Origin of the sequence: Pseudomonas fluorescens (genome assembly GCF_902497855.1) — a bacterium.
Lineage (GTDB): Bacteria > Pseudomonadota > Gammaproteobacteria > Pseudomonadales > Pseudomonadaceae > Aquipseudomonas > Aquipseudomonas fluorescens_BI.
Map to the genome: position 1 here is coordinate 1 of NZ_CABVHU010000029.1, position 57,671 is coordinate 57,671.

At 59.3% G+C, this 57,671-nt stretch carries 52 protein-coding genes and 6 pseudogenes (1 of these 58 running past the window's edge); 36 read left to right on the forward strand and 22 right to left on the reverse strand.

Going from position 1 to position 57,671, the window contains the following annotated elements:
• From F8N96_RS33175 to F8N96_RS33185, 4 genes and pseudogenes are all read left to right on the forward strand, one after another.
• The coding region (locus F8N96_RS33175) for a transposase domain-containing protein (RefSeq protein WP_150799222.1) at positions 1-97 on the forward strand (97 nt) is incomplete at its 5' end.
• Between the two features lie 270 nt (positions 98-367).
• Complete coding sequence (locus F8N96_RS33180) at positions 368-3,922, forward strand: P-loop NTPase fold protein (protein ID WP_150801368.1); 3,555 nt, start codon at positions 368-370, stop codon at positions 3,920-3,922.
• Between the two features lie 72 nt (positions 3,923-3,994).
• A pseudogene (locus F8N96_RS35970) lies at positions 3,995-4,186 on the forward strand (hypothetical protein); the annotation flags it as partial.
• Positions 4,187-4,578: 392 nt separating this feature from the next.
• Positions 4,579-4,941 carry a DUF6124 family protein gene (locus F8N96_RS33185; RefSeq protein WP_150801369.1) on the forward strand — a complete coding sequence of 121 codons (363 nt, stop codon included), beginning with the start codon at positions 4,579-4,581 and terminating at the stop codon, positions 4,939-4,941.
• A gap of 136 nt (positions 4,942-5,077) precedes the next feature.
• On the opposite strand, the pseudogene F8N96_RS33190 reads toward F8N96_RS33185, so the two are convergent.
• Positions 5,078-5,498, reverse strand: a pseudogene (locus F8N96_RS33190) (FAD-dependent monooxygenase); the annotation flags it as partial.
• Between the two features lie 74 nt (positions 5,499-5,572).
• On the opposite strand from F8N96_RS33190, the gene F8N96_RS33195 reads away from it, so the two are divergent.
• On the forward strand, positions 5,573-6,316 hold the full coding sequence (locus F8N96_RS33195; RefSeq protein WP_224789449.1) for a protein-L-isoaspartate(D-aspartate) O-methyltransferase: 744 nt from the start codon (positions 5,573-5,575) through the stop codon (positions 6,314-6,316).
• Positions 6,317-6,318: 2 nt separating this feature from the next.
• Positions 6,319-8,751, forward strand: coding sequence for an SAM-dependent methyltransferase (locus F8N96_RS33200; RefSeq protein ID WP_150801370.1), 2,433 nt, complete (start codon positions 6,319-6,321; stop codon positions 8,749-8,751).
• 264 nt (positions 8,752-9,015) lie between these two features.
• Here the strand turns inward: F8N96_RS33200 and F8N96_RS33205 are convergent.
• From F8N96_RS33205 to F8N96_RS33215, 3 genes and pseudogenes are all read right to left on the reverse strand, one after another.
• Positions 9,016-9,350 (reverse strand): annotated as a pseudogene (locus F8N96_RS33205) (FAD-dependent monooxygenase); the annotation flags it as partial.
• On the reverse strand, positions 9,331-9,582 hold the full coding sequence (locus tag F8N96_RS33210; protein ID WP_224794165.1) for a hypothetical protein: 252 nt from the start codon (positions 9,580-9,582) through the stop codon (positions 9,331-9,333). The gene F8N96_RS33210 and the pseudogene F8N96_RS33205, both read right to left, overlap by 20 nt.
• Positions 9,583-9,665: 83 nt before the next feature.
• A complete protein-coding gene (locus F8N96_RS33215) occupies positions 9,666-11,036 on the reverse strand; it encodes a flavin-containing monooxygenase (protein WP_150801371.1) in 1,371 nt (456 codons plus the stop codon).
• Positions 11,037-11,212: 176 nt separating this feature from the next.
• Between F8N96_RS33215 and F8N96_RS33220 the strand changes: the two genes are divergently transcribed.
• Positions 11,213-11,512, forward strand: a complete 300-nt coding sequence (locus F8N96_RS33220; protein ID WP_150801372.1) for a DUF6124 family protein — start codon at positions 11,213-11,215, stop codon at positions 11,510-11,512.
• A 294-nt stretch (positions 11,513-11,806) separates the two neighbouring features.
• On the opposite strand, the gene F8N96_RS33225 is transcribed toward F8N96_RS33220, so the two are convergent.
• On the reverse strand, positions 11,807-12,742 hold the full coding sequence (locus tag F8N96_RS33225) for a LysR family transcriptional regulator (protein WP_150801373.1): 936 nt from the start codon (positions 12,740-12,742) through the stop codon (positions 11,807-11,809).
• Between the two features lie 116 nt (positions 12,743-12,858).
• On the opposite strand from F8N96_RS33225, the gene F8N96_RS33230 reads away from it, so the two are divergent.
• From F8N96_RS33230 to F8N96_RS35830, 4 genes and pseudogenes are all read left to right on the forward strand, one after another.
• Entirely contained in the window at positions 12,859-13,278 is a 420-nt protein-coding gene (locus tag F8N96_RS33230; protein ID WP_150801374.1) for an ester cyclase, read from the forward strand.
• A 3-nt stretch (positions 13,279-13,281) separates the two neighbouring features.
• On the forward strand, positions 13,282-14,292 hold the full coding sequence (locus tag F8N96_RS33235; RefSeq protein WP_150801375.1) for an SDR family oxidoreductase: 1,011 nt from the start codon (positions 13,282-13,284) through the stop codon (positions 14,290-14,292).
• A 95-nt stretch (positions 14,293-14,387) separates the two neighbouring features.
• The gene (locus F8N96_RS33240; protein WP_150801376.1) at positions 14,388-14,930 is read left to right on the forward strand and encodes a histidine phosphatase family protein; all 543 of its coding nucleotides are present in this window, start codon (positions 14,388-14,390) and stop codon (positions 14,928-14,930) included.
• 49 nt (positions 14,931-14,979) lie between these two features.
• Positions 14,980-15,051 (forward strand): annotated as a pseudogene (locus tag F8N96_RS35830) (GNAT family N-acetyltransferase); the annotation flags it as partial.
• Positions 15,052-15,497: 446 nt separating this feature from the next.
• Here the strand turns inward: F8N96_RS35830 and F8N96_RS33250 are convergent.
• Positions 15,498-15,788: a hypothetical protein gene (locus F8N96_RS33250; RefSeq protein WP_150801377.1), complete on the reverse strand. Its 291-nt coding sequence runs from the start codon at positions 15,786-15,788 to the stop codon at positions 15,498-15,500.
• A gap of 462 nt (positions 15,789-16,250) precedes the next feature.
• Between F8N96_RS33250 and F8N96_RS33255 the strand changes: the two genes are divergently transcribed.
• The 3 genes from F8N96_RS33255 to F8N96_RS33265 all read left to right on the forward strand — a co-directional run bounded on the left by F8N96_RS33255 (position 16,251) and on the right by F8N96_RS33265 (position 19,546).
• On the forward strand, positions 16,251-17,123 hold the full coding sequence (locus tag F8N96_RS33255; RefSeq protein ID WP_224794168.1) for a TauD/TfdA dioxygenase family protein: 873 nt from the start codon (positions 16,251-16,253) through the stop codon (positions 17,121-17,123).
• A 109-nt stretch (positions 17,124-17,232) separates the two neighbouring features.
• Positions 17,233-17,712: a 2,4'-dihydroxyacetophenone dioxygenase family protein gene (locus F8N96_RS33260; protein ID WP_150801379.1), complete on the forward strand. Its 480-nt coding sequence runs from the start codon at positions 17,233-17,235 to the stop codon at positions 17,710-17,712.
• Between the two features lie 184 nt (positions 17,713-17,896).
• Entirely contained in the window at positions 17,897-19,546 is a 1,650-nt protein-coding gene (locus tag F8N96_RS33265) for a 3-(methylthio)propionyl-CoA ligase (RefSeq protein WP_150801380.1), read from the forward strand.
• Positions 19,547-19,645: 99 nt separating this feature from the next.
• On the opposite strand, the gene F8N96_RS33270 is transcribed toward F8N96_RS33265, so the two are convergent.
• Positions 19,646-20,728, reverse strand: a complete 1,083-nt coding sequence (locus F8N96_RS33270; RefSeq protein ID WP_224794166.1) for an alpha/beta hydrolase — start codon at positions 20,726-20,728, stop codon at positions 19,646-19,648.
• Between the two features lie 359 nt (positions 20,729-21,087).
• Between F8N96_RS33270 and F8N96_RS33275 the strand changes: the two genes are divergently transcribed.
• The 4 genes from F8N96_RS33275 to F8N96_RS33290 all read left to right on the forward strand — a co-directional run bounded on the left by F8N96_RS33275 (position 21,088) and on the right by F8N96_RS33290 (position 24,266).
• The gene (locus F8N96_RS33275) at positions 21,088-22,131 is read left to right on the forward strand and encodes an AraC family transcriptional regulator (RefSeq protein ID WP_150801381.1); all 1,044 of its coding nucleotides are present in this window, start codon (positions 21,088-21,090) and stop codon (positions 22,129-22,131) included.
• A gap of 151 nt (positions 22,132-22,282) precedes the next feature.
• Positions 22,283-23,344, forward strand: coding sequence for an AraC family transcriptional regulator (locus tag F8N96_RS33280; RefSeq protein WP_150801382.1), 1,062 nt, complete (start codon positions 22,283-22,285; stop codon positions 23,342-23,344).
• Positions 23,341-23,883 carry a DinB family protein gene (locus F8N96_RS33285; protein WP_150801383.1) on the forward strand — a complete coding sequence of 181 codons (543 nt, stop codon included), beginning with the start codon at positions 23,341-23,343 and terminating at the stop codon, positions 23,881-23,883. The genes F8N96_RS33280 and F8N96_RS33285 overlap by 4 nt, the downstream gene beginning before the upstream one ends.
• 185 nt (positions 23,884-24,068) lie before the next feature.
• Complete coding sequence (locus F8N96_RS33290) at positions 24,069-24,266, forward strand: hypothetical protein (RefSeq protein ID WP_150801384.1); 198 nt, start codon at positions 24,069-24,071, stop codon at positions 24,264-24,266.
• Positions 24,267-24,488: 222 nt separating this feature from the next.
• On the opposite strand, the gene F8N96_RS33295 is transcribed toward F8N96_RS33290, so the two are convergent.
• Together F8N96_RS33295 and F8N96_RS33300 are read right to left on the reverse strand one after the other, a co-directional pair.
• Entirely contained in the window at positions 24,489-27,071 is a 2,583-nt protein-coding gene (locus F8N96_RS33295; RefSeq protein WP_150801385.1) for an EAL domain-containing protein, read from the reverse strand.
• Between the two features lie 237 nt (positions 27,072-27,308).
• Positions 27,309-28,277, reverse strand: coding sequence for an AraC family transcriptional regulator (locus tag F8N96_RS33300; protein ID WP_150801386.1), 969 nt, complete (start codon positions 28,275-28,277; stop codon positions 27,309-27,311).
• A gap of 106 nt (positions 28,278-28,383) precedes the next feature.
• Here F8N96_RS33300 and F8N96_RS33305 point away from each other — a divergent pair, with 106 nt between their 5' ends.
• Complete coding sequence (locus F8N96_RS33305) at positions 28,384-29,634, forward strand: MFS transporter (protein WP_224789447.1); 1,251 nt, start codon at positions 28,384-28,386, stop codon at positions 29,632-29,634.
• A gap of 67 nt (positions 29,635-29,701) precedes the next feature.
• Here F8N96_RS33305 and F8N96_RS33310 read toward each other — a convergent pair whose 3' ends face one another.
• The 3 genes from F8N96_RS33310 to pobA all read right to left on the reverse strand — a co-directional run bounded on the left by F8N96_RS33310 (position 29,702) and on the right by pobA (position 33,283).
• Positions 29,702-30,793, reverse strand: coding sequence for a DUF3616 domain-containing protein (locus F8N96_RS33310; protein ID WP_150801387.1), 1,092 nt, complete (start codon positions 30,791-30,793; stop codon positions 29,702-29,704).
• Between the two features lie 180 nt (positions 30,794-30,973).
• Positions 30,974-31,639 (reverse strand): hypothetical protein, encoded by a 666-nt coding sequence (locus F8N96_RS33315; RefSeq protein WP_224794167.1) that lies wholly within the window; start codon positions 31,637-31,639, stop codon positions 30,974-30,976.
• Positions 31,640-32,095: 456 nt separating this feature from the next.
• On the reverse strand, positions 32,096-33,283 hold the full coding sequence (pobA, locus tag F8N96_RS33320) for a 4-hydroxybenzoate 3-monooxygenase (RefSeq protein WP_150801388.1): 1,188 nt from the start codon (positions 33,281-33,283) through the stop codon (positions 32,096-32,098).
• Positions 33,284-33,435: 152 nt separating this feature from the next.
• Here pobA and F8N96_RS33325 point away from each other — a divergent pair, with 152 nt between their 5' ends.
• Positions 33,436-34,311, forward strand: a complete 876-nt coding sequence (locus F8N96_RS33325) for a helix-turn-helix domain-containing protein (protein WP_150801389.1) — start codon at positions 33,436-33,438, stop codon at positions 34,309-34,311.
• Between the two features lie 37 nt (positions 34,312-34,348).
• On the opposite strand, the gene F8N96_RS35740 is transcribed toward F8N96_RS33325, so the two are convergent.
• Entirely contained in the window at positions 34,349-34,477 is a 129-nt protein-coding gene (locus F8N96_RS35740; protein WP_263596470.1) for a hypothetical protein, read from the reverse strand.
• Between the two features lie 24 nt (positions 34,478-34,501).
• Here F8N96_RS35740 and F8N96_RS35635 point away from each other — a divergent pair, with 24 nt between their 5' ends.
• Complete coding sequence (locus tag F8N96_RS35635) at positions 34,502-34,636, forward strand: hypothetical protein (RefSeq protein ID WP_318187400.1); 135 nt, start codon at positions 34,502-34,504, stop codon at positions 34,634-34,636.
• 228 nt (positions 34,637-34,864) lie between these two features.
• Positions 34,865-35,800 (forward strand): transporter, encoded by a 936-nt coding sequence (locus F8N96_RS33335; protein WP_150801390.1) that lies wholly within the window; start codon positions 34,865-34,867, stop codon positions 35,798-35,800.
• A 138-nt stretch (positions 35,801-35,938) separates the two neighbouring features.
• On the opposite strand, the gene F8N96_RS33340 is transcribed toward F8N96_RS33335, so the two are convergent.
• Complete coding sequence (locus F8N96_RS33340; protein WP_150801391.1) at positions 35,939-37,795, reverse strand: sigma-54-dependent Fis family transcriptional regulator; 1,857 nt, start codon at positions 37,793-37,795, stop codon at positions 35,939-35,941.
• A gap of 68 nt (positions 37,796-37,863) precedes the next feature.
• Between F8N96_RS33340 and F8N96_RS33345 the strand changes: the two genes are divergently transcribed.
• The 7 genes from F8N96_RS33345 (at position 37,864) to F8N96_RS33375 (ending at position 43,984) form a co-directional block, all read left to right on the forward strand.
• Complete coding sequence (locus F8N96_RS33345; protein ID WP_150801392.1) at positions 37,864-38,097, forward strand: hypothetical protein; 234 nt, start codon at positions 37,864-37,866, stop codon at positions 38,095-38,097.
• A 24-nt stretch (positions 38,098-38,121) separates the two neighbouring features.
• Entirely contained in the window at positions 38,122-39,597 is a 1,476-nt protein-coding gene (gene pchA / locus F8N96_RS33350; protein ID WP_150801393.1) for a 4-hydroxybenzaldehyde dehydrogenase, read from the forward strand.
• Between the two features lie 53 nt (positions 39,598-39,650).
• A complete protein-coding gene (locus F8N96_RS33355) occupies positions 39,651-39,986 on the forward strand; it encodes a c-type cytochrome (RefSeq protein WP_150801394.1) in 336 nt (111 codons plus the stop codon).
• A 10-nt stretch (positions 39,987-39,996) separates the two neighbouring features.
• Positions 39,997-40,689: a hypothetical protein gene (locus F8N96_RS33360; protein ID WP_150801395.1), complete on the forward strand. Its 693-nt coding sequence runs from the start codon at positions 39,997-39,999 to the stop codon at positions 40,687-40,689.
• A gap of 13 nt (positions 40,690-40,702) precedes the next feature.
• The gene (locus F8N96_RS33365; RefSeq protein ID WP_150801396.1) at positions 40,703-42,271 is read left to right on the forward strand and encodes an FAD-binding oxidoreductase; all 1,569 of its coding nucleotides are present in this window, start codon (positions 40,703-40,705) and stop codon (positions 42,269-42,271) included.
• A gap of 163 nt (positions 42,272-42,434) precedes the next feature.
• Positions 42,435-43,013, forward strand: coding sequence for a hypothetical protein (locus F8N96_RS33370; protein ID WP_150801397.1), 579 nt, complete (start codon positions 42,435-42,437; stop codon positions 43,011-43,013).
• A 290-nt stretch (positions 43,014-43,303) separates the two neighbouring features.
• Entirely contained in the window at positions 43,304-43,984 is a 681-nt protein-coding gene (locus F8N96_RS33375) for a polysaccharide lyase family 7 protein (protein ID WP_150801398.1), read from the forward strand.
• Positions 43,985-44,016: 32 nt separating this feature from the next.
• Here F8N96_RS33375 and F8N96_RS33380 read toward each other — a convergent pair.
• Positions 44,017-44,247 (reverse strand): annotated as a pseudogene (locus F8N96_RS33380) (DUF1214 domain-containing protein); the annotation flags it as partial.
• 325 nt (positions 44,248-44,572) lie between these two features.
• Between F8N96_RS33380 and F8N96_RS33385 the strand changes: the two are divergent.
• From F8N96_RS33385 to F8N96_RS33405, 5 genes and pseudogenes are all read left to right on the forward strand, one after another.
• Entirely contained in the window at positions 44,573-46,432 is a 1,860-nt protein-coding gene (locus F8N96_RS33385) for an ABC transporter ATP-binding protein (protein WP_150801399.1), read from the forward strand.
• Between the two features lie 140 nt (positions 46,433-46,572).
• On the forward strand, positions 46,573-47,445 hold the full coding sequence (locus tag F8N96_RS33390; protein WP_150801400.1) for a GNAT family N-acetyltransferase: 873 nt from the start codon (positions 46,573-46,575) through the stop codon (positions 47,443-47,445).
• Positions 47,445-48,338, forward strand: a complete 894-nt coding sequence (gene puuE, locus F8N96_RS33395; protein ID WP_150801401.1) for an allantoinase PuuE — start codon at positions 47,445-47,447, stop codon at positions 48,336-48,338. Before F8N96_RS33390 ends, puuE begins: the two co-directional genes overlap by 1 nt.
• A 7-nt stretch (positions 48,339-48,345) precedes the next feature.
• Positions 48,346-48,618 (forward strand): annotated as a pseudogene (locus F8N96_RS33400) (GNAT family N-acetyltransferase); the annotation flags it as partial.
• A 95-nt stretch (positions 48,619-48,713) separates the two neighbouring features.
• Complete coding sequence (locus tag F8N96_RS33405; protein WP_150801402.1) at positions 48,714-49,640, forward strand: transporter; 927 nt, start codon at positions 48,714-48,716, stop codon at positions 49,638-49,640.
• A 51-nt stretch (positions 49,641-49,691) separates the two neighbouring features.
• Here F8N96_RS33405 and F8N96_RS33410 read toward each other — a convergent pair whose 3' ends face one another.
• The 5 genes from F8N96_RS33410 to F8N96_RS33430 form a co-directional block, all read right to left on the reverse strand.
• On the reverse strand, positions 49,692-50,459 hold the full coding sequence (locus tag F8N96_RS33410) for an ABC transporter ATP-binding protein (protein ID WP_150801403.1): 768 nt from the start codon (positions 50,457-50,459) through the stop codon (positions 49,692-49,694).
• Between the two features lie 20 nt (positions 50,460-50,479).
• Positions 50,480-51,193, reverse strand: a complete 714-nt coding sequence (locus tag F8N96_RS33415) for an ABC transporter permease (RefSeq protein ID WP_150801404.1) — start codon at positions 51,191-51,193, stop codon at positions 50,480-50,482.
• A complete protein-coding gene (locus F8N96_RS33420) occupies positions 51,190-51,879 on the reverse strand; it encodes an ABC transporter permease (RefSeq protein ID WP_150801405.1) in 690 nt (229 codons plus the stop codon). The genes F8N96_RS33415 and F8N96_RS33420 overlap by 4 nt, the downstream gene beginning before the upstream one ends.
• A gap of 88 nt (positions 51,880-51,967) precedes the next feature.
• Complete coding sequence (locus tag F8N96_RS33425; protein ID WP_150801406.1) at positions 51,968-52,756, reverse strand: ABC transporter substrate-binding protein; 789 nt, start codon at positions 52,754-52,756, stop codon at positions 51,968-51,970.
• 59 nt (positions 52,757-52,815) lie between these two features.
• A complete protein-coding gene (locus F8N96_RS33430; protein WP_150801407.1) occupies positions 52,816-53,985 on the reverse strand; it encodes a M20 aminoacylase family protein in 1,170 nt (389 codons plus the stop codon).
• Positions 53,986-54,116: 131 nt separating this feature from the next.
• On the opposite strand from F8N96_RS33430, the gene F8N96_RS33435 reads away from it, so the two are divergent.
• Both F8N96_RS33435 and F8N96_RS33440 read left to right on the forward strand, forming a co-directional pair.
• Complete coding sequence (locus F8N96_RS33435) at positions 54,117-55,070, forward strand: LysR substrate-binding domain-containing protein (protein WP_150801408.1); 954 nt, start codon at positions 54,117-54,119, stop codon at positions 55,068-55,070.
• A gap of 130 nt (positions 55,071-55,200) precedes the next feature.
• Positions 55,201-55,362 carry a DUF2986 domain-containing protein gene (locus tag F8N96_RS33440; RefSeq protein ID WP_150801409.1) on the forward strand — a complete coding sequence of 54 codons (162 nt, stop codon included), beginning with the start codon at positions 55,201-55,203 and terminating at the stop codon, positions 55,360-55,362.
• A 116-nt stretch (positions 55,363-55,478) separates the two neighbouring features.
• On the opposite strand, the gene F8N96_RS33445 is transcribed toward F8N96_RS33440, so the two are convergent.
• Both F8N96_RS33445 and F8N96_RS33450 read right to left on the reverse strand, forming a co-directional pair.
• A complete protein-coding gene (locus F8N96_RS33445) occupies positions 55,479-56,660 on the reverse strand; it encodes an acyl-CoA dehydrogenase (RefSeq protein WP_150801410.1) in 1,182 nt (393 codons plus the stop codon).
• A 40-nt stretch (positions 56,661-56,700) separates the two neighbouring features.
• Positions 56,701-57,671: the 3' portion of a 3-oxoadipyl-CoA thiolase gene (locus F8N96_RS33450; RefSeq protein ID WP_150801411.1), read on the reverse strand. 232 nt of this gene lie beyond the right edge of the window; only the last 971 of its 1,203 coding nucleotides appear in the window; its start codon lies off the right edge, out of view; it ends in the stop codon at positions 56,701-56,703.

Consider the following 57,671-nt stretch of genomic DNA (forward strand, 5'->3'; position numbering starts at 1 on the left):
TCCGTATGCTTACTTGAAGGATGTTCTTACACGCCTGCCGACGCAGCGTGCGAGTGAGATAACCGAGCTGTTGCCGCACAGGTGGGCGCCCGTTTAATCACACAAGGTGTGTTGGGCGGACGCTTACGCTTTTTATGTGGTTTGCATTTGATGTTCTGTCGGTATCGAAACAGAACCACTCTACTTGAACGTCAGAATCTGAACGACCATCTTTGTGAAAAACCTGATCAATAACACTGATTAAATGATGCAGATTCCCATTCACCACCTATATTTATTAAGCTGCCTGATGCGGTAGGTGGGAAGCGTAGCTGTCCGATTTCTCCACACCTTGGGACCCCCATGGCCTGAAATCGAGGCGACTAACATGTTCAGTCAATCCTCCAAGATGGAATTTGAACCAAGACCCAAATCGCAGCATCCCAAAATTAATGTGGGCTGGGGCCTGATGGCCATAGCGATCACTGTGATAGCTGTCTGTGCAGCTTGGTTGCAACCACTCTACCCATTTCCAATGAAGCCTATGGCCGAGCGAAACCTGGTCGATCAGGTGCTTTACCCCATTGAGTCCAATGGCGACCTGAGACTATGGCATTCAACAACGACGCTTAACTCCATTGCTGCCTCCCCTGACGGAAAACACCTGTTGGCTGTCGGCGGCAGCGGTGCAGCAATTTACTCCGAGGATAGCGGCAAACACTGGACCAAACTGATCACTGGTGTAGACGATGCGCTGACATACGCGTGGATCTCAAACGACGGCTTGGAAGCGGGTGCCATCACTTCCACGGGTTTGAGCTACAAGATGAGCGTTTTTGGCAACGCGTGGACTTTGGATGAGAGCATTGCTCGATATGAGTTTTCAAAAGACGTTGCACAGAGCCAATTGCCGTCACTGAACTTCAATAATCGGTCACCTGAAAACTCTAATGGGATGCCAGCGGGGACACAGATTACAAGACATCTACCCCCATCTGAAAACCTGAATAACATCCGCCCTACTGATGTCCGTCAGATGAAAGGCGCTGCCTACCCTTTACCCCCAAACTGCAATCAAACATGGGCCGTTGGTGACTTCGGCAGCATATCGACGAGTTTCGACTGCAGCGCGAGTTGGGAGCTTCAAGCCAGTGCAGCACCTGGTAGCCTATTCGCCGTAACATTTCTCGCTGACGGCAAGCACGGTTGGGCGGCAGGATTTAATGGAGCTTTACTCAGAACTACCGATGGCGGTGACCATTGGTTACCCACAGACGCAGGTACTCAAACCATCCTGACCTCCATAATGTTCCTGGAAAATGGCACTGGCTGGCTAGCCGGAGCAGACGGCACATTGAGGACAAGCAAAGATTTTGGCCGCTCCTGGGTCAAACTTGATATACGACCGCAATTGCCAGGGCTGCACTTTGTATATTTTCATCCTGATGGACTGCAGGGTTGGGTTACTGGCGATAACGGAACTTTTCTGGCGACTATCGACGGCGGCCATACGTGGTCATCAGTACCGTTGCCTTCAAGCGAGCTATTGAATTTACAGTCCATCAGGTTCTCTCCGGACGGAATCAACGGGAGCGCCACCGGCAGTGAGGGCATGGTGGTTACCACCGACGGTGGTAAAACCTGGAATGTACAATATACACCGGAGGGCAAGACCCGAGTGGCCGGAACCGCGGCTTACAGCAGCGGTACAGGCTCTAGCTGGATTGCGCGCGATGAAGGCCAGATGCTTTCGACGACCGATGGCTGGAAAACCACTCACTACAGCTATTCACCTGCGCACTCCACTCGGTTAGCCATGTGGTTCAGCAGTGACAAGGAAGGCTGGGCCGTAGGTTTACATCCTGCCCTTACCAGAACCTCGGATGGCGGTGAAACCTGGACAATCGTCCCCTCACCCATTCAATACGCCCGCTATCCAGCTCCTTGGTTCTGGGCTTCACTGCTTCTAATCGGCGGGTTGTGGATACGCACATTCCAGACTAAACGTCCTCCCGTGGAAGATGGCGTTGCTGCGATTGCGGCGTCGGATGCGCCAACCCAATCGTTCTCGCAGGACCGGCTTAGCTTCGGCCCTTTGGCCAAAGGTATCTCTCGGTTTCTGCGTAACGAGGCAACTGAGCCGCCACTGACGCTCGCTATTTCCGGCGATTGGGGGACAGGCAAAAGCAGTCTAATGAAGTTGATTTGCAAAGACCTGGAAAGTAACGGATGCCGTCCTGTGTGGTTCAACGCCTGGCATCATCAGAAGGACGAACAATTGCTGGCTGCGCTGCTCAGTGCGGTGCGCGAACAATCGCCCCCCTCCTTTTTCGCGGGTGGTTGGTTATTCCGTTGGCGACTCCTACTGCTACGTTCTAGAAAACACTGGTTCGTCACAACTGTCCTGCTGTTGGTAGGCGTCTGGGTCACAGGGTACCTGTGGGCCCATGAGGCAAGCCAATGGCAGCCGCTTTCGACTTTAATCAATGCAGTTGCTACCGCTGTGCAGCAAGGCCCTACGGCGCTGAACTTAGACTCACCGAGTTTGGCACCACTGGCGGCAAAGCTGGCGGGGCTGGTTACGATATTTGTCGCCTTGCGAAAAGCACTGACAGCCTACGGTGCGGACCCCGCCGTCTTGCTTTCCAACTCGGTCGAGCAGTTTCGACTCAAGGAGGCCAGTGCCCTCACTAGCTTCCGATCCCGGTTCGCCCAGGAGTTTGATGAAGTCACTCAGTGCTTGCCTGGGCGTTTGGTAGTGGTTATCGACGATTTGGATCGTTGTCGTGCAGAGGCTGTTTTAGAGGTCATGGAAGCCGTCAACTTCCTGGTTTCGTCAGGCAAGTGTTTTGTCATTTTCGGTATGGCCACCAATCGCGTTCAGGCGGCATTGGCCCTGTCCTTCGAAAAGATCGCCCAGGAAATGACCGAGCTCGATATTGCCAGTCAAGCTTCGTTCACCCCTGAAGCCAAAGCCGAACTTGAACGTACTCGGCGACGTAAATACGCTCGGGACTATTTGGAAAAACTGGTGAATCTCGAGATCGCCGTTCCTGACACGCCCACCGATGAACCCCACAGATTGTTGGAAGAGTCGTCACCCGATTCGTCGCAAGATAAGGCCGGCCCTTTCAAACGATTGAAGGTAGCCGCGGCAACGATTGGCTTTGTTATCGCAATCGCTGGTACTTGGTACTTGGGGGGGCACTATCAATTCCCTGTCATACCGACGCAGGCGGCTCAAACAGACGTACAAAACAAGGCCAAATCCTCACAACCCAGTGAGGTCGGCCAATCGAAATCGGACGTGTCCACTCCAAACAAAGCCAGCCTGGATACCGCAGCAACCATCAATCCCTACCCAATGCATGAGCCGGTTGATACTCGCAACAATATCGCCTTCACTCTCATTGCCATTACCTTAGTCGTGGTCGCAGCGGGTATTGCGTACGCGCTTTTTCGGTTGCGGCGCAGCCTGTATCAAGTACAAGACTCGCCCGCCTTCAAAGCAGCCCTGGTGGCCTGGTTGCCTTTAGTCAAACGGCACCGCAAAACGCCTCGAGCCCTCAAACGTTTTGCTAATCGGCTGCGATACCTGGCCATGCTGCAACAGGCACAACGTCTCGACCAGAACGGCTGGGATACACTACCCAAACGGCTCAAAGCATGGCTTGGGCTATCGACCGCACCCGAGCAACCTTCTGACGCTGAGATCAGTATTGACGAACACCGGATCGTGGCACTGGGAGCCCTCTATGAAGTATTCGGCAGTGATTGGAAGAATTGCGCTCAAACAAACTTCCCTGAAAATGAACTCGCCCAAGTCGCCGCAACATCGCTCAAGGCCTACTGCGTCCAGAGCATGGGTATAACGTGGCCACCTACGAAGGAAGAGCTGCAGAGCTTCGAAAAATCGCTGTCGGGGATACGAATTCCGTCTTGATGACCGTGTCCAGCCGAGAGTCGTGAAATCGGGAGCGGAAGGCGCCCGTTTTCAGTGTCCTGTCTTGGAATGCGCTATTGGGCATCGAGCAAAGTCTCATACCGCTATGCCATAGCGTTCCCCACGTCCGCCGAGGGCGGCCTCGTTTGGGGAGACACCTTGAGCATAGCGTGCAAGAACCCCCTGAATAACTGCATTCGTTATGCCGGCCGATCCGGTGGCACGCCGGATACTCCTCATATGGTGCTGACCGAGTGCAGAAATCAGCCGCGCAGCAATGTTCAATCAAGCAAATTAAACATCCGCGAAAGGCGCATGTTTAAGCGTCCTACTGCTCACGTCCTGAAAGCTACAAGACCTTGCGTCGTTGCCTACGGTTACGCCAGAATCCGCCGGCTTGTGCGCCTGTGGCCCGCTCGGTAACTTGATTCCCGTCACTGCCCATCAGTGATCGGGTTTAGCAGCCCGTCATGTACTGAAGCGCATTTGCATCCAGACAGTCAGGTCATTTCAGGCCTGCACTTCATGGTAGCTGTGCGTAGGGCGCCTTCGGGCGCGCCGGTTTGGTACTCCCCGGTCTGCTAACCTGCGCACAGCTGCCTCCCTACGTTTAGCAGCGATAGGTGACGGCTCCAACTGTTTGGAGTACCAAAATAATGATCAAACCTTCACCCAATCCGCCAGACACCGATCCGGCATCGCCCTATCAAAGCCCCGATTCAAACAAACTCAACGAAGCCGCCGAACGCGCCCTCGATTCCCACGTCCCCTCAACTGCCGACATCAAAGCCACCCCACGCACACACAGCACCCTGTTCACCGTCGACCCGCACGCCACAACCGAAACCCTCGCGGTTTATCTGGTCGAGACACTGGCCTCTGTCGACGTGATGGTTCATCACCTGGTGGATCATCTGGACGGCGGATCGCGCCACGCCTTGTTGGGTATTTCCAACAGCATCATGCTCGCGGAAATCACTGCGAACCGGATGCTGGATCAGATCGATCCACCCGCTTGAGGCAAACCCATCCGCGATGCGGGCTATGCAGCGGTCCCTTTTTTATCGGGGACCGCATTTCACCGGAGGGCCATTCCACTAACCAAACCAGCCGCGGCTCTATCGAACGATCAAGCCCCCCTACCCTATCGGCTGCTTACTCGACATCCTCGTAAGGCAACCCCACATAGTTCTCCGCAATGTTGACCAACCCAGCGTGGGAGTTGAAGAAGTACTCACGATCAGCCTATTGCAGGCTTCTGGTCCCACGCATCTTTATGCTCGCCAAAATCGTGCAGCAGGTTGGTCATGAACCAGCTGAAACGCTCGCCTTTCCAGACACGCCGCAGTGCCAGTTCGGAGTATTTCTCCGGCAAGTCGGTGCGGCCTTCCTTGTAGACCTTGACCAAAATTCGATACAGGCAGTGCACGTCGGAGGCGGCCAGGTTCAAGCCTTAGGCGCAGGTCGGCGGCACGATGTGCGCGGCGTCGCCAACCGGGATCAGCTTGCCGTACTGCATCGGCTCGACCACCGAGCTGCGCAGCGGCGCGACGCTCTTTTCCAGCGAAGGACCGGTCGCCGGCACCCCCGGCTTGCCGAGCCAGCCCGCCGGCCATACCATTCGACTATTCCTCAGGCGGAGGAGTCATTGTGAAGCCGGTGATGCTCCTGACGCGCATCCTGGCGCCTGCCATCGCTCTGGCGCTGGCATCCGCCGGCCTGCATGCCGACGACCCGTTCGCGCCGTTGCGCGACGCCATGGTGCGGGAGATCGCCGCCATGTCGTCCGTCACCCGCGACGAAACCCGCAGGGCCGAGTTTGCCGCGCCGGTGATGGCCGCGATGGCCAGGGTGCCACGCCATAAGTTCGTCCCGCCCGACGAGGTGCGCTACGCCTACGAGAACCGCCCGCTGCCGATCGGCTACGGCCAGACCATCTCCCAGCCTTACATCGTCGCCCTGATGACCGACCTGACGCAGGTCGGGCCCGGCGACGTGGTGCTCGAGATCGGCACTGGCTCGGGCTACCAGGCGGCGATCCTCGCCGAGCTGGCGCAGGCGGTCTACACGATGGAGATCATCGAGCCGCTGGCAGTGCAGGCCGGGGAGCGCCTGGGCCGGCTGGGCTATGCGAAGGTGCAGGCCCGGCTGGGCGATGGCTACCACGGCTGGCCCGAGCACGGACCTTACGACGCCATCCTCGTCACCGCCGCCGCCAGCCATGTGCCGCCGCCACTGATCGCCCAGCTCAAGGCCGGCGGGCGGATGGTCATCCCGGTCGGCGCGCCGTTCATGATCCAGTACCTGCTGCTGATCGAGAAGGCCGGCGATGGCAGTGTGTCCACCCGGCAGGTGCTGCCTGTGCGCTTCGTGCCGCTGGTCGGAGGCGGCTAAGCATGCATTCGCCGCCGTTGCTCGCCCTCGCGCTGCTGTCTGCCTCCGCGCTCGGCTATGAGGTGCTGCTGCTGCGACTGCTTTCGATCATCCAGTGGCACCATTTCGCCTACATGATGATCAGCGTCGCGCTGCTCGGCTACGGCGCTGCCGGCACCGCCGTGGCGCTGGCGCGGCCGGTGCTGGCGCCGCGCTTCCACAGCGTGTTCATCGGCGGCGCGGTGCTGTTCGGGCTGAGCGCGATCGCCTGCTTCAGCCTGGCCCAGCAGGTTCCGTTCAATCCCCTCGAGATCCTCTGGGACGCGCGGCAGTCGGCGCGCCTGCTGCTGATCTACCTGCTGCTGTTCGTGCCGTTCTTCTGCGCGGCGGTGTGCATCTGCCTGACCTTCACCTGCTTTCAGGAACAGATTCACCGGATCTACGCCTTCGACATTCTCGGCGCCGGCGTGGGCAGCCTGGCGATCGTCGCCGCGCTGTTCGCCCTGACGCCCGTCGATGCACTGCGGCTGCTGGGGGGCACCGGCATCGCCGCCGGAGCGCTGGCCGGCATGGCTTGCACGGGGCATAGGCGCTGGCTCGTGCCGTTGCTGCTGGCGGCGGCGGTCGCGGTGCCGGCCGGCGTGCCCGGGCGCTGGATCGCCCTGTCGCCCTCCGAGTACAAGGAACTGAGCCAGACGCTGCGTATCAAGGATGCGCGCGCAATCGCCCAGACCTGGAGTCCGCTGGGCCTGCTCACGGTCGTCGACAGCCCGACCATTCCCCTGCGCCACGCGCCGGGCCTGAGCCTCAACGCGACGCAGGAACCGCCCGCACAACTGGCCATCTTCACCGACGGCGACGGCCTTTCCGTGCTGAACCGCTATGACGGGCGCCGCGAGCCGCTCGCCTACCTGGACTACCTGACCTCGGCTTTGCCCTATCACCTGCTGCGCCAACCCCGGGTGCTGGTGCTGGGCAGCGGCGCCGGCGCCGATGTGCTGCAGGCGATGTACCACGGCGCCAGCGCGGTGGATGCCATCGAACTGAACCCGCAGGTGATCGATCTGGTCCAGCGCCGCTTCGCCGACTTCTCCGGCAAGCCGTACAGCGCGCCCAACGTCCGTGTGCTGATCGGCGAGGCGCGCGGCCTGGTGGCTTCGCGCAGCGAGCCTTACGACCTGATCCAGATCGCCCTGCTGGACTCCTTCGGCACCGCCTCGGGCGGCCTGCATGCGCTGTCCGAGAACTACCTGTACACGGTGGATGCCTTCGACGAGTACCTGCGCCATCTCGCGCCCGGCGGCCTGTTGGCCATCACCCGCTGGGTCACCCTGCCGCCGCGCGATGTTCCCAGGCTGCTGGCCACCGCGGCCGCGGCCATCGAGCGCGACGGGCAGGCCAGCGCGGCGCGCCGCATTGTCATGATCCGCGGCTGGAAGACCGCGACGCTGCTGGTCAGCAACAGGGATTTCGACGACGCCCGCATCGCCGTGCTGCGGGAGTTCTGCCGGGCGCGCTCCTTCGACCTGGCCTACTACCCCGGGATGACCGTGGCCGAGGCGAACCGCTACAACCTGCTCGACCGGCCCTGGTTCTTCGAAGCGGCGCAGGCCCTGCTGTCCGGCGAGCGCGCGAAGTTCCTGGCACGCTACAAGTTCGACGTGCGTCCAACCATGGATGACCGGCCGTATTTCTTCCACTTCTTCAAGTGGCGTTCGCTGCCGGAACTGCTGGCGCTGAAGGCGCAGGGCGGCCTGTCAATGCTGGAGTGGGGCTATCCGGTGCTGATCGCCACACTGCTGCAGTCCAGCGTGGCCGCCGTGCTGCTGATCCTGGCGCCGCTATGGGTGGCGCGGCGGCGCCAGCGGCGCTCTCGGAATGCGGCTTTGGCCAGGTTCGAACGTCGGGTCGTGTCCTACTTCGCCGCCATCGGCTTCGCCTTCATGTTCATGGAAATCGCCTTCATCCAGAAGTTCACCCTTTTCCTCAGCCATCCGTTGTATTCGGTGGCGGTAACGCTCAGCGCGTTCCTGATCTTCGCTGGCCTCGGCAGCCGTTACTCCGGCCGGCGGCGGGGGGACATTGGAACTGGCGTGGGGCTCCGTCATCCGCTCGCGCGGCCAGTCCTGGCGATCTGCGCGATCGCCCTGCTCTACCTGATCGCCCTGCCCCCGTTGTTCCAGCTGCTGGCGCCGGTGGGGACCCTCGCCAGGTTCGGCATCTGCGCCGCGCTGGTAGCGCCGCTGGCGTTCGCCATGGGCATGCCGTTTCCGCTCGGACTCGGGCGCGTCTCCGCGCGCGCCGAAGCACTGGTGCCGATCGCCTGGGGCGTCAACGCCAGCGTATCGGTGGTGGCGGTCGTGCTGGCGACCCTGCTGGCGATCCACCTGGGCTTCACCGTGGTGTTGCTACTGGCGTTGCTGCTGTATCTCGCGGCGGCGGTCGCGTTTCCCTGATCGCGGCGGTTCGGAGCTAAACGTCAACAGACCCTGGTGAGACGGATGGCCTGTTGGAACGCCGCTTGCCGCAGTTCACACGTCTCGCCGTGTCGATCAGCGAGGGCTTTTTCCAGATGAAGGGCTAAAGCTAGGCGGAAATCACGGTGAACCGGATGCTGGATCAGATCGATCCACCCGCTTGAGGCAAACGCGTCCGCGATGCGGGCTATGCAGCGGTCCCTTTTTTATCGGGGACCGCATTTCAGCGGAGGCTCATTCCACCAACCACCACCTGAACCGCTCGCCCTTCCAGACCCGGCGCAGGGCCAGTTCGGAGTATTTCTCCAGCAGGTCGGTGCGGCCTTGACCAGGATCCGATACAGGTAGTGCACGTCGGAGGCGGCCAGGTTCAGGCCTTTGGCGCCGGTCGGTGGCACGATGTGCGCGGCGTCGCCGACCAGGAACAGTTTGCCTTACTGCATAGGCTCGACCACGGAGCTGCGCAGCGGCGCGATGCTCTTTTCCAGCGAGGGACCGGTCACCAGTCTGTTGGCCACGTCTTGCGGCAGGCGGGCCTTGAGTTCATTCCAGAAACGCTCATCGGACCACTGTTCGACTTAAGAACCACTTAGAGATGTAACGCATCTGTTTGATGGTGCGAACGTACTCGCCCCACTTGCCCAGCACCCCGTTCCAAACGAACAGGAAGAACAACACGGCAACGGCGTTGAAGGTGGTCAACACGGCTGCCGCCAACATGAACTCGGCATTGGTGTCGTACTTCAGGTCCGCATAAGGCGCTTCGAACCAAACTGCGGAGCCTGGAACGTACCAGGCCCCCCAGAGCACGGCGCACCACAATGCCCACGTAAAACCCCAGCGGATGCTGCTGGTGGTGAAGCGCGACCGTGCCTGGCTCAGGCTTGGCTGATTTATGTAGATGCCGTTGCTGGCTTCAATTGCTTGTCGTGCAGGAAGGCTTCCAGTGAATCGTCCATCGCATCCATCCACGGCGTGTGATGCACGGGCGCCAGGGTGCCGGTCAGCGTGGAGCGGTAGCTTTTGTTGCGATAGCCGAGGATATCGGCTGCTTTGTGATGCTCCCACTCCTTGAAGATATCAGCCACGGCGAGCACATCGAAAGGCGGGTAATCGGTTGGCTCAAGCAGGTCGAGTATGTAGGCGGCTTGATAGTCGATGGCTTCAAAGGGATCGGCCACTAGCTCTTCGCGGGCCACCCATTCACGGCTGTCACTGGCCATGGCTTGTTCTGCTGGCAGCTTGATACGGCCAAGCATAATGTCCCGGGCATACCAGGCCTGGGCATCGAACATGTTGAAGGTGTAGTACTGATCCTGCATGCCGAGGAACATCAGCTTCGGATTGGCCAAAGACACGATGCCTTTATACAAGCCTTCCGGGTACAGCCGGTTGCGCGTGTCCAGCGTCAGCTCGTTGGGCAGGAACGGGAAGTGATGCCGATACCCTGTGCACAGGATGATCGCGTCGACCTCTTTGCTGGTGCCATCCTTGAAATGTGCGGTCTTGCCGACCACATGGGTGAGCAACGGTACTTCGGCAAAGGATTCCGGCCAATCAAAGCCCATAGGCTTGGTGCGATAGCTGAAAGTAACCGATTTGGCACCGTACTTGTGGCACTGCGTGCCGATGTCTTCTGCCGAGTAACTGCTGCCAACCAGCAGCAGATTTTTGCCTTGAAACTCGCACGCATCGCGGAAATCATGGGCGTGCAATACGCGACCGGGAAACTGCTCCAAGCCTTTGAAGTAAGGAGCGTTGGGGGTCGAAAAGTGCCCGGTGGCGACGATTACGTGATCGAACTCTTCGGTGATCAGTTGGTCTTGCTTGAGGTCGCGCACGGTGATCGCGAACTTGCCGGTGCTCTCGTCATAGGCAACCCAATGCACCGCTGTATTGAAGCGGATGTACTGGCGCACATTGCTTTTGGCGACGCGGCCGATGATGTAGTCACGCAACACGGCGCGTGGCGGGTAGGAGGGAATCGGCCGGCCGAAGTGTTCTTCGAAGCTGTAATTGGCGAACTCCAGGCATTCCTTGGGGCCGTTTGACCAGAGATACCGGTACATGCTGCCATGGACGGGCTCGCCATGCAGATCCAATCCGGTGCGCCAGGTGTAATTCCACATGCCGCCCCAGTCACTCTGCTTTTCGTAGCAAACGATCTCGGGGGATTCAGCGTCGTCGCAACGGGCGGCTTCAAATGCACGTAACTGTGCCAAGCCGCTAGGGCCGGCGCCAAGAATGGCAACTCTAAAAGTCATAAAGACTCCTTTTTTCAGGCGGTTCATCGCACGCGGGATCTTGTTGGCCCTGGCGACGACTGAGCGCGGAAAAGAGAGACGCTCGTACCGGTAACGGTCGGGCCATCAAGCTCTGGGTGATGCGCACTAAAATCGGCTTAACCGATGGCGCAATGTGATGAAGGCTGCATCTGTCGGTGAAACAGAAGGCCGGGGGTGGGCAGGCCACCAATGAAGCGAGGGTTCTCGAGAAAACGCTGGAAGGCAGCGTTCGATCCGGTCAAACAGGAGAAGAAATGCTTGAAACCGGTCAGAACCTTAACACACCTGACGTAGGGAGAAGCCTTTTTCCGGCAAATAACGATGCAATGGTTCATCACCTGGTGGATCATCTGGACGGCTGGTCGCGCAATGCTCTGCTGGGCATTTCCAACAGCATCATGCTCGCGCAAATCACGGCGAACCGGATGCTGGATCAGATCGATCCGTCCGCTTGAGGCGAACGTTCGCAATGCGGGCTATGCAGCAGCGGTCCCTTTTTTATTGGGGACCGCATTTCAGCGAAGTAAAACAAATAGATCCGTCCCCTTAATTCTTTAATTCTCACGGACAGCATTTCGCACCTTGCGTTAAGTAGAACGTTGCATATGGCCTGCCACTGGACTGCCGGGCAGGCCGTACACCAATACCCGTCTAGCTGCTGCTGATGCTGACCGGCAGCTTTGGGTCGATCTCTGCCAATCATGGTTTCATTGGTAACTTCGTTAGCTGATGTCTTGACTGAACCCATCTCAATTATTTTGGCTAGCGCCCCCATGCATCCATTTCGGGTCGCCCCCCAAGAGGTAACCTTCCGCATTTGCTAAGGAAAGGGCTTCGAGCAGCACCTGCTCCAGGATGGCAAAAAAACATTTGATGTGAGCCTGTTTCAATGCCTGAGGCCGGGTCACCAGATAGACTTCCATATCTGGAAGTTGGAGATCCGGGAACAACTCGATCAAGTCCTTTGCCAGAATACGGGGCAGTACTGCCACACCCATTCCTCGCCTCACCGATTCGAGCTGAACCGCGAACGAGTTCACACTGATCTGCGCGCGGTCCAGGCCACCGGTTTTTGCCGCACGCATTTGCGGCAACATATCCAGTGGGGGAAGCAAGGCAACATTGACCGCAGTGGCCGGGGTCACCCCTGGAAACCGCTTCAGATAACCTGCATCAGCGAAGACACCGTAGGCGAGCCGGCCTATTGGTCGATAAATCAGCGACGGCTCACCCAGATGAGCTGTACGTACAGCAATGTCTGCCACGCCGCGGACGATCTTGTGAAAGTCGGCTGTTACCATCAGCTCCACCGAGCAACGCGGATGCAGAGAAGTGAAGCGACTCGCGGCCTCCAGCACACAAGACGAGAACCCCTCTCCTGCACTGACCAAGACACTGCCAAATAGCCCTGTGTGTAGCTCGGATATGCCAGCAGCGGTTTGACGCCTCAAGCCAGCTTCCGCAGCCAGGGCAACTTCCACGAGGGATTGGCCCCGCGAGGTCAACCAGCATCCCTCAACGCCCCGCTCGACGAGTGGCTCGCCCAGTGCGACCTCAAGTTGGGTCAGGCGGCGGGACACGGTAGACGCCGCGATACCCAGCAACTGGCCAGCTTGAAGGAAGCTGCCACGCCGCGAGACTGCCAACAGCAGACGAAGATCGTCCCAATTTGCTTGCAACGCCATGCGTCCTGTCCTCCCTGGTCTGCATATGTGCAAATCCATTATGCAGTAGTCGCTGTTTTTCGGGAGAGGCCTCAAAGGTATATCTACAGGCCCTCGAAACGAATGGAATGGATTGTATGACTACTGGCCCCAACGACTATGCGGAACGCGCCTCAAGAGCCTTCAATCGCCGTGATGTGGAGGCGATGCTTGCGTTGGTTTGCGAAGACTTCATCTACCTCGATGGTATGGGGATTCAAACCGGTCGCGAATCCATGCGCAAACGAGAGACTGCGCTGTTCGAAGCGTTCCCTGATGCCCAAGTGAGCTTCACCACATTCATGGTCGCTGACGATCGTTTGGCGCTGACTGCCATACTGACCGGAACCTTCGCCGCACCCTTGGTGCTGCCAGGCAGGGTGATTCCACCCCATGGACGCCATATTACCGTGCACTACGCCGCACACTTCACCTTCAGAAACGGACTGGCCATCCGTGAAGAGGCCTTCTTCGACAGTGCGGTGTTGATGCCGTCAGCCGAACAGGGTGAGGGTTGAGCCATGCGCAGCGCATTTGTTACTGGAGCAACCGGCTTGCTGGGCAACAATCTAGTGCGTGAATTGGTCGCTCGTGGCTATACGGTCAAAGGCCTGGTCCGCTCAAGAGCCAAAGGTGAACAGCAGTTCAACAATCTGCCGGGAGTGGAGCTGGTCGTTGGGGACATGGCCGATGTCGACGCATTCGCAGCATCGCTGCAAGGTTGCGATACGGTGTTTCACACCGCGGCGTTCTTTCGCGACAACTACAAGGGCGGCAGCCACTGGAAGGAACTCGAAAAGATCAATGTCGACGGTACGCGGGACCTGATTCACCAGGCCTACCGCGCCGGTATACGACGGTTCATCCATACGTCTTCCATTGCCGTGCTAGACGGCGCACCTGGAATGTCCATTGATGAGACATGTCTGCGGGCCGACGCCGATGCCGATGACTACTACCGAAGCAAGATCCTCGCCGACCGTGTCGTCTTGTCGTTCCTGAAGCTCCATCCCGAGATGCATGCCTGCATGGTCCTGCCTGGCTGGATGTGGGGCCCTGCCGACATTGGCCCGACCTCCTCGGGACAGTTGGTTAACGATGTCGTGCAGGGTAAATTACCCGGCCTGATCCCCGGTAGCTTCTCCGTTGTTGATGCCCGCGATGTGGCATTAGCGCAGATTGCCGCGGCCAAACATGGGCGGCGAGGTGAGCGCTATCTCGCGGCGGGCCGGCATATGACAATGCGTGAGCTGGTGCCTATTCTTGGACGCATAGCGGGCGTCAAGACACCCGTTCGACAACTACCGCTCCCCTTTCTATTCACCTTGGCGGCTGTGCAGGAGATTTATGCGCGTCTTACCAGCAAGCCCATTCTGCTGAGCATGGCCACGTTGCGCCTGTTGGTACGAGAGAAGGATCGCACCTGTTTCAACCACAGCAAGAGTGAACAAGAACTTGGCCTAAGTTTCCGAGCAATAGAGCTGACAATCACCGACACGGTGGCGTGGTACCGCGATCACGCTTGGTTTTAGACACAAACCTTAAGTTCTCGGAACCGCACTTCTTCCACATTGACCGCACACCAGAACAAGGACGTAAACATACTGTGAGTAGGGAAATAATCTTGATGCGTCACGGCCAGCCAAAGCTGGTCGCAACCGACAAAATGTCAGTGCTGGAAATGAAAGACTGGATCGAGCAATACAACCAGTCCGAAATAACCAACCAACCCGTGCCGGATGCCAGCATGCAGCTCGCCGCAACCGCCACGGTGATTGTCTCAAGTAGCGCGCCTCGTGCGCTAACCTCCGTCCAGGCTCTTGGCCTGAAGCCCGCCCTCGTCGACGCGCTTTTCTGTGAAGCGCAACTGCCTTATGGTCACTGGAAACTGCCCCGGCTATCGCCGTTTACCTGGGCATTTATACTTCGAGTCTTATGGTTGTGCGGCTACTCACGCAGAGTCGAATCCGCCGGCACTGCGAGGATACGCGCCAGCACGGCAGCTCGACGACTTCAGTCCCTTGCCAGCGAAGGACCGGTTCTGCTGCTCGGACATGGCTTTATGAATCGAATGATCGCCAAACAACTGGTGGCAGATGGATGGATTCGCCAAAAACGTAACGGCAGCCGGTATTGGAGTGCAACGGTGTATCAATATGGCGGTGTTTAAAAGATGCCATCTGGCGCGGGGATTAAACGAAGAAAGAACGGGAGCGGGCGCGCAAGGATCAGGGATAGGCTCTGCTGTTCTCACACAGATTTTCAAAGAGGCGGATGCGGCTGCGTTCCCTTCGGCCGATCCGGTGGCACGCCGGATACGCATCACATGGTGCTGGCCGAGTACAGAAATCAGCCGTGCAGCAATGTAGATCAAGCAAATTAAACATCCGCAAAAGGCGCACGTTTAAACGCCCTACGGCTTACGTCCTGAAAGCTACAAGACCTTGCGCCGTTGCCTACGGGTACGCCAGAATCCGCCGGCTTGTGCGCCCCTGCCCCGCTCGGTAATTTGATTCCCGTCACCGCCCATCAGTGATCGGGTTTAGCAGCCCGTCGTGACGAAGCGCATTTGTATCCAGACAGTCAGGTCATTACATGCCTGCACTTTATGGTAACTGTGCGCAGGGCGCCCCCGGGCGCGCCGGAATCGTCTCCGCCGGTCTGCTAACCTGCACACAGCTGCCACCATTCGTTTAGCAGCGACTTAAAACAAATAGATCCGTCCCCTTAATTATCCTCAATTAATCTGCACAACAACCGGACCTTCCGTAACGATCGGCGGCTCCGCGCGGATATCTGATGCATTTTTCTGAATCCACTCACGTGCGACTTTCAAGCTCGCATCGCTGCCGGCCTTGTCCGTGCAAACAGTCACCGCCGTACCACCATCACCGGTATTCAGCAGTGTGTAGCTGACGAGGCCGGGCACGGTCCGCAGGGCAGCTTCGACGTCGGTTTTGCGCTCTTCCAAACGCTCGAAAAGCCGCCTTGCTCCAGTACCCAAGTAGGTTCTTATCACCGCATACATAGCCGTCTCCTTTGAGAGCAGCGTCTCGATGCCTATCCAGAATCGCTTATGGCCGCTCTCACCCAAGTTTCAATTCACCCCGATTTATTAAGCTTAGCCTCACGCCGGAGACGAGCGAAATGCCACGACCACCGGCCGCCGTTGGCCGTTTTCTGCCGCCGAAGAAAATCCAGTGCGCGTGATCATCGTCCAGCTTAATCCTGGCCCCGGCTCACCGTCCCAATATGCTAAGAAACTGTCCCGCGGCGCCCATAGCCCCGTGCCTGAGCTATCTACTATAGGACCCGTCCCCCTGCCCATTAAGTGGGGCCAGTTACCTATACCGGGTGCACATCTTGCGCACCGCCGTACAAGCACGGATTGGAGACAACAATGACAACAATCGCCGACATCCAGAACACCCCTGCATCAGCCTCTCCCTCGGCTCCGAACATCATCCGGTCGTCGGTGCGACAGCATTCGATCAAGGTGGAGCTTTGCACGCCCGCCATCGGCGCAGAGCTCAGCAATGTCAGCCTTGTCGACGCTGCCCAGGACCCCGAACTGATCGCGGAAATCAGGGCCCTGTGGCTCAAGCACAAAGTGTTGTTCTTTCGCGACCAGAACATCACGCCAATGGAGCAACAGCATTTCGCCGCGCAATTCAGCGAACTGGAAGCCCATCCCCTGGCGCCGAGCCATCCGGAGGCGGACAAGCTGCTGATGCTGTACCGCAATCTCGATCCCAGCAAACCCAAGAGTTATGTCGAAAAGGCCAGCCGCGAAAATCTCTGGCATGCCGATGTCACCTACAAGAAGGCGCCGCCGCGCGGCGCGGTATTGCGCTGCGAAATGGGTCCGGAGACCGGCGGCGACACTCTGTTTTCGAACATGGTGATGGCCTACGACAATCTGCCCGACGCCATCAAGCAGCGGATCGAGGGCTTGTATGCCAGGCACGGCGCCGAGCAGACCTTCGGTGCCCAGTTGCCCCGCGAAGAACGTCACGCAATGGCACTGAAGACCCCCGGCGCTGAACACCCAGTGGTGCTTATCCATCCTGAGACGGGTGAAAAGGTGTTGTTCGTCAACTCGGCGTTCACTACCCACTTCTCGAATTTCTTCAACTTCGAGGACGTCCGTTACGGCCAGGACTTCATGCCCGAGGCTCATCATTTGATGAACTACCTGATCTCCCAGGCCGCCATTCCGGAATATCAGGTACGCCTGAAGTGGCGCACCAACACCGTTGCCATGTGGGACAACCTGCAGGTCCAGCACTACGCGGTGGCTGACTACGGCAATGCGCCAAGGAAGATGCTGCGCGCCACCCTCGCGGGAACCCCGCTGACCTGACCCTGACGGCCTGCACCCGACAAGCCAGGGCACCCGATCATCAGCGATGGTCGGGCGATGCTGGCCGCCGAAACTTTCTCGATCAGAACAACAATCAATGGAGATACCTATGCTCTACGAACACGTCGACACCGCCGTCATCGATGGCGAATCCCTGCCCTGGATTCCGTTTACCCCTTATGCGGATAACGTCCTGCTGAAGTACTTCAAGCTCGATCCGATCCGTGGCGAATGGATCGTCATGATGAAGGCGCCGATCGACATGCAACTGCCCAAGCATCACCACACGGGTACGGTGATGGTCTACACCTTTGAAGGCCAGTGGAAGTACAAGGAGCATGACTGGGTCGCCGGCCCGGGCAGCATCGTGTACGAGACGGCCGGATCGACTCACACCCCGGAAGTCGTCAGTACCGGCAGTGGCGACGGCTATGTGCTCACGCTGGTTCAGGTCAATGGCGATCTCGCGTTTCTCGATGAGAACGACAACATCGTCGCGCTGGAAAACTGGAAGTCCGGGCTCAAGCGTTATCTCGACTATTGCGAGCAGCATGACATCGCGCCAAAAGACCTCACGGCATTCAACTGATCCGAGTTCCAGGAGAACTCCCGGCATCCCTCGATTCAAGGGGGAGCCGGGACAGTAACCTGATCGCAAAAACCCAGGGGAGGAAAACAGGCTGTCCCGGTTCGCGGTCTTGACGTGGAATCTGACAGAGGGCCCTGGCCGCCTGTCCGCTCCCCGATCACAGACTTATGAACGGAGCGATACCATGCATGGCTTGATGATGCACAAGCAGTTGTTGATTTCCTCACTCATAGAGCATGCCGACCGCCACCATGGCGATACGCAGATCGTGTCCCGCAGGGTGGAGGGCGATATCCATCGCTACACCTTCCGTGACTGCCACCGTCGCGCGCGCCAGGTGGCCAGCGCGCTGACCAGCCTGGGTGTGCAGCCCGCCGACCGGATCGGCACGCTGGCCTGGAATGGCTATCGTCATCTGGAGTTGTACTACGGCGTTTCCGGCATGGGTGCCATTGTGCATACCATCAACCCCCGTCTGCACGAAGACCAGGTCGCCTACATCGCCAATCACGCCGAAGACCAGTACATTTTTTTCGACCTGACCTTCCTGCCGCTGATCAAACTCATCGCTGGCCGCTGCAATACGGTCAAGGCGTTTATCGCCATGACCGATCACTCCCACATGCCGAAAGACGCCGGCATCGACAACCTGCTGTGTTATGAAGATCTGCTGCAACAGGGATCTGCCGACTACGTCTGGCCGATGCTCGACGAGGATGCCGCCAGTACGCTGTGCTACACCTCCGGCACGACGGGCAACCCGAAAGGCGTCCTGTACAGTCATCGTTCATCGCTACTGCACACCTATGCCGCCGCGCTGCCGGATGCCCTGAACTGTTCGGCCCGCGACGTGATCCTGCCGGTGGTGCCTATGTTCCATGTCAACGCCTGGGGGCTTCCGTACATCGCGAGCATGGTCGGGGCCAAGCTGGTACTTCCCGGGCCTGCGCTGGACGGCAAATCGCTGTTCGAGTTGCTCGAAGCGGAGCAGGTTACGCTTTCCGCCGGCGTACCGACGGTCTGGCAAGGGCTTCTTGGGCATCTGGAGCAAACAGGCCAGCATTTCTCCAGCATGAAACGCACCATCATCGGGGGCGCAGCCTGCCCCACGGCAATGCTGCACAGGTTTCAGGAGATCTACGGCGTAGCGGTGTTGCACGTCTGGGGGATGACTGAGTTGAGCCCGATCGGAACCATTGGCACCCTGAAGGCCAGGCACTTTGATATGTCCCCGGCAGCGCGTAGTGCCGTGCAATCCAAACAAGGCCGGGCAGTGTTTGGCGTCGACATGAAGATCATCGGTGCCGATGGCCTGGAACGGCCTTGGGATGGCGCGACGTCGGGTGACCTGATGGTGCGTGGCCCTTGGGTGGTGCGCGATTACTTCAGAAGCGAAGGCGACTGTTCGCCGCTGCTCGAGCACGCAGGTCAGGCATGGTTCCCGACCGGCGATGTGGCGACCATCGATGTCGATGGCTTCATGCAGATTACCGACCGCAGCAAGGATGTGATCAAGTCGGGCGGAGAGTGGATCGGTTCCATCGACCTGGAAAACATTGCGATGACCCATCCGTCAGTCTCCCAGGCTGCATGCATCGCCGCGAAACACGCGAAGTGGGATGAACGCCCCTTGCTGGTCGTCGTCAGGAAAGCGCAGGCAGCACTGACGCGCGAAGAACTGCTGGCCTTTTATGAAGGCAAGATTGCCAAGTGGTGGACGCCGGATGATGTGATCTTCGTCGACACGATTCCACTGGGCGCTACGGGCAAGGTCCTGAAGAACCGTCTGCGCGAGCAGTTCGGCGATCATCTGCTGGTCAAGGCTGTCGGCTGAGCGTAGCAGGGAAACAATCCAGCCCTGTCCATGTGCAATGGCAGGGCTGACGTTGCGGCAGATGCCGGTTTCGTTCGCCCTGCCATTGCACCGACGATCTCAAGGGGCTAAGCGTGCCTCTTGCTCAGACGCCCTGTCGCTGGACACCAGCTGCTCGAGAAATTCCAGCAGCAATTCGTTGACCTGAGCGGGGCTTTCTTCTGCGGCGCTATGGCCCACACCGGGTAGCAGCACCTTTTTGCGCAGTGCGGGTAGATAGGTGTCCATCCGGTCGTAGAGACCACGGATTTCGACCGGCTCCAGGGAAGGGTCGGCAGCACCACCGATGAACAGGCTCGGCTGGCTGACCTTCGCGCCGTCGAGAAACGCGGTGATTTGCCAATTGCGGTCGCGACAGCGGTAGTAGTTGAGCGCACCGGTAAACCCCGTGCGCGTGTACTCGGCAACGTAGTAGTCGAGCGACCGCGGGCTCAACCAGGACGGAAACGCCCCTTTCGGCTCGGTGAAGGCATTGAGAATCGGCTCACCGGCCTCGACGAACAGACGCCAGCGTTCGGCACCGACGGCGCTGCCGGAAATCGAGTAGAAGACGCTGCTCAAGGTCTTGCGCGGATCATTGGCCAACTCGCGATCCGGCTTGTCGAGCTGCTGGAAATACAGGTGGTGGTAGACCCTTCCTTGCGCCATGGCCTGCAAACCCACGGTGGGTTTGACCTTGCCCCGCGGCGGTACAGGTGTGTTGAGCATCACCAGGCCACGGAACAGATCCGGTCGCAACATGGCCGCCGCCTGGGCCACCCAGGCGCCCAAGTCATGCCCAATAATGACCGCGGACGTTTCGCCCAAGGCCGCCATCAAACCCACCATGTCGCCGACGGCCTGGCTCATGTCGTAGGCTTCGATGGAGTCGGGTCGGTCCGATTGCCCGAACCCCCTTTGATCGGGTACGACCACTCGATAGCCGGCCTCGGCCAGTGCCACGATCTGGCGCCGCCACATGTACCAAAGGTAGGGGAAACCGTGCAGCAGGATGACGAGCGGGCCCTGTCCCTCGTCGATGTAATGCATGCGGATGCCGTTGAGTTCGGCAAAGCAGTGGTTGAATGCATCAGGATCGTCGGCATCCACCTGCGCCATTGCAGCGAGCGGCTGACCGATACGCATTGACGTGCGCGTATCCATTTTCTACCTCCATCTTATCAATTGTGGGCCTGAAGGTAGCGCTGAGAGGGTGCCCCGCACTGAGCTTCACAGGACACAATCTTGTGAAATTGGGACAGGGCTAACGCCTGTAGAGGGGCGTCTGCCGCCGCCGGCTTTGGCCGCCTGGCAATGTCCCAATATGCGAAGAAATTATCCCACCATGCTCATAGCGCCGCGCTTGTGCTCCCTAAAATGGGACCGAGCATCCTGCTCTGCGATACGCCAGACCAGGGTTGAAGATCACTCGCGCCAGCAGTGCTTCCACGAGCGCCGTCTTCTCGCTCACTACATCTTCGATGAAAAAGAAACGCCGCCATCGGCCGAGGGAGATCCTACGCATGCCCAAGCTTGTTCGCGCCGCCGTCTTGACCAAATACCTGGAAGTCACCCAGGACCTGGGATTCAACCCGCGGGACGTGCTGGCAGTTGCCGGCCTGAACAAGGCTCAACTGCAAAGCCCGGACTATCGCATTCCGATTGATGCGGCCGTGCGCCTGCTGGAAGATTCGGCCGCCGCCAGCGGTTGCCAGGCCTTCGGCCTGCGCATGGTCGAGTCACGCCAGCTTTCGGACTTCGGTGTGGTCAGCCTGCTGCTCAGCCAGCAGCGCACCCTGCGCGACGCCTTGCAGGTGATGGAGCGCTACCGTCATCTGATGAACGATTCCCTGGGAATCTTCGTTGAAGAGGCCGGCCGGGTGGTGATCATTCGTGCCGAGATGGTCACCGAATCCTTGCTGCCCAATCGCCAGGCCACGGAGCTGGTCATTGGCGTGCTGTTCCGCTTGTGCTCGACACTGCTCGGCTCGAAGTGGCGCCCCTACGGCGTCAACTTCATGCACCAGGCGCCAGACAGCCTGCACCTGCATCGGCGCCTGTTCCGCTGCAATCTGGAATTCGGCAGCGAGTTCAACGGCATTGTTTGCTCCGACGCCAGTTTCGATATGATCAATCCCAATGCCGACCCGGCCATGGCCCGTCATGCCCAGAACTACATCGATTCGTTGCAGCGCGATGACAGCACCTCGATGCTGTACGAGGTGCGCAAGGCCATCTACCTGTTGTTGCCCATGGGGCGCGCCACCATCGAGCAGATCGCCCTGTCACAGGGCATGAACGTGCGCACCTTTCAACGCCGCCTGCAGGACGACGGCTGCGTCTTCAACGACCTGATCAACGACGTGCGCCGCGACCTGGCGCTGCGTTATCTGGAGAACCCGAACAACACGATGAGCCGCATCGCCGACATGTTCGGCTTCGCCATGGCCAGTTCCTTTACCCGCTGGTTCGTCAACCAGTTCGGCATGCCACCGGCGGCGTGGCGTAGCGCGCAGAAACAGTCCGGTCTCTGCGCAGAGAGTGCCGCAGTTACTGAATCCTTCTGAGTACTCATTGACCCTCCGCCTTGCACCGCCGGAGCGCTGACGGGGTCCGGCACGCTCTGACCCTGAAGGCGGGCAATATCTTCCGTGCCGCCGCAACCTGCACTAAGCTCCGCAGGACACAATCTTGCGAAATTGGGACACGAGGGAAATCATGTATACCCTGACGCGAAGTGCCAGCCTCACCGACTATGAACAGGTTGCCCGTTCAGCGGGGCTCGATCCTTTTCGTATGCTGCGGATGGCCAAGCTGCCGGCCGGCGCCCTCGACGATCCGAATATCATGATCAGTAGCGATTCGGTCGGGTGGCTGCTGGAAGAGTCAGCCCGATTGTCCGGCCAGGAGGCTTTTGGCCTGCTGCTCGCCGAAAAGCGACACCTTTCCAACTTTGGCATGCTGGCACTGCTTATCCGCGAAGAGCCAACCCTGCGCGCCGCCTTGCAATCCTGCTTTCGCTATACGCGACTGCACAACGCCGGTGTGCAATTGTGGCTTGAGGATGCAGGCGATCTGACCCTGCTGCATGTGGGTGTGAACATGCAGGGCCATCATGGCGTCTGGCGCCAGGCGATTGAACAGGCAACCGGCATTATCCTGCGCACCTTGTGCATACTGAGCGGCGATACCTTCCGGCCGGTAAGGGTCAGTTTTACGTACGAGCCCCCCTCCAACCTTGAAGTACACCACCGCGTGTTGGGAACCGCGATCGAGTTTTCTCAGGAGTTCAATGCCATCCTGTGCCGCGGGCGCGACCTGGATATGGCCATACCTGAGGCGGACCCGGCGCTGCATCGCGAAGTGAAGCGATCCCTGGACATGCAATTGGCTAACCTGCCCGACGAGCCGGCGCAGCAGGTACGCCAGATCGTCAAGATGCTGCTGCCAAGCGGACTGTGTTCCGTCGATGCGGTTGCCCAGCATCTTGGCATGCATCGACGCACCCTCAACCGACACCTGGCCACTGAGGGTGAGAGTGTCACCACGATCATCAACGCTGTACGGGCTGAACTCGCCGAAGAGTATCTGGCCAACAGCAAACGCCGACTATATGAGGTGGCCGAACTGCTCGGCTTTTCCTCGGCCGGCGATTTTTCACGCTGGTTCCGCAGCCAGTTTGGCAAGACACCTTCGAATTGGGTCGCGTCCTATCAAGAGAGCAAGGCGCCCCCCGAGCCCCGCCGCAATATGGGAAACCTGAAAGGAGGAACACCATGAGCCGCACCCGCCATACCTGCCTGATGGCGACCTACAACGAGTGGATGAACGCAAAGATTTATCAGGCGGCCAACAGCCTGTCTGACGAAGAACTCGCAGCGGACAGGAAAGCATTCTTTGGTTCCATTCTCGGGACGCTGAATCACTTGGTGGCCGGGGATACTGTCTGGCTCAAGCGATTCGCCACGCACCCGGCGAACTACCTGGCACTGGAGCCGATTCGGCAGCTGCCTGCCCCCAGGAACCTCAACGAGTTACTGTTCTCGAGTATCCGCGAGCTGTCGGCACATCGAGTGTGGCTCGATCAGGTCATTGTCGAGTGGTCTCGCTCCATTACCGAGTCGGACCTGGATCACATTCTCAAGTACTCAAGCATGAAGGGAGTGCCCGCTGACAAGAACTTTTATGGCTTGGTCATGCACTTCTTCAACCATCAGACCCATCACCGCGGACAAGTAACGACCTTGCTTTCACAAGCGGGTGTCGACACAGGTGATACGGATCTGGTCATCCTCATTCCATCCGAACCCTGCACATAGTAGAGAATCCCGGCGCCGCAGCGGGTTTTGTCACATCACGTCGGCTCGGCTCGGCTCGGCTCGGCTCGGCTCGGCTAAACAGCGTAGCCAACCATGATGGTTGTCAAACCCGAGTGACGGCAAACGGCCAGAATAGTCATTCGGGTGTGCGTGGAGAAACCGACAAGGAAATACGAGGATCAAAAATGGAGTTCATCTTCGACATCGTAATCAACCTGTTGGCTCATCGCATTGGCGTTTACGTGCTGGGTTTGCTTAGTGGCGGCCGTTTCAAGGGAGAAAGCGGTTTTGCCTGGGGCTGGGCAGTCGCCGTCGGCGTCTTGGTACTGCTCGCTCCTTTCGCGGCTTCCATAGCCTGGCTCGTCCATACCAGTGGCCGTTGAGGTGATGTCCGCTATGGGTCGACAGTTGACACCGACAAACCACGGGGCGAAAGCATCTGAAATGCGCTATTCGGCGTCGAGCAAAGTCTCATGCTGCTATGCCAAAGCATTCCCCACGCCCGCCGACATCAAAGCCAACCCGCGCACACCCAGCACCCTGCTCACCGTCGACCCCCACGCCACGACCGAAACCCTCGCGGTTTATCTGGTCGAGACTTCCCTTCAAACCCTGCTCTTGCTGTCTGTATTTTTCCTGGCCTTCACCAACAAGTTGAAGGCGTCAGTATCAAGTGGCCGACTTAGTAAAAAGCCTTGGCCTTCATCGCACGACACCGCTTGCAGCAACCTCAAGTGTTCGGCGGTTTCAATCCCTTCTGCCGTGACAGTGAGTGATAACGCGCGGCCCAGGCCCACAATCGCCTGGATGATGGACTCATCATCACTTTCAACCAGATTGTTTAGAAAGCTGCGGTCTATCTTCAGGCCATCGAAGGGAAAGCTCCGCAAATAACTCAGTGAAGAATACCCCGTGCCGAAGTCATCCATGGCGATGCGCACGCCAAGGCGCTTCAATGTACGCATTAGCTCCAGCGCGCCGGGGGCGTCTTCGAGCATGACGTTTTCAGTAATCTCCAATTCTACCCGAGAAGGCGCGATTCCCGAGTGGTGCAGTGCTTTCTGCACGCGCTCTATCAGATTGCCTCGCTTGAATTCGCTAGGTGAAAGATTGATTGATACAAACAAATGTTCCGGCCACCGGGCGGCGCAACGGCAGGCGGTGTTGATGACCCAGTCACTCAAGGAAAGAATCAGCCCGGATTCTTCAGCAATGGGGATGAACGTATCGGGAGGTATCAGACCGCGCTCAGGATGTTGCCACCGTACCAACGCTTCGGCGCCGACCATCTGCCCGTCCGAGATACGATAACGCGGCTGGAAATGGAGTCGAAGTTCTCCATGCTTGATTGCGAAGCGCAGATCACTTTCCAGACGACGCCGCTCAATGATGCGGGCGTTCATATCCCCCGCATAGAATCGCCAGGTATTGCGACCGCCAGCCTTGGCTTCGTACAACGCGATATCGGCATAACGTAGCAGCTCGGTCGCCTCGCAAGCGTCATTGGGCGCCATGGCGATGCCGATACTGGCGCTGACAAACACTTCTTGTTCATTGATCTGTATCGGCTGCTCGATGGTCTCGATAAGACGGCGACACAGCGCCTCGACTTCCTCCTGGGAACTGACATCGGTGAGTATCAGTACAAATTCGTCCCCCCCTACCCGAGCGACAAGATCTCCGTGGCGAACACAATCCGCCAGGCGGCTCGACACTTGGTTAAGCACCAGATCACCTGCAGCATGCCCTAGCAGGTCATTCACCGGCTTGAATCGATCCAGGTCCAGGCTGAGCATGACCAAGGGTTGCTCTACTGTCGGCATGGCTTTGAGCTTGCCATCAAGAAACTCCTGTAGTCGTGTCCGGTTGGGAAGTCCGGTCAGTGCATCATGTTGTGAAAGGAATTCGATTCGCCGCCGGGCTTCAACCTCCTCCGTGACGTCGGTTGCCGTGCCCCGGAATCCTCCTCTGGCCATTGCTCTCGCCGAAAGACGGGTGATCCGCTCCTGGCCGTTTGTATCGACATAGCGACACTGGACACTGATATCCGGACGACGGTTTGGAATACTGAGCCACTGCGATAATGTGCCGAGTTCCGTGCGCAGCAGAGCATCCATCGCCGCACCAATCCAGGCCTCCCTGGAAAGGCCCGTGACAGCTTCAAACCGCTCGGATAAATAAGTGAAGCACCAGCTTCCGTCCATTTCCCATACCCAATCCGAGCTGGCTTCGACAACATCGCGAAAGCGCGCCTCACTGGTGGCGAGGTCGGCCTGACTGCTTCGCAGCGATGAATAGCTGGCGTCCAGCGCCTGCGCGGCGGCAGTCGTGCGACGCAAGATGACCAAAGTCATCAGGCACACCAACAGCGCAGCGATGCCCACCAGGGGCAAACCCAGCGCCAGTAATTGCAGACCTGGTTTGTGCGGACTCCAGCGCAAACTGCCTGCTGCACCGGTCTCGCCCAAGGGGTAAACAGACACCAGGGGGATTTCGTCGGGAGTGGCCAGGTGCAGGCCATCTACCCCAAAATCCCGGCCTATCGTTGCGAGCTTGGCGCTGTCCAGAATGTCGACGAAAATCAACACCGATGCCGACCTGTCATCCGCCATGACCGTCGGATCGGTTCCCGGCGTAATCGCAGCGGCAGCGACCAGGGCTGGTACGCCTCCAACATTGATGAAGGTAGTGGTCGGCGTTTCGGTTTCCGCGCCCTCACGGGCCTTTTCAAGAATCCCGTCGATGGACTGCTCGAGCCATTGTTCGACTTCAACTGACGCCATCTCACCCTTGACCACGGAATAAACGGTGCGGTTGACATCGTTGACGACAAATACGCCCTGAAATCCAAAGTCGGTGAAAAGTGTCGGCCCGACATTTTGTCGTACGTACGCCCAGTCCGCGTCTACCTCACTATGCAAGTGCTTGTAGGCATCCCCCCAAAACGCGTAATCCTTGACGGTCGAGCGCAGGGATTTTTCCAAGGATTCCACGGCCTTTTTCGTGTAGAACGCGCTGTCGACCTCCTTCGCTTGATCCAGATTGTGCGCAACATAAACCAGTGAACAGCAGGCGAGTAAGAACACCCCGGCCAAAAGACCCACAAACTTGAACAGCGAGGCGCGGGTCAGGGCCACGCTTGAGCGATTGGTGGGAGAAATAAGGATAGGGGGGAGATCGTTAGGCATAAGTTCCCGCTAGTCGATGAGGCCAGTCATTTGCATACCGGGGTATCGGCCGTCGACGGGAAATAGTGAGCGTCCGTACGTCGCACCAAGCTGGCCTGCCAAGGCCTCCGCGTGACTTACGTCCTTGACAAGCCGATCGAGAAAAAAAACCAAGCTGCCTACCTCGGACGAAATCGCACGAGCCAATACCCGAGGGTAGCGTCGCATCGAGTAACGGCTTCCATTTAAAGCAGGCAGCTATCGGCTCAAAGACTCCATAGGAGATCCCCGGCTGGCACCGGGCGGGCGGCCAGTGATGCGTTTGAAAGCACGACTGAAGGCGGCTTGGGAGGTATAACCGAGGTTCTGCGCCACGGTTTCGATGGGGAGCCTGTCCTGGATCAGCCACTGACTGGCGAGGCGCATCCTCAACTCGGTGGCATAGCGTAGTGGCGGCGTACCAATTGTTGCCTGGAAGCGTTCCGCAAAGACGGAGCGCGATGAATTGCACTCCTCTGCCAACTCAGACACTGTCCAATTGCGGCCCGGGTGGCGATGGAGCGCCAGAATTGCACGGGCCAGCCTGGGGTCACGCAACGCTGCGACCAAGCCCGACGCATAGTCACAGCCACATTCAACCCAACCCCGTACGATCATCGCCGCGACCACATCGGCGAGACGCGCAAGAATCCCGGCGAAGCCGATGCGGCCGGAGCAGATTTCTCCTTTCATTGCGGCAAGGATCGGCATGAGCCCAGGGTAACGATCGCTCGTGGCATCGACGGCCATCAGGCCCGGCATCAAAGGCCCCAGCCCCTGCATTCCGCCAAGATCGAACTGCATGCAGCCGTAAAAAACAATGGCGCTGGGAATGGCACTGGTTGTAGGGCACAGGTTGACGGCGCTGACTGTGTCACCCAAAGGAGCCGACTCGAAGCAGCTGATATCTTGGGTCGGTTCCCCCGGGCTGGACAGAAGCTGATGCGCCGCGCCCTGCGGCAGGAACACCGCATTCCCTGCCGACAATTCATGCAGCACGCCATCTTCCGTGCGCAGCACAGCAGAGCCGACAGCGAGATAGTGAAAGTAGGCATGTCCAGGCCGGGCGTTCAAGCTTATGCCGAACGAAGGACCGGTTTGGATGCGACGGTACTGGACACCACGCAGGCGCATGCCGGTCAGTAATTCGCTGATGAGTTCGGAGGAAAGGGCGAAATGCTCTGACATGTTCATTCCGGGGTTTTGATCAATAACTACAGACGCTCCATCATAGATCATCCTGATCTTGACGCATAGACTTTGGGCTCGCGTCAATTTTAGGGAGATATTTATAATGAATAGCAGCGTGTGTGACCCCGGATCCGATACCGATTATGGCCGTTTTGATGATGTAGAACCGAAGATACCGGCGTGGATGGCGGTATTCTCGCTGGCAATGGGCGTGTTCGGATTGTTGACGGCCGAGTACCTTCCGGCCAGTCTGCTGACCCCCATGGCCACCGACCTGGGTGTATCCGAAGCTATCGCGGGACAAGCGGTGACGGTGACCGCCGTCGTGGCACTATTTGCTGGATTGCTGGTGCCAGGCTTCACGCGAACGCTTGACCGACGCACAGTGCTTTTGGGGTTTTCAGTCCTCATGATTGCATCCAACCTGCTGGTTGCCTTGTCGTCCAGCATATGGGTGCTAATGGTAATGCGCGTTCTGCTGGGGGTGGCACTGGGTGGTTTTTGGTGCATGGCCGCGGCCGTCGCAATGCGTTTGGTCCCAGCCTCGCTGCTTCCCCGCGCGCTGTCGATTATTTTCAGTGGTATTGCAGTAGGAACGGTCGTCGCGGTCCCACTCGGTAGTTACCTTGGCGGACTGTACGGCTGGCGCTCCGCTTTCCTTGCAGCTGCGGCCGTGGGCGGCATTACCCTGCTCTTCCAGTGGTTCACTCTGCCACAAATGGCGCCGCGCAGTCCGGCACGACTCAGAACTGTGCTGGACGTGCTCATGCGTCCCGGCATTGCCATCGGCATGTTTGGCTGTGTACTTGCACACACAGGCCATTTCGCACTGTTCACCTATATCCGTCCATTCCTGGAAAGCACCACCGGCGTTAATACCGATGGGCTCGCCCTTATGTTGCTGGGATTCGGGGTCGCAAACTTTGTCGGCACGATGCTGACCGGGTGGCTGATTGCGCGGAGTCTGCGCGTGACGCTGGCGTTTATGCCTGCGCTGGTGGGGCTGGCTGCGTTGGCTCTGGTGTTATTGCCTGCCTCAGTGCCGGGGCAAGCGTTGCTGGTTGCGTTTTGGGGATTGGCGTTCGGCGGCGTGCCAGTAGCGTGGTCCAACTGGGTAGCACGTTCAGTGCCCGATCAGGCGGAAAGTGCGGGCGGGATGGTGGTGGCTGCGGTGCAGTCTTCTATCGCTGCTGGTGCCGCTGCGGGAGGCGCAATGTTTAGCTTCAGCGGCATTGCTGGCGTCTTTATCGCTGGCGGGACCGTGATGCTGCTGTCAGCGCTGCTGATTGCATGGCGCGTCAAACTCCAGCCGTCCCCTCTCGGCGAACCTACAGGTCTGGCGCTGCATCTTTAAGGTGCCCATTACGCCCTACTGAAAATAGATCAGAAGGTGTAAACCTTATTCAGGACGGAACAGGTGACTAATTCAGGACGAACAGGTCCCCTTCCACATCCGTATCGCCGTGTTTACGACTCTGCGCCGCGGAGTCGTAGAGGATCAGCAAAACCTCCCCAGGCGGCTCACCCGTTTCGAACAGACACATGGCCTCGGCGTGATCGTTGCCTTGCCCGAAAGGCACCTCCAACACCTTCTCCAATTGATCCGTAAAGACCACGCTTTCCTTGTCCGACGCGAAACCGCCGCGCCAGCGCAAGACCGTTACCGGACCGTCCAGGTCCATGGTGGGACCCGCCAGGATCAGCAGATCGTCACCGCTAGTGCACAGGTCACGAAAGCCCAGGCCATTTAGCGCGAAGAAGTGCTTGCGGTAGCGGCATCCATCCGGACCGATCTTCTTGAGCACCAGCGTGTCAGTCGAGTCGTCGTTCGGCTCGGGCTCGATCTCCAGCAGCACAGCCCAGCCGCGAAGGACCGGGCCACGCAGCCCCAGCAGAAGGCGCGAGCCGATCACCGCCAACCCTTCGATATCGAAGCCGTTGTCTTTACCCGGGAGACTCAGGAAGTCGCGCAGCTGAGGATCTTCAGCGATTGCCGCGGTCAGGTCGTTACCGACCTCGTTGCCATGTAGCTGCGCCGCCGTACGTCCATCGGCGTCCACGTTCCTGGCAAGTTCATAGCTGTCGTTCTGCTGTACCACAGGGATGCGGGCCAGCAGAAAGCGATTGCCGTCCGCCTCTACCGTCGATAGGCGCTTGATATTTTTCTTTGCAGAAGTGCCGGTCTCGGCATTCTTTCGCTTCAAACTATGGGAGCCCACCACCCAGAGGTAACCACTGTCATGGGCATAGGCCAACCCCTCGATATCGATCTCGGCGTCTTGCTTCGGCAGGGGCAGGTCCAGATACTCCAGGAGCTGAAACGATTGGTGCTCATCGCAATTTACGACGTCACCGGGAGCAGCATCCTGGATCTTCAGACGTTCCAGGCTCGTGGTTTCGTCATTGGCCACCCAAAGTGTGTCACCGATCTGCTGAGCGACCGACAGGCCATCGCGCAACGACGCAAACGCCGGATCAAAGCTCAATATCGCTGCATTGCTTCGGTCGCTCATGAGCGGTCTCCTGTCTTCGTGGCGCGCCGGTCTTTAACTATCAAGCATAGGCTGCTTACTCGACAGCTTCGTAAGGCAACCCCACATAGTTTTCCGCAATGTTGACCAACCCAGCGTGGGAGTTGAAGAAGTACTCACGAACAGCCTGCTGCAGGCTTCTGATCAAAAAATCTGCGATTATCATGGCCGCTGGCCAAGCAAGGTGGTGACACTCTCAATTTTATCCAGCCACGATGCAGTGGTCGGACACCGCCAAGACACTAGCTTCCGCATCCGGGTGTAGTCCGCAGCAAGGTTCCTGGCGAAAATTGGCTCATGGTGTGCTATTCGATTCCGAATACTCCGAACCCCGTCCAGTTCGTCATAAATCATCTGCCGGCATTGCTGAATTGTCAGCCCCGCAGGCATGCCTGGGAATGAAGGCTTCAAATGGGGCAACCACAAACGATTGTCAAATCGTTGCGTGAAAAGCCGAACCCAAAAAGCAAATTTCAGCTCGGGAATTACTGTATTAGTGTTCCCTGCACGGCCCTTCACCCTTGCAGCGCCTAGCTCTTTGCGCATGCTAAAACCTGACTTGGCATCTGGAAGACTTCGTTCAAAACCTGGAGACCATGGCCACTGGGGGCCGTAGACAGCACTTAGAACGTCCGAGACAGCGTTACGCACAGCAACCTCACAAGCCTGCTGGGGCAGCATGAACGCCCCGGATACCTCCGCGTTCCAGGCGTAAAGCGTGAGAGCCTGTCTTGTGTTCAACATATTTAGCGTGCGTGCATAGGTCCCAAGGCGCTCCTTGGATAGCACTTTTTCGACGGCTTGAGCGTCAGCAGCAGAAATTGGCACTCAACTCTCCTTGATGTTGCTATTCAACTATCTGTTGACTTGATCAAATATGATCAATAGGATTGACCTACTCGCTCTGGGACTCGTTGGTGAAAACCTCCCCCCGGAGACATGCGAAAAAGAAGGCTCACCGAAAGGTGGGCCTTTTTCGTGTCTGGTCTAATAATCCTCCGCACGAATCCTAACATGCAAGGCAGCAAAAAGACCGAGGATAGCCCGGCCTTACGGTGTTTTCTGCTTTTAACGGAAATTGAGAGAGGGGGCGTATAGGGGGTAAGTGATGTCCTTTGCGAAGGGCTGCTTTGGGTCGACAGTTGGCACCCATAAACCGCAGGGCGAAAGCTTTGAAATGCGCAATTCGGCGTCGAGCAAAGTCTCATGCTGCTATGCCGAAGCATTCCCCACGTCCGCTGAGGACGGCCTCGCTTGGTCAAGCCCTCCTACCCTATCGGCTGCTTACTCGACTTCCTCGTAAGGCAACCCCACATAGTTCTCCGCAATGTTGACCAACCCTGCGTGCGAGTTGAAAAAGTACTCACGATCAGCCTGCTGCATCTTCTGATCCCACGCATCTTTATGCTCGCCAAAATCATGCAGCAGGTTGGTCATGAACCAGCTGAAACGCTCGCCTTTCCAGACACGGCGCAGGGCCAGTTCGGAGTATTTCTCCAGCAAGTCGGTGCGGCCTTCCTGGTAGACCTTGACCAGGATGCGATACAGGTAGTGCACGTCGGAGGCTGCCAGGTTCAAGCCTTTGGCGCCGGTCGGTGGCACGATGTGCGCGGCGTCGCCGACCAGGAACAGCTTGCCATACTGCATCGGCTCGACCACGGAGCTGCGCAGCGGTGCGATGCTCTTTTCCAGCGACGGACCGGTCACCAGCCTGTCGGCGACGTCTTGCGGCAGGCGGGCCTTGAGTTCATCCCAGAAGCGCTCATCGGACCACTGTTCGACCTTGTCGGTCAGCGGCACTTGCAGGTAGTAACGGCTACGGGTCAGGGAGCGCTGGCTGCACAGGACGAAGCCGCGGTCGTGGTGGGCGTAAATCAGTTCATGGTTGACCGGTGGGGTATCGGACAACAGGCCCAGCCAGCCGAACGGATAGACTCGCTCGTAGTGCGTGAGCACGTCTGCGGGAATGCTCTGTCGTGCAATACCGTGGAAGCCGTCGCAACCGGCGATGTAGTCGCAATCGATCCGGTGGGTTTCGCCATTTTTTTCGTAGGTGACGTAAGGGATTTCACCCTTCATGTCGTGGGGCTGCACGTTCTCGGCCGAGTAGATGGCCGGGGCGCCGTTGGCGGTGCGGGCCTCCATCAGGTCACGGGTGAGTTCGGTCTGGCCATACACCATGACGGTCTTGCCGCCGGTGAGCGTTTTCAGGTCGACATGGATGCGCTTGCCGGCCACTTGCAACTCGACACCCTCGTGGACCAGGCCTTCGGCATCCATGCGTTCGTGGACGCCGGCTTCGCGCAGCAGGTCGATGGTGCCTTGCTCGAGGACACCGGCACGAATGCGGCTGAGGATGTAGTCCGGCGTCTGGCGTTCGACGATGACGTTGTCGATGCCGGCGCGATGCAGCAGTTGACCGAGCAAGAGGCCGGACGGGCCGGAGCCGATGATGGCGACTTGGGTTTTCATGGCGGTAATCCTGTCTTGTGCGACTGCAGGCGTAACGCCTCGCAGTCTGTTTGTTTTTGTTACCTGTATTTTTAGTGGATGAAGAAGGGATAAGAAGGCACTATCTGATGCATTCCATGGACTTTTCGTGGATGAGCGCAAGGGAGGGGGAAATGTCGAAATCACTCGCTACGCCGGTTCCGGTGTTCAAACTTTACGGTGAGACCGGCGCCTGGCCGACACCCGATCTGATTCATTGCGAGTCGATTCCCGAGCGCAGCAAACTGCACGGCTGGGAAATAAAACCCCATCGGCACAGCGATCTGGTGCAGCTGTTATATGTGCAGTCGGGGCAGGCGACGCTGAAGGTCGAAGACGTGATCAACCACATCGATTCACCTTCGTTGCAAGTCGTGCCCGCGCTGAGTGTGCACACCTTCAAGTTCTCCGAGGATATTCAAGGTCACGTGCTGAGCCTGGCGCAGCCGCTGGCCGAACAGCTCGGCGCCTCGCTCAACAGTCCAGTGCTGACCACCGCGGCCTGTTACCCGATCGGTTCCTCGCACCTGTATCTGGACACGCTGTTTTCCGCCATCACCCAGGAATACAGCCAGCCCCAGCCCGGCCGGGATCCGATGCTGCAATCGTTGATCACGGTGCTGTCGATCTGGCTCAGTCGCCGTAATCTGGAACAGTCGTTACCGGACGCGGTGCAGCTTGACCGGGGTCGCGAGTATTTGAAGGATTTCAGCCGGACCCTGGAACTGCGCTTTCGCGAGCACCTGCCCATCGAGCACTATGCGGCCGCGCTGGGGATCAGCGGCGCGCACCTCAACGCGCTGTGTCGACGCCTCTCGGGGCAATCGGCCTTGCAGATGATCAACCAGCGCCTGTTGCTGGAGGCCAAGCGCGATCTGGTCTACACCACCATGACCATCAATCAGGTGTCCGACAGCCTGGGCTTTTCCGAACCGGCTTACTTCTCGCGCTTTTTCAAGCGCGGCACGGGGCTGTCACCAAAGCAGTTCCGCATTCAGCGCGAGGGGTGAGTCATTGCAATGCAACTTGAGCGAGAGGCCATCACCGCTACCCCAACAGTGCGTGCTTGAGCACCGAATCGGTCGTGGCCTGATAGTGGACGGCCAGTAACTCGCACGCCTTGTCGATGTCTTTGGCCAGCGCAGCATTCATCAACTGGCGGTGTTCGTCGGGCACGTCACTGCCGGCCTGCGATACGACTTGAACAAGTACATCTCGCTGCGTCCGGAAGTGCGTTACGACGTATTCGATGGCCACGCCGACGATCACCCGTTTGGCGCCGGTCGCGACCGTACGCAACTGACCGGACTGGTCGAAGCACTGGTTTATTTCTAAGCGTCCCGTTGGCCACCTTCCCGTTCGAACTTTGCGCGGCCAGCAGAATTCTCTTAACAAAAACCGGCGCCCGCGTGGAAGCAAGACGCCCGAGCGAGCCTGAATTATTCCCAACTAATTGATATATAACGTAAAAAATTATCTTCATAGCCTGGCACGATAGTTGAGAAGCAGCTTTGCAGCGTTCCAAACCTGCATCGCCAACAACAATAAAAGGCTGGGCTTCTCATGCATCGTCAATTTACCCGCTGCACTCCCCTTGCGCTCAGTGCCGGCTTGCTTCTGCTCGGCAGCGCTTCACTGGCTCAGGCGACCGAAGGCGGTACCTCGTCCTGGCCGCTGGGCATCGAAAACTACGGCATGGGAATTCTGCCGCCACCGGGTACTTATGGGCAGTTGTTCGTCGGCAATTATCTGGCCGATACCCTGCGCGATAACTCGGGCGCAAAGGCGGCCGACATCGATCTGCGCGTCACCACGCTCGTGCCACGGTTTATCTGGGTCACCGAACAGCAAGTACTGGGTGGCAGCCTGGGCTTCCACGCTCTGCTGCCGCTCAATGACATACGGCTGAACATCAAGAACGGCCCGCACGACCACAAGCGTGGCATCGGCGACGCGCACCTCGGCCCGGTGGTCGGTTTCCACCACAGTGACAAGTTCCACACCGCGATGGGTGTCGACTTCGTATTGCCCACCGGCGGCGAATACGACAAGAACGACCTGGTCAACCTCGGCACCAACTACTACACCGTACAAGCGGTCTATGCCATGACCTACATGGACCCCCACGGTTTCAACGCCGATGTGCGCCTGATGTACGACTACAACTTCGAAAACCAGGACACCCACTACCAGTCCGGCCGCGAGCTTCATGCCGACTACACCCTTGGCTGGGGCCTGGGCAATGGCTGGGTACTGGGTGTCGGTGGCCATGCTTACAAACAGGTGAGCGATGACCAGTGCAGCGCTTCCAATTGCGCTGCCGCCGCCATGGTCGATGCCGCCGATGGCAACCGCGGCAGTTCGTTCTCGATCGGCCCGGCCGTGCAATATGCCAGTAAGGATGGCTGGTTTCTCAGCGCCAAATGGCAGGATGAATCCGGTGTACGCAACCGCACCGATGGCCAGGCCTATTGGCTGAAGTTCACTATCCCACTCTGAGCATAGGTATCTACACACTGTAGCGAGGGGGCTTGCGATTCACTGTAGGAGCGAGCTTGCTCGCGATGGACTCAAGCGCGCCGCGTTTAATCAGTAAGCACGCGTTATCGTTAACGACCATCGCGAGCAAGCTCGCTCCTACATCCCCTTGAGCCGATAACTGACCTGGGCGCGACTCATGCCGAGCATCTGCGCCGCTGCCGTGATGTTGCCGCCCGAGCGTTCCAGTGCCAGTCGCACCAGTCGCAGCTCGATGTCTTCCAGGGACATGTTCAACACCCGTTGGCGGCCGGAGACGAAGGCCTGCAGACTCTCCAGCAACGGCTCCTGAGAGGTGCCTGCTCCTGCGCCTTCTTCAGTGGATGCTGGGGCTGCCTGCACCTCGGCTGTCGTCTCATTCCGACGCTGCACAGCAGACAGGCGCCCTTCGGGGGTCAGGCCGATGGCCGTTTCCATCAATGGCGCCCCCGCCTCGGCCAGGTGCACCATATCGATCACCTCACCGTCGCCGGCGGCAATCACACCGCGCTCGATCAGGTTCTGCAGTTCACGGATATTGCCGGGAAACCGATACGTCAGCAGCGCATTGACCAGCCGCGTACTGAACCCCGCCAGCCGACGCCCATGGCGCAGGCTGAAATGGCGCAGGAAATAACTCATCAGCAACGGGATATCTTCGCGACGCTCGCGCAACGGCGGCAGATGAATGGGGAACACATTCAATCGGTAGAACAGGTCTTCACGAAAACGTCCGGCCTCGACCTCCCGGCGCAGATCCAGGTTAGTCGCCGCGATGACCCGTACATCGACGCGGATCGGCGCCGTGCCACCGACCCTCTCGATTTCACCTTCCTGCAAGGCGCGCAGGATCTTGCTCTGCGCACTGAAGCTCAAGGTGGCGATTTCATCGAGGAACAGCGTCCCGCCATCGGCTCGCTCGAAACGCCCGGGTCGCGAACGTTCGGCGCCGGTAAAGGCACCGCGCTCGACACCGAACAGTTCGGCCTCGACCAGGTTCTCGGGCAAGGTCGCGCAGTTGAGTGCCACCAGCGGCATCTGTTGCCGGGAACTGGCCTGGTACAGGGTACGGGCGAATAACTCTTTGCCGACCCCCGATTCCCCGGTCAACAACACCGTCGCCTGGGTCGGCGCGACGCGGTGCAGCAATTGACTGGCCGCGACGAACGCCGCCGAAATCCCCACCAAGGGTTTGCCGTCGACGGGCTCTTCCAGTTCGGCAACGGTGGTCTCGATGCCCGAGGCGTACGTGCTGCGGCTGAGAAAATCACCCGGGTCCAGATACGCCAGATCCACATCGATATCGTCCCACTGCTCGGCCGGTTTACCGACGATGCGACAGGCCTTATGCCCCATCGACCGGCATTCCTCCTCGCGAAAGACCACCAGCCGCCCGAGCAGTGAAGAGGCGTAACCGCTCGCATAACCGATCTCCATCCAGCAGGCCGGTTCGCCACCCAGGCCGTAGGCGGCGATGTGTTCGTCGTCTTCCAGCGAGTTGTGCCAGAGAAATTCGGAGTAGAAGTGACCGATGCCCGAGTCGATCTCGAAGCGCACGACCTCGACATTGACCATGCCTTCGAGCATGTGCAGGCGCGGTCCGGCGCTGTACAGGCTGGCGTGATCGCCTTCCGGCCATTGTTCGCTGACCTGGGCGGCGTCGCGTGCCCCGGCTTGCCACCCGATGCGCGTCAACTGGCCACGCGCCTTGTCGAACCCCAGCGCGTCGATCAGCTCGCGGCGGATCGCGCCGAAGGCCGAGCCTTGCATCAGCATCACGCGCTGACCGCATAACCAGATGCTGCCGTCCTGCGGAGCGAAGGCCACGGTCTCGGCCAGTTGCTCGGCCGAAGGCAGGCCAGTGGCGCCGAACTGGCTGGCCCGGTCGACGATCAGGCGCTTTTGGCGGCCGAGCAGCTGCTTGAGAAACTCCTCATCGGCAGGGCGGCGATTCTTGTCACGAGGGGCACGAGTCATAGGGTCAACAAGCGGCAGGGAAGTAAGCTTTTCAGTATGCCCGGACAACCTGCACGGTCAATCTGCCAATGGTTGAACACACGCCTTTTGCCGCTCGTTCGTCCGATAAACGCACAAATAAAACCCCGAAAAAACCAGGCGTCGAGCTTTCAGCGGCCTGCGACATCCTCTGCATAAAATTCCGCACGCTGGGTTTCAACGTCTGCTTCCGCGCTCGCCGCATCCAACTTAACAAGTTGATTTATATAGATATTAATCAATATTTCGATCTTGGCACGATAGTTGTTAACAGCAGGTCATGAGCACCCAATAAGAGAGACAACTCCATGATCGTTACTCGCCCTGCCTATCAAAACCTTGAACTGCAGCCCCTCGCCGGTAAATGGCGCGCCGGCAGCGCCGGTCGTCCGCTGGAGGTGTTCGACCCCTTCACCCGGACACGCCTGCTGCAGATCACCCTGGCCAACCGCGATGATCTCGATGAAGCCTACCGCAAGGCACGGGAAACCCAGGTCGATTGGGCGGCCCAAGGGCCGGCCGCCCGTGGTCAGGTCCTGCTCAACGCGGTGAAGATCATCGACGAGCGCCGTGAAGAAATCATCGACTGGATCATCCGTGAGTCCGGCAGCACGCGCATCAAGGCGCAAATCGAATGGGGCGCCGCCCGCGCCATCACGCTCGAGTCGGCGAGCCTGCCAAGCCGGGTGCACGGGCGCATCCTTGCCTCCAACATCCCGGGCAAGGAAAGCCGCGTCTACCGCACGCCGCTGGGCGTGATCGGCGTGATCAGCCCGTGGAATTTCCCCCTGCACCTGACCGCCCGCTCCCTGGCCCCCGCCCTGGCGCTGGGCAACGCGGTGGTGGTCAAGCCCGCCAGTGACACCCCTGTCACCGGCGGGCTGTTGCTCGCACGCATCTTCGAGGAAGCCGGATTGCCGGCGGGCGTGTTCAGTGTGGTGGTGGGTGCCGGCGCGGAAATCGGCGACGCCTTCGTCGAGCACCCGGTCCCGTCGTTCATTTCCTTCACCGGCTCGACCCAGGTGGGACGCTCCATCGGCCGCATCGCCAGTGGCGGTGAGCACCTCAAGCACGTGGCCCTGGAACTGGGCGGCAACAGTCCGTTCGTGGTCCTGGCCGATGCCGACGTCGAGCAGGCCGTCAGTGCCGCCGTGGTGGGCAAGTTCCTCCACCAGGGTCAGATCTGCATGGCGATCAACCGCATCATCGTCGAGCAACCGCTGCTGGAAACCTTCACCCGACGTTTCGTCGAGCGGGTCAAAGCCCTGCCCTACGGTGATCCGGACAAAGCGCAAACCGTGATCGGCCCGGTGATCAACAGCAAGCAACTGGCGGGGCTGCAAGCGAAGATCGCCACCGCCCGAGCCGAAGGCGCCACGCTGCTGGTGGGCGGTGAAGCCGAGGGCAACGTCCTGCCGCCGCATGTGTTTGGCGACGTCACCGCCGACATGGACATTGCCCGTGAAGAGATCTTCGGGCCAGTGGTGGGCATTCAATCCGCCCGCGATGCCGAGCACGCCCTGGAACTGGCCAACCGTAGCGAATATGGACTGTCCAGCGCCGTATTCACCGCAAGCCTGGAGCGCGGCGTGCAGTTCGCCCAACGCATCCACGCCGGCATGACCCACGTCAACGACATCCCGGTCAACGACGAACCCAATGCGCCGTTCGGCGGTGAGAAGAATTCCGGCCTCGGACGCTTCAACGGCGACTGGGCGATCGAGGAGTTCACCACCGACCATTGGATCACCGTGCAACACGCCCCGAGACCGTATCCGTTCTGACCTGAACCACGGCGTCCATGAACCCATCTACCAATAAGAAAACGGAGTACGACATGTCTTCACTCCTCAACCGCCCAGCGGTGAAACGGACCCTCACCGCCTGCCTTGCCCTGCCGATGATCCTGCTGGCGGGTATCGCCGTTGCCGACGGCGACGGCATCTGGAAAGGCGGCGAAAACGTCTATGCCAAAGTGTGCGGCCACTGCCACGAAAACCAGGTTGGCCCGTCCATCAAGGGCCGCCAACTGCCATCGCCCTACATCACCGCCATCGTGCGCAACGGTTTCCGTGCCATGCCGGCCTTCCCCGCTTCGTTCATCGACGACAACTCGCTGCAACAGGTGGCCGACTACATATCCAAAACGGCCGCTCCCGCGGCCAAGCCTTGAGGAGTCGGCGATGAATATCGAACGTCGTTTATTGCTCAAGGGGATGGCCTTGAGCGGTATGGCCGCAGCGGTCGTCAGCAGTTCGGGCCTGACCATGGCCAACGGTGCACTGGGCGTCCGAGCCCGGCCGGCGCTGCCGACCCTGGCCCTGGTCACTGGCGAGGTTGCCGCCTCTGCCTTCCTCCAGGGCATCAATGCCAGCCCGGCCGCCAGGCAGGTCACGATGCTACGCGCCGACCTGAGCCTGGACTTCATCCTCGACCTGCAAAAACGCCTGGGCAGCGCTCGACCGCAACGCATCATCGGCCTGGTGGACGATGCCAGTGCCGCCGTGATCATTGACCTGGCACGCAGTGCCGGCGCGCGCGTGCAGTGGCTGGGTCAGCATCGCGCCACGGCCAACGCCTCGCATCACCGCCTGCTCAGTGCCGAAGCCGCCAGCGGCTGCGCCCCGCAACTTGGCCTGAACCTGAACGCCTGCGGGACCGGCTTCAGCCTTACCGAACAGCGTCTGCATGGCCAACAGGCGCCGCTGCAAGTGTCCGCGGCGGCGCGCAACAGCGCAGGTTCCGAGCAATGGGCGGCCACGCTGGGCTACACCCTCGCCGCGCTGGGCACCGCCAATCTCGGCCAGGCGCCCCTGGTCGCCAGCCGCGCCTCGCCGCTGACCGGCAATTTCGTTTCGTTCTCGATCGAAGCTTGAAGGAACTCTCCAGATGACTGAACAAACCAACAACAAGCTGCTGCCCCGTGGCGTCAACGCCGCCCACTTCGAGCAAGCCATCGCCAAGTTCCGCACCTTGCTCGGCGAGGACAATGTCCTGATCAAGGACGATCAACTGATCCCCTACGCCAAGATCATGATGGCCGTGGACAATGCCGGGCATACACCTTCCGCGGCGGTCACCGCGACCACCGTCGAACAGGTGCAAGGCGTGGTGAAGATCTGCAATGAACACAAGATCCCGGTGTGGACCATCTCTACCGGTCGCAACTTCGGCTATGGCTCCGCAGCGCCCGGTCAGCGTGGCCAGATCATTCTCGACCTGAAGAAAATGAACAAAATCCTCCACGTCGATCCCGAGCTGTGTACCGCCCTGGTCGAGCCGGGGGTGACCTACCAGCAGCTGTACGACTATATCCAGGAACACAACCTGCCCTTGATGCTGTCGTTCTCCGCACCGTCGGCCATCGCCGGACCGCTGGGCAACACGATGGATCGCGGCGTGGGCTACACGCCTTACGGCGAGCACTTCATGATGCAGTGCGGCATGGAAGTGGTGCTGGCCAACGGCGACGTCTACCGCACCGGCATGGGCGGGGTCAAAGGCGACAACGCCTGGCAGGTATTCAAGTGGGGCTACGGCCCGACCCTGGATGGCATGTTCACCCAGGCGAACTACGGTATCTGCACCAAGATGGGCTTCTGGTTGATGCCCAAACCACCGGTGTTCAAGCCGTTCGAGATCAAGTTCGAGAACGAGTCGGACATCGCCGAGATCGTCGAATTCATCCGCCCCCTGCGCATCGCCCAGGTCATCCCCAACTCGGTGGTGATCGCCGGCGTGCTGTGGGAGGCCTCCACCTGCAATACCCGCCGCTCCGACTACACCCTCGAGCCCGGCGCGACCTCCGACGCGATCCTCAAGCAGATCCAGAAAGACAAGAACCTCGGCGCCTGGAACGTCTACGCCGCGCTGTACGGCACTCAGGAACAGGTCGACGTCAACTGGAACATCGTCAAGGGCGCACTCAAGCAACTGGGCAAGTGCCGGCTCGTCACTCAGGAAGAGGCCGGCGACACCCAGCCCTTCAAATACCGCGCCCAATTGATGTCGGGTGTACCCAACCTGCAGGAATTCGGCCTGTACAACTGGCGTGGCGGCGGCGGTTCCATGTGGTTCGCACCGGTGAGCCAGGCCCGGGGCAGCGAATGCGACAAACAGCAGGCGCTGGCCAAGAAGACGCTCAACAAACACGGGCTGGACTACGTCGGCGAATTCATCGTCGGCTGGCGCGACATGCACCACGTCATCGACGTGCTGTACGACCGCACCAACCCCGAAGAGACCCTGCGCGCCAACGCCTGCTTTGCCGAATTGCTGGATGTATTCGAGCAGGAAGGCTACGCCGTGTACCGCGTCAACACCGCCTTCCAGGAGCGCGTGGCGCAGAGCTACGGCCCGGTCAAACGCAAGCTTGAACATGCGATCAAGCGTGCCCTGGACCCGAACAACATTCTGGCACCGGGCAAATCCGGCATCGACCTCGCCAACCCATTCTGATGACGCTTGAGGCCCCGCCAGGCTTGCCCTGGCGGGGCTTTTTCAGCGGTAGGATTGCTTATCGACGCTTCGAGGAGGCACATCGGCAATCAGTGACTATGCTTTCGCGGGAGCAACGCGTTCGCTGCGTTGCTCCTTCAGCCCTCACATGGAAAGCAGGTCTATGAAACCGATCCGGTCCTTTGCTCATGCTGTTGCCCTCGCCTCACTCATGTCCACCGCCAGCTTTGCGGCCCATGCAGCCGATGTGCCGCTGGGCAGTGCCGCTCTGGAGAGTCACATCACGACGCACGTACTGGCTGTCGATGCGGCGAACTATCAGGTCACCGTGGAAGGTCCCGACAAAAGCCAGGTACCCATCCAGCTCACCGACGAGGCCAAAGCCCTGCACAACCTGAAGGTCGGCGATAAGGTCGATATATATGTTACCCGCTCGGTTGCCTACACGCTCGACACTGATGTCAACGGCGATAGAGGTGTCAGCACCAAATCAGCGATTACCCGCGCCAACAAGGACAACCCAAATCCGGGCGGTGAAGCGTTTCGCCAGGTCAAGGTCACGTCGAAGATCACCCACATTGACTTGAAAACGCATGAAGTGACCTTGCTTCCTCCAGAAGGGAAAGTGAAAGTTGTCAAGGTCGAGGACCCCGAGCTCCAGGCCCGCATGAAGAACCTCAAGGTCGGTCAGACGGTCGACGCCATCTACACCGAAATGCTGGACATCAAAACCTCACGCTAGCAACGTGCGCTGACCAGAGAAGGCCTCGCCGAAGACAATCCGCACAGTACTGCGATTGCACACTCTGGTTGGCGATCCGTCCTGCCTTGCCGACCCGGACCGGATATCCCCGGTCCCGACCAACGGTAACTCCCGCAGGCACAAAGCCTGCAACAAACACCTCGACGATCATTTGACGTCAATCTACCGCCATACGGTTTTCCTGATCAGCAGACCCAATTGACACAGCTCAATAGCGTCTGTTCGAGCGCAACTGTGGCCGCAACATTCCCGCATACAGGATTATTGACATGATCGACCTCGCCACCTGGAATTTAAGCATCCCTGAAGGCAGCCCACCGGCGACCATAGAAACGCCTCGACTGGCGCACGGCTTCAAGGGCCAGTATTTCAGTTCTGAAGCCGCTACCCTTTCCTTCTGGGCACCTGTGACCGGTTCCAGGACGGCCAACGCCATTTACCCGCGCAGCGAGTTGCGGGAAACCTATAGCGATGGAAGGCTGCGCAACTGGCAGTATTCAGCGGCGGATAACATTCTGCGGGCGAGTCTGACCGTCAATCAGGTGCCCAGCACCGGAAAGATCGTGATTGGCCAGATTCACAACAAGGACAGCAACAGCCCCATGGTGAAGCTGGAATACCAATACAAAAAGTCGGCTTCGACGGGAAACATTGTCGCCAAGGTGCGCATGCGCCCCGACGATGAAGAGGGCCAGGTCATTACCATTGCGACGGGTGTGCCGCTCGACCGCAACTTTTCCTACCAGCTCCACCTCAGCCCGAAGGGCGCGCTGGGCATCAGCGCAGCAGGATACAACTGGAGAACCACCATCGACCCGAGCTGGAAGACCAAACCACTGTATTTCAAAGCGGGTGCCTATGTGCAGGACAACACCGGCTATCCCACCGAGGGCGGAAAAGTGACGTTCAAGATGCTGGAGATCCAACACAACATTAAGTCGAGTCTTTAGGTCACTACCGTTGGTACGCCGACCCAGTTCCACTACTTCGATACCACCAGCGCCGGGGGCTGCCAGCTGCCTTCGCCAGCGGGAAGAATCGAAGGCGGTGCGGTCTTCGGCCAGTACAGACGCATCACCAGATAGACCGTGTCGTCAGGCGCCGGCAACCAGTTGGTTTCCTTCGCCTTGCCGGGGGAATCCTTCTGGATGTACAGCGTCAGTGAACCATCCGCGTTTTTCTTCATGGCCGACAGCATCGGCGAATTGATCAATCGTTCTTGCCCGCACACCCCGAGAGCAGCGTTGAACCCGCTAAGACGACTGCCGCAGCCATTGTCCAGCCCCGGTTAGACTTCCTGTTCATATCCACCTCGTTCGTTCCGAGCAAGCTGGCGCCGTGACTGTTCATGGCTGATACGCCCCACCCAGACCGCGACCCAACTGGAATTCTGGCCTGTCTCTTTACCGCGCGACTCAGTAAATCCTGTGGCGAAGCGCCAACTCACACGCCCGGAGAGTGTAGATCACAATAAGCCAGCCACTCCTTACGCAGTTCAATGGCAGAATCTCCTGAACTTGATCGTTTTGGAGACCCCCATGCTTGGTGCATTTGAACGCAGGCTCGACCCCTTTCCTCCTGATGAGGTACCACCGCCACCCGAGGGCCTGGCTCGGTTCCTGTGGGCGTGCACACGGGGCGCCCGCGGTTATATTCTTGCGTTTGCACTGCTCAGTGCCGGTGTGTCGATATACGAAGCCTGGCTGTTTTCCTTCCTCGGCCAGGTCGTGGATCTACTCTCGACCTGGCAGGCAGGCGGTGAAGCGGCTGCGCAGGAAAGTCGCGTGTTGTGGGGCATGGCCATCGTCATGGCGACCAGTGTCGGGCTGGTGGCGTTGCGCACCATGGTGCAGCACCAGATATTGGCGATCAACCTGCCGTTGCGGCTGCGTTGGGACTTCCACCGTTTGATGCTGCGGCAAAGCCTGTCGTTCTTCTCCGATGAGTTTTCCGGCCGGGTCACCACCAAGGTGATGCAGACTGCGCTGGCCGTGCGCGACGTGCTGTTCACCCTTATCGAGATCGCACCCGGAATCGGCGTGTATTTCATCGCGATCATTGCGCTGGCCGGCGGCTTCGCACTGAAACTGATGCTGCCTTTCATTGCCTGGGTCGTGTTGTTCGGGCTCGCCATGCGCTACTTCGTACCCCGCTTGGGGAAGGTGGGCCAGGAACAGGCTCATGCGCGCTCCTCGATGACCGGACGTATCTCGGACGCCTATACCAACATCACGACAGTGAAGCTGTTCTCCCATTCCAATCGTGAAGCGCACTTCGCGCGTGCGGCCATGGAGGATTTCAAGCAGACCGGCTTTCGCCAGATGCGCCTCGTCAGCCAGTTCGAGATCGTCAACCAGGCATTGGTGGTGGCCTTGATCATGGCAGCAGGCGGTTATGCCCTGTGGTTATGGCACCAAGGTGAGGTCGGCGCAGGTGCCGTGGCGGCAATTACCGCCATGGCGTTGCGTATCAATGGCATGTCGCACTGGATCATGTGGCAGATGACCTCGCTGTTCGAGAGCATCGGCACCGTGCAGGATGGCATGACCACACTGACCCGCGGCCCCAAGGTGCAGGATGCGCCGGACGCGGGTGTGCTGGTGACCTCCGGCGGCGCGGTCACATTCGACAATGTCAGCTTCAACTACAACGGCGAACGACAGGTGCTCGATGGCCTGAGCCTGAACATTCGCCCGGGTGAAAAAATCGGTCTGGTGGGCCGCTCTGGCGCCGGCAAATCCACGCTTATCAACCTGCTGCTGCGCTTCTACGACGTCGACAGCGGGCAGATTCGCATTGACGGGCAAGACATCGCGCACGTGACGCAAGACAGCTTGCGCAGCGCCATCGGCATGGTCACCCAGGATACGTCCCTGTTGCACCGGTCCATTCGCGACAACATCGCCTACGGCCGCCCCGACGCGAGCGATGCGCAAATCCGCAGTGCCGCGGCCAGTGCCCAGGCCGATGAGTTCATCAGCCAACTGAGTGACCGACAAGGCCACACCGGCTACGACACCTTGGTCGGCGAGCGCGGCATCAAGCTGTCGGGCGGCCAGCGCCAGCGCGTCGCGATTGCCCGGGTGATGCTCAAGAACGCCCCGATCCTGCTACTTGACGAGGCTACCAGCGCACTGGATTCGGAAGTCGAAGTGGCGATTCAGGAAAGCCTCGATGACATGATGCAGGGCAAGACCGTGATCGCCATCGCCCATCGGCTGTCCACGATTGCGGCCATGGATCGACTTATTGTCATGGATGACGGACGCATCATCGAACAGGGCACCCACACCGAATTGCTCGCCAGGAACGGCATCTATGCGCGGCTGTGGCACCACCAGAGTGGCGGGTTTCTGGGTGAGGATCGGGGGGTGGCCGAGGTTATGGATCAGGTATGAGCGTGAACGGCCTCGAGGCGACGAGCGTGTTCTGCAGGTGATGTGACGAACTGGATCAATGCTCGGGTTGAAGCTATACCGAAAGGGTTCGGAGCGGGGATGGACCACACGCTCGCTTAGCGACTGAGGAGAACTTCGCGGTGTCGAATCAGCTGGTCATACGCAACATGACCCGTCCCGAGCTGGACGAGCTCGTCGATTGGGCGGCCCGTGAGGGTTGGAATCCCGGCTTTCACGATGCCGAGCTGTTCTGGGCTACGGACCCTGACGCCTTCATCGCGGCGTCCCGGGGCGACGAATTGATCGGCGGCGGTGCCATCACCTCCTACCATGGCGAATTCGGTTTCATGGGGTTTTTCATCGTCCGGCCTGAATATCGCGGTCAAGGCCTGGGCAATACTCTCTGGCACGCACGCCGCGAGCGACTGATCGCGCGCCTGCGCCCAGGCGCGAGCATCGGCATGGACGGCGTCTTCGCGATGCAGGACTACTACGCCAAGGGTGGTTTCGTCTTCTCCCATCGCAACATGCGTTTTCGTGCCGAGATCACCGAACGCCCCACGACCTCGCAGGTAGACGGCCAGGACATCGTCCCGTTGGCCGCCTTCCCGCTCGATCAGGTGGTCGATTACGACCGCACCTGCTTCCCCGCCGCGCGCACAAGCTTCCTGAGCGGTTGGATAGCCCAAGCCGATGCACTCGCCGTCGGTTGCCGGCGCGCGGGCAGGCTAAGCGGCTATGGCGTAGTGAGGCGCTGCCGGGAAGGCTGCAAGATCGGCCCCTTGTTTGCCGATGACGCCCTGGCAGCCAATGCCCTCTACGCGCGCCTGGCGGAATTTGCCCAGGGTGGCCCGCTGTTTCTCGATGCCCCGGAGAATAACCCCGCCGCGATGGCGCTTGTGCACCGGCAGGGCATGATCGAGGTGTTCGGCTGCGCACGCATGTACCTCGGCCCTCCCCCGGCGATCGCGCACGAACGTGTGTTCGGCGTCACGACCTTCGAGCTGGGCTGATGGCCGCTCGCGACCTCATCGGTTACGGCGGCTGCCCGCCCCACCCGCGATGGCCCGGTGAGGCGCGCGTCGCGGTCCAGTTCGTCCTCAACATCGAAGAGGGTGCGGAGTCATGCATCCTCAATGGCGATGCACAGTCGGAGGCCTGGCTTCACGAGCTACCGGGCCGCCCACCGCGTGTGGGGGAATCGGACTTGAGCGTCGAGGGCATGTACGAATACGGATCGCGCGCAGGTGTGTGGCGCATTCTGCAGCTGTTCAACGCCCGAGGCCTGCCGCTGACCGCCTTCGCCGTCGGCCGGGCACTGGAACTCACCCCGGCGATTGGCCATGCGCTCTGCGCTGCCGGGCATGAGATTGCCGGGCATGGCTACCGTTGGCTGGACTATCGCGACATGCCTGAAGACCAGGAGCGGCGCCATATCCGCCTCACCCTCGACGTAATCGAGCAGATCTGCGGTAAACGCCCCACAGGTTGGTACACAGGCAGGGTCAGCCAGAACACCCGCCGCCTGTTGCGTGAGGAAGGCGGGTTTCTCTATAGCTCGGACGCCTACAACGATGATCTGCCCTACTGGCTCCCGGGCTCGCCCGCCCACCTGGTGATCCCTTACACACTGGTCAACAACGACGCCCGCTATCTGCTGCCGAATGGTTTCGCCTGTGGCGAAGACTTCTTCCGGCTGCTCAAGGATGCTTTCGACCTGCTGTGGCAAGAGGGCGCGCAACACCCGAAGATGATGAGCGTCGGCCTGCATGGGCGGATCAGTGGCCATCCTGGTCGTGCGATGGCGCTGGCGCGCTTTCTCGATTACGTGCAAGGCCACGACGCGGTGTGGATCTGCCGGCGCGAAGAGATTGCCAGGCACTGGATAGCCCAATTCCCCGCTTGAGCGGTGCGGAATGATTGGTGCCGCAGTCAGCAGCGCGCATCGCTTCAACTTGATCGGGATGTGGGTTGAACCTGCTGCACGGGGCTCTGGCGTGGCAACTCAGTTGGTAGATGTAGTGAAAGATCGCGCTACCGCGGAAGGCTTTGATCGCGTTTTTCTCGACGTATCACCCGGCAATGCAAGAGCCTCGAACTTTTATCTCAAGCAAGGTTTTGCTTTCATGGATGAATGGGAGCCGTTAGAAAGTCATCCCCATAGTACGGTTCAGACGATGCTCTGAATCGGAAGGATCGCGCAATGCCCTGCTGGGCTATGCAGATGCGCTACTACAATACGTAGAACTCTGGGGTCCTCACAGGAAGCGAGCGAATGTGAATGAAACACAAACTCTGCGTTGTCAGGTTGGTTCGGTTCGCATCCGCTTCGCTCATAATGGTAGCCCCCGGTGCAGTCGCAGAGGATCTCGAACCCAGGTCCTACGCCAACACGCCGGTCGGTATCAATTTCCTGCTCGTGGGCTACAGCGATCTCAACGGCAGCGTGACGGCCAACCCGTCAATCCCGCTCCAAGATGCCAAGCTCAACATAAAGACTGTCGTGTTTGCCTTTGCCAGATCTCTGGATGTCTGGGGCCGCTCCGGGAAGTTCGATATCGTGGTGCCCGAGGCAAGATTGACGGGCTCTGCTCTGCTCGCCGGTGAACCCAAGGAGCGCAATGTTACTGGGTTGATCGATCCAAGATTCCGCTTCTCGGTCAACTTATATGGCGCCCCGGCGATGTCCCTGGCTGAATTCCCCAGCTATCAACAGGATGTGATTATCGGCGCGAGCCTGGCGATCACGGCGCCGCTCGGCCAATACGACGACAGCAGGCTGGTCAATCTGGGCAACAATCGCTGGTCATTCAAGCCTGAACTTGGGGTTTCCAAGCGCCTGGGGCAAGTGACCCTGGAATTATCCGGCGCGGGAACCTTTTACACCGACAATGACGAGTTGCTCGGCGACCACGTACTGTCCCAGGACCCGATTTACCAGGTGCAGGGTCATCTTATCTATGCCTTTAGCAACGGCGTTTGGGCGTCGCTGGATATGACCTGGTTCGCTGGCGGGAGCACCTCGGTCGATGGGGTCGGCAACCACGATTATCAGGAAAACACACGCTACGGATGCACCCTCACGCTACCGGTGAACCGGAACCATTCACTGAAGCTGAATGCGAGTAATGGCGGGCATACCCGCACGGGCAGCGAATACGATGTCATTGGCATAGTCTGGCAGTATCGCTTCGGCGCAGGGCTTTGAAACACAGGATTTACGCCACATTTCATTCATGCCTTCGTCAGACATTTATAGCTACTTGAGACTCCCTGCCAGGAACTGCTGCAATCTCTCGCTCCGAGGATGCACCAGAACACTATCTGGCGCGCCCTGCTCCTCTACCCGACCCTGATGCAAAAAGATGATGTGATTTGACACCTGTCGAGCAAACGCCATTTCATGAGTGACCACCACCATTGTTCGCCCCTCTTGCGCAAGCTGTTGCATGACTTTGAGCACCTCGCCAACCAGCTCGGGGTCGAGGGCCGAAGTGGGCTCATCGAATAGCATCACCTCCGGCTCCATGGCCAGCGCCCGCGCGATGGCTACCCGCTGCTGCTGGCCACCGGATAAATGGACCGGGTACTGCACCTCGACCTTTTGTGCCAGGCCCACTTTGGCCAGGTAATAACGCGCCCGCTCCAGTGCCTCTTTCCGGCCGATACCCAGCACACTCATCGGGCACTCGATAAGGTTCTCCAGCACCGTCATATGGCTCCACAGATTGAAGTGCTGAAACACCATCGACAATTTACTGCGCATGACCCGCAATTGTCCGGGGTCGACCACACAAAGCTCGCCCCCTGCATTCCTGCGGGTGCGAAGCTCTTCGGCATTAACGATGATGCGCCCGGCCGAGGGTGTTTCAAGATGGTTAATGCAGCGCAAAAAGGTGCTTTTGCCCGACCCCGAGGAGCCGATGATGCTGATCACATCGCCGGCCTTGGCCTTAAGTGAGACACCCTTCAGGACTTCATGGCCGCCGTAGTTTTTATGTACATCTTCAACAATCAATTTATACATTCGAGCAAATCCAATAGGGGTCAGTGCGTGCGCAATTTGAGGTAGGCCAGCCAATGCAGTTCGCCGCGACGAAACAGCCAGATCAGGAAAAACGCGCAAGCGGCATACAACACCGCGGCGATGCCAAACGCAGTGAAAGAGGCATAGGTCGCCGAATTGACATCCCGGGCAATTTTCAGCAAATCAGGCACCGTGGCGGTGAAGGCTACCGAAGTGGAGTGCAGCATCAGGATCACTTCATTGCTGAACAGCGGCAGCGCGCGGCGCAACGCCGACGGCAGAATGATCCGGCGATAGAGCGTGAATCGGCTCATCCCGTACGCGCTGGCGGCCTCGATTTCGCCGTGAGCTGTCGCCCTGATAGCGCCGGCGAAAATCTCGGTCATGTAGGCACAGGTATTGAGCCCGAACGCCAGTACCGTGCAGTTGAAACCGTCACGGAAAAACGCGTTGAGAAAATCCTGGGACCGCACCACATGCAAGCTGTACACCCCGGTGTAGAAGAACAGCAACTGGATGTACAACGGGGTGCCACGAAACACGTAGGTGTAACACCAGACCGGCAGGCGCAGCAGCGGGTTGCGACTGACGCGGGCAATCGACAACGGCACCGCGAGCACAAAACCCATCACCACCGAAAGTATGAGCAGCCACAACGTCACCGCCAACCCGGAAAAGTGTGGCCCGTCACTCCAAAGGTAAGCCTGCCAGTAGTCCTGAAGAATGCCGTTCATAACGCAGCCTTCCTGACACCGACCGAGTAGCGGTGCTCCAGCCACATCAACACACCATTGGAGACCGTGGTAATGGCGAGGTAGATCAGGCCGCCTACCAGCGTGAAGTAAAAGAACTGCATCGAGCCCTTGCCCGCATCCTGGGTGGCCTTGACCACATCTGTCAGGCCGATGATCGATACCAGCGCAGTCGATTTGATCAACACTTGCAAGTTGTTGCCAATGCCGGGTAGCGCATGACGCAACATTTGCGGGAACAGGATTTTGCGAAAGGTCTGCCCGCGGGTCATGCCGTAGGCCCTCGCCGCTTCGATCTGCCCCGCAGGGACTGCCTGGAAGGCGCCGCGAAAAGTCTCGGTAAAGTAGGCCCCGTAAATGAATGCCAGCGTCACGACTCCGGCCAGAAACGGGTCGATATCAATTTGGGCAATGCCCAGCCAATCGGTCATCCGGTTGAGCACCATCTGCAGGCTGAAGAACAGCAGCAACATGATCACCAGGTCCGGCATGCTGCGGATCACGGTCGTGTAAGCCGTGGCCAGCGCGCGCAACAAACGATTGGACGATAACTTGGAACTGGCGCCCATCAGCCCGGCCAGGACGGCGATCAGCAATGAACAAAGCGCCAGTTTGATGGTAGCCAGGGTGCCCAGCAGAATCTGCGGGCCAAAACCTTCCAGAAGCATCTCACTCTCCTTGTTCTTGTTAGGGTGAGGTGAAGGGGGGGCAATAGAGCGCTCGAACGAGCGCCTTATTCAAGGTAACGACGACGCGTTAGTTGGCGCCGTAGACGTCAAAATCGAAGTACTTGTTGTTGATCCGCGCGTAAGTACCGTTGGCGAGAATGGTTGCCAGGGCTTTGTTCAAGTCTTCACGCAACGCGACATCCTCCTTGCGCAGACCAAGGCCGTCACCGACGCCGAAGAAGCCCGGGGCATCCAGAGTGGCACCGGCGAATTCATAGTCCTTACCCGCCGCTGTCTTCAAGAAGCCGTAACTGGCTTGAATGGAACCCTGCAACGAGGCATCAAGTCGCCTCACTACCAGGTCGGCGTACACCTGATCCTGATTTTGATAGGAAAGAACGTCCACGCCTTTTGAACCCCAAACCGCTTTGGCATAGGACTCCTGGGTCGAACCCTGCACTACACCAATGCGCTTGCCCTTGAGCGATTCGAGGGTCGGCTGTAATCCCGATCCACGCTTGGCCACTAATCGTGTCGGTGCATTGGACACCTTGTCGGTAAACGCAATCTGCTCCAGGCGTTTGGGTGTGACGGTCATCGACGACGCCACCGCATCGAACTTGCGCGCCAGCAGTGCCGGGATCATTCCGTCCCAACTGCTTTCCACCCAGACGCATCGGGCTTTCAGTTCGGCGCACAACGCCTCGGCGATGTCGACCCCGAAGCCGGTCAGCGTGCCATCCTGGTTCTTGTATTCCAGCGGTGGGTACGTCGGGTCCACCCCCAACTTCAACACTTTGCCAGACCAGTCGGCCGCCCCCGCCAGGCTCGAGGCCGTCAGGAACACCAGGGAAACGGCTGCAATCATCTTGTTCATTTTTATTCCTCTTCAGGCTGCAGATTTTTTACAGGCACAACAGGCGAAAATGCGCCGTCTCAACACAGAAAGCGTTCGACCAGCTTGACCCAATAACTCGCGCCCACCGGCAGGCAGTCGTCATTAAAGTCGTAGCCGGGGTTATGCAGCAGGCACCCGCCTTCTCCCTCGCCGTTGCCGATCACCAGATAGCTGCCGGGGCATTTTTCCAGGACAAAAGCAAAGTCCTCACTGGCCGTGAATGGCCGCAAGTCATCGATCAGGTGTTCCTCTCCCAGCCAGTCGCGGGCGACTTCATGAGCAAATGCTGTCTGCACGGGATCGTTGATCAACACCGGATGGCAATGCTGGTAATCGATGTGGACCCGGGCGCCAAAACTCTCGGCCTGGCCCCTGACCAATTCAGTGATTCTGACCTCCAGCAAGTGGCGAATCTCGGGGGTCAGGGCGCGTACGCTCAGGCTCAGGTCGGCGCTGGAAGGGATGACATTCGAGGCGCTCCCGGCCTGCAGGGAGCCCACCGTTATAATCGCCATCTCCTGCGGGTTAACGTTGCGCGAGACGATACTTTGCAGGGCCATCACGATCGAGGCACCGACCACCACCGGGTCGACGGCTTTGTGCGGCACCGCGCCATGGCCACCGTTGCCGATGATTTTGATGTTCACCGTGTCGGCGGACGCCATGAACGGTCCGCTGTAAAACCCCAAATGCCCGACGGGATAACCCGGCACGTTATGCATGGCGAAGATCGCGTCGCACGGAAACCGTTCGAGCAGCCCGTCCTCCAGCATTTTCCTGGCACCGCCCAGCCCTTCTTCCGCCGGTTGGAAAATCAGGTGCACGGTGCCATTGAACGCCCGTGTCCGGGCCAGATACTGACCGGCTGCCAGCAGGACTGCTGTATGACCGTCGTGACCGCAGGCATGCATGACTCCGTCGAGCCGGCTGGCATAGGGCAAACCGGTGGTTTCCTGTATCGGCAAAGCATCCATGTCAGCGCGCAAGCCAATGGACCGACCTTCGCCATTTTTCAGAGTGGCAACGACCCCGGTCTTGCCCACCCCGGTGCTGACCTCGAAACCCCACTGAGTCAAACACGCTGCAACCAGCTCACTGGTGGCGAATTCTTCAAAACCCAGTTCAGGGTGCGCGTGAATGCTGTGACGTATCGCGATCATTTCATCTTGCATCGCGGCAATACCAGGCAGGACCAGGCCGGCATTCATGGGTGTTCTCCTTCGACAGGGGCTGTGCAGCAGCGAAAGCGCTGTTGGTTCGATCTTAGGGAACGGACGCTGGGCTGGGGAGGCGCAGTTTGGTTATGATGACAACCATGAGTTGTCACCAGGGTGAGCAGATGAAACTGCATCAATTACAGGCGCTGATTGCCAGCGCCGAAACCGGCAGTATCCGCGCGGCCGCTCGTTCGCTGGAGATTTCCCAGGCCGCTGTGACCAAAGCGCTGCGCGAGTTGGAAACCAGCCAGCAGTTACCGCTGTTTACCCGAACCGCCAGCGGTCTGAATTTCACCGAATACGGCAAAGTGCTGCTGACTCACGCCCGGCTGGTGATCAAGCAACTGGAACACGCACAGACCGAACTTGATCACATGCGTGGGAAGGCTCAAGGCCGGCTCTGCGTCGGGATCACCCCATGGGTCGCCCTGACCTTCCTGCCCGAAGTCGTGCTGGCTTTTCACGAACGTATGCCACAAATCAAGCTGGAACTGTTCGAAAGCCTGATGGCCGTTGCCCAACCGCTCCTGCGCGACGGCAGCATGGACTTCGCGATTGGCCAACTCCATCCCACACAATCGACCCAGGAATTCGCCTGCGAAACCTTGCTCGATTACCAGACCTCGGTGCTGGTTCGCGAGGGGCACGCCCGACAGCATGCGCGATCGATCCACGAGTTACTGGAACAAAACTGGACCCTGAACTACGCGCCGGACGGGCACGCCGGGCTGATGCAGGAACTGTTCTGGAAACACGGCGCGCAGATTGATGAGAATCGAATCGTGCGCGCTCATTCACTGGCCATTTTGCAGATGATGGTCGAGCGGGCCGACATGTGTACCTGGGGGCCGTCCATCGTGAGCACAGCCCCGCCATTTCTGGGGCGAGTGGTATCCCTGGGGCTGACCGAGCAGTTCGAGCCTCGACAGTTGAGCATCGTGACGCGCCGTAATGGCGCACTGAGCAATCCGGCGGTCTGCTTCACCGAATGCCTGTTGCAGGTCATTCGTCGCCATGCGCGCTCGGCCAAAAAGGAAGACCGCGCGCTGTTTGAAACCTTACGGCTGCGGCTGTGAGGTGACCCATCCCTGGCCTGGATGCTCGTAAAGTAGCTTCCAACGTTATGCACTGGAAACGCGCCACAGGGATCTGGCTCACTGTTTCAAGCTGGTATCATTGAAAAATTTACAAGCTGAGCAGAAAAACATGAATCGCCGTAAAAAAATAAAGCAGCTATTAAAGGCTCACGCCAAAAAGGCCAGTGCCAAATTGGCACCGCCAAGCAAGGATAAATACATCAGTAAAGCGGACCGATTGAAACTGGCGGCTGAATCCAGTGATGACTCAATCGGTTCCGCCGAGAGCTGAGCAATAAAGCCGTGTAGTACTGACTGGGTCGACTGCTGCACCTTGCCAGAGGCAGCAATCGGCCAGCAATCGGCCCAAAAGCGAACATTCGATCACTCCAGGCCGCCCCGCCATCCTTAGAAAAACGCCTGCAGGCCCGTCTGGGCGCGACCGAGGATCAGCGCATGGACATCGTGAGTGCCTTCATAGGTATTGACCACCTCCAGGTTGACCAGGTGGCGGGCTACGCCGAACTCGTCGCTGATACCGTTGCCACCGAGCATGTCGCGGGCCATACGGGCGATATCCAGCGATTTGCCGCAGCTGTTGCGCTTCATGATCGAGGTGATTTCCACCGCCGCGGTGCCTTCATCCTTCATCCGGCCGAGGCGCAGGCAGCCCTGCAGGGCCAGCGTGATCTCGGTCTGCATGTCGGCCAGTTTTTTCTGGATCAGTTGGGTCTGTGCCAGGGGGCGACCGAACTGTTTGCGGTCCAGGCAATACTGGCGCGCGGTGTGCCAGCAATCTTCAGCAGCGCCCAGGGCGCCCCAACTGATACCGTAACGGGCCGAGTTGAGGCAGGTGAACGGGCCTCTCAAACCGCGTACATCCGGGAAGGCGTTTTCTTCCGGGCAGAACACGTTGTCCATGACGATCTCGCCGGTGATCGACGCCCGCAGGCCCACCTTGCCGTGAATCGCCGGCGCACTCAGGCCCTGCCAGCCTTTTTCCAGGACAAAACCGCGAATCTCACCCCCGTCGTCTTTGGCCCAGACCACAAATACGTCGGCGATCGGGCTGTTGGTGATCCACATCTTGGCGCCCGTCAGGCGGTAGCCGCCGTCCACTTTTTTCGCCCGGGTAATCATCGAACCCGGATCGGAACCATGGTCGGGTTCGGTCAGGCCAAAGCAACCGATATATTCACCGCTGGCCAGCTTGGGAAGGTATTTCTGCCGGGTCGCTTCGTTGCCGAACTCGTTGATGGGCAACATCACCAGTGACGACTGCACGCTCAGCATCGAACGGTAACCGGAGTCGACACGCTCCACTTCACGGGCGATCAGGCCGTAGCACACATAGTTCAGGCCACTGCCGCCGTAGGCTTCGGGAATGGTCGCGCCCAGCAGGCCGGTTTCACCCATCTCACGGAAGATGGCAGGATCGGTGTGCTCATGACGGAAAGCCTCCAGCACCCGTGGCGCCAGTTTGTCGGCGGCGAACTGCTGGGCGCTATCGCGCACCATGCGCTCTTCTTCGGTGAGTTGTTGATCCAGCAGCAGCGGGTCGATCCAGTTGAAGCTTGCCGAGTTGGCCATGGGGTCATTCTCCGGGTTGGTTCCAGTGTTGTTTTATTGGTTAATCGAGGCGTTCGATCACGCAGGCAATGCCCTGCCCCAGGCCAATGCACAGGCTGACCAGGGCGTACCGACCGTTGCTGCGTTCCAACTGACGCACCGCGCTGTAGGCCAGGCGGGCACCCGAGGCACCCAGCGGGTGGCCGATGGCAATGGCCCCGCCATTGGGGTTCAGGCGTGGGTCATCGAACGCCAGGCCGAGTCGTTTGGCACAGCCGAGCACCTGCGCAGCGAAGGCTTCGTTGATTTCGATCAGATCCATATCGGCCAATTGCAGATTGGCACGCTGCAGTGCCTTGATGATCGCTGGCACCGGGCCAAGCCCCATCAGCCGCGGCTCAACCCCGGCGATGGCGGCGGCCAGGATCCGCGCGCGTGGTTTCAGCCCGTATTGCTCGCCGATGGCCTGCGAACCGATCAGCAAGGCGGCCGCTCCGTCGTTCACACCCGAGGCATTGCCGGCAGTGACCACGCCGCCCTCGAACAACGGGCGAAGGCGCGACAAGCTGGCGAAATTGCTGTCGGGACGCGGGTGTTCATCACGCTCCACCCGTTTGGGCGGTTGCTTGCCGCCTTGGGGTACTTCGATGGGCAGGATTTCGCCCGCATGGAAACCGTCCTGCACCGCCGCCTCGAACAGTGCCTGGCTGCGTGCCGCGTAGATGTCGGCCTGATCGCGAGTGATACCCAGCTCGCGAGCGACGTTATCGGCAGTCTGCGGCATCGTATCGGCACCGAACTGCGCTTCCACCCGAGGATTGGGAAAGCGCGCACCGATCGTGCTGTCGAAGGCACTGAAATCCCGCGACCAGGCGCTTTGCGCCTTGGCGATCACGAAGGGCGCGCGACTCATGCTCTCCGCGCCGCCGGCAATAAACAGTTCGCCTTGGCCAACGTGCACGGCGCGGGCGGCGTCGAGCACTGCTGCCAGCCCCGAACCACACAGGCGGTTGACGGTCAGGCCAGCCACCG

Coding starts and splice junctions, on each gene's coding strand:
- F8N96_RS33180 (WP_150801368.1), top strand. CDS start 368: ATGTTCAGTCAATCCTCCAAGATGGAATTTGAACCAAGACCCAAATCG.
- F8N96_RS33185 (WP_150801369.1), top strand. CDS start 4,579: ATGATCAAACCTTCACCCAATCCGCCAGACACCGATCCGGCATCGCCC.
- F8N96_RS33200 (WP_150801370.1), top strand. CDS start 6,319: ATGCATTCGCCGCCGTTGCTCGCCCTCGCGCTGCTGTCTGCCTCCGCG.
- F8N96_RS33215 (WP_150801371.1), bottom strand. CDS start 11,036: ATGACTTTTAGAGTTGCCATTCTTGGCGCCGGCCCTAGCGGCTTGGCA.
- F8N96_RS33225 (WP_150801373.1), bottom strand. CDS start 12,742: ATGGCGTTGCAAGCAAATTGGGACGATCTTCGTCTGCTGTTGGCAGTC.
- F8N96_RS33230 (WP_150801374.1), top strand. CDS start 12,859: ATGACTACTGGCCCCAACGACTATGCGGAACGCGCCTCAAGAGCCTTC.
- F8N96_RS33235 (WP_150801375.1), top strand. CDS start 13,282: ATGCGCAGCGCATTTGTTACTGGAGCAACCGGCTTGCTGGGCAACAAT.
- F8N96_RS33240 (WP_150801376.1), top strand. CDS start 14,388: ATGCGTCACGGCCAGCCAAAGCTGGTCGCAACCGACAAAATGTCAGTG.
- F8N96_RS33250 (WP_150801377.1), bottom strand. CDS start 15,788: ATGTATGCGGTGATAAGAACCTACTTGGGTACTGGAGCAAGGCGGCTT.
- F8N96_RS33260 (WP_150801379.1), top strand. CDS start 17,233: ATGCTCTACGAACACGTCGACACCGCCGTCATCGATGGCGAATCCCTG.
- F8N96_RS33265 (WP_150801380.1), top strand. CDS start 17,897: ATGCATGGCTTGATGATGCACAAGCAGTTGTTGATTTCCTCACTCATA.
- F8N96_RS33270 (WP_224794166.1), bottom strand. CDS start 20,728: ATGGATACGCGCACGTCAATGCGTATCGGTCAGCCGCTCGCTGCAATG.
- F8N96_RS33275 (WP_150801381.1), top strand. CDS start 21,088: ATGCCCAAGCTTGTTCGCGCCGCCGTCTTGACCAAATACCTGGAAGTC.
- F8N96_RS33280 (WP_150801382.1), top strand. CDS start 22,283: ATGTATACCCTGACGCGAAGTGCCAGCCTCACCGACTATGAACAGGTT.
- F8N96_RS33285 (WP_150801383.1), top strand. CDS start 23,341: ATGAGCCGCACCCGCCATACCTGCCTGATGGCGACCTACAACGAGTGG.
- F8N96_RS33290 (WP_150801384.1), top strand. CDS start 24,069: ATGGAGTTCATCTTCGACATCGTAATCAACCTGTTGGCTCATCGCATT.
- F8N96_RS33295 (WP_150801385.1), bottom strand. CDS start 27,071: ATGCCTAACGATCTCCCCCCTATCCTTATTTCTCCCACCAATCGCTCA.
- F8N96_RS33300 (WP_150801386.1), bottom strand. CDS start 28,277: ATGTCAGAGCATTTCGCCCTTTCCTCCGAACTCATCAGCGAATTACTG.
- F8N96_RS33305 (WP_224789447.1), top strand. CDS start 28,384: ATGAATAGCAGCGTGTGTGACCCCGGATCCGATACCGATTATGGCCGT.
- F8N96_RS33310 (WP_150801387.1), bottom strand. CDS start 30,793: ATGAGCGACCGAAGCAATGCAGCGATATTGAGCTTTGATCCGGCGTTT.
- pobA (WP_150801388.1), bottom strand. CDS start 33,283: ATGAAAACCCAAGTCGCCATCATCGGCTCCGGCCCGTCCGGCCTCTTG.
- F8N96_RS33325 (WP_150801389.1), top strand. CDS start 33,436: ATGTCGAAATCACTCGCTACGCCGGTTCCGGTGTTCAAACTTTACGGT.
- F8N96_RS33335 (WP_150801390.1), top strand. CDS start 34,865: ATGCATCGTCAATTTACCCGCTGCACTCCCCTTGCGCTCAGTGCCGGC.
- F8N96_RS33340 (WP_150801391.1), bottom strand. CDS start 37,795: ATGACTCGTGCCCCTCGTGACAAGAATCGCCGCCCTGCCGATGAGGAG.
- F8N96_RS33345 (WP_150801392.1), top strand. CDS start 37,864: ATGGTTGAACACACGCCTTTTGCCGCTCGTTCGTCCGATAAACGCACA.
- pchA (WP_150801393.1), top strand. CDS start 38,122: ATGATCGTTACTCGCCCTGCCTATCAAAACCTTGAACTGCAGCCCCTC.
- F8N96_RS33355 (WP_150801394.1), top strand. CDS start 39,651: ATGTCTTCACTCCTCAACCGCCCAGCGGTGAAACGGACCCTCACCGCC.
- F8N96_RS33360 (WP_150801395.1), top strand. CDS start 39,997: ATGAATATCGAACGTCGTTTATTGCTCAAGGGGATGGCCTTGAGCGGT.
- F8N96_RS33365 (WP_150801396.1), top strand. CDS start 40,703: ATGACTGAACAAACCAACAACAAGCTGCTGCCCCGTGGCGTCAACGCC.
- F8N96_RS33370 (WP_150801397.1), top strand. CDS start 42,435: ATGAAACCGATCCGGTCCTTTGCTCATGCTGTTGCCCTCGCCTCACTC.
- F8N96_RS33375 (WP_150801398.1), top strand. CDS start 43,304: ATGATCGACCTCGCCACCTGGAATTTAAGCATCCCTGAAGGCAGCCCA.
- F8N96_RS33385 (WP_150801399.1), top strand. CDS start 44,573: ATGCTTGGTGCATTTGAACGCAGGCTCGACCCCTTTCCTCCTGATGAG.
- puuE (WP_150801401.1), top strand. CDS start 47,445: ATGGCCGCTCGCGACCTCATCGGTTACGGCGGCTGCCCGCCCCACCCG.
- F8N96_RS33405 (WP_150801402.1), top strand. CDS start 48,714: ATGAAACACAAACTCTGCGTTGTCAGGTTGGTTCGGTTCGCATCCGCT.
- F8N96_RS33410 (WP_150801403.1), bottom strand. CDS start 50,459: ATGTATAAATTGATTGTTGAAGATGTACATAAAAACTACGGCGGCCAT.
- F8N96_RS33415 (WP_150801404.1), bottom strand. CDS start 51,193: ATGAACGGCATTCTTCAGGACTACTGGCAGGCTTACCTTTGGAGTGAC.
- F8N96_RS33420 (WP_150801405.1), bottom strand. CDS start 51,879: ATGCTTCTGGAAGGTTTTGGCCCGCAGATTCTGCTGGGCACCCTGGCT.
- F8N96_RS33425 (WP_150801406.1), bottom strand. CDS start 52,756: ATGAACAAGATGATTGCAGCCGTTTCCCTGGTGTTCCTGACGGCCTCG.
- F8N96_RS33430 (WP_150801407.1), bottom strand. CDS start 53,985: ATGAATGCCGGCCTGGTCCTGCCTGGTATTGCCGCGATGCAAGATGAA.
- F8N96_RS33435 (WP_150801408.1), top strand. CDS start 54,117: ATGAAACTGCATCAATTACAGGCGCTGATTGCCAGCGCCGAAACCGGC.
- F8N96_RS33440 (WP_150801409.1), top strand. CDS start 55,201: ATGAATCGCCGTAAAAAAATAAAGCAGCTATTAAAGGCTCACGCCAAA.
- F8N96_RS33445 (WP_150801410.1), bottom strand. CDS start 56,660: ATGGCCAACTCGGCAAGCTTCAACTGGATCGACCCGCTGCTGCTGGAT.